The sequence below is a fragment of the Armatimonadota bacterium genome, from assembly GCA_025059775.1.
Lineage (GTDB): Bacteria > Sysuimicrobiota > Sysuimicrobiia > Sysuimicrobiales > Sysuimicrobiaceae > Sysuimicrobium.
The window spans coordinates 1-57671 of sequence record JANXCW010000006.1; the positions used below are offsets into that span (position 1 = coordinate 1).

Genomic DNA, 57671 nt, shown 5'->3' on the forward strand with positions numbered 1-57671 from the left:
CGGAAGTACGCCTGCAGGGGGATGTCCACCTTGACCCCCGCGGGCACGTAGATGAACGACCCCCCGGACCACACCGCGGAGTTCAGGGCCGCGAACTTGTTGTCCTCCGGGGGGACGACGGTCCCGAAGTACTCCCGCACCAGGTCCGGGTACTGCTTGACCGCGGTGTCGGTGTCCACGAAGATGACGCCCAGCTTCTCCCACTCCTCCTTGAGGCTGTGGTAGACCACCTCGCTCTCGTACTGGGCGCCCACGCCTGCCAGGAACTTCCGCTCCGCCTCCGGGATGCCCAGCCGCTCGTAGGTGTCCTTGATCTCCTTGGGGAGCTCGTCCCAGCTCCGGGCCTGGCGGTCCGTCGGCTTGATGTAGTAGTAGATGTCATCGAAGTCGATGCTCGAGAGGTCCGGGCCCCAGGTGGGCATGGGCTTGCGGAGGAACACCTCCAGGCTGTGCAGGCGGAAGGCCCGCATCCAGTCCGGCTCCCCTTTGAGGTAGGAGATCTCCTCCACCACCTCCCGGCTCAAGCCCTTGCGGGACTTGAACACGTAGTTCTCGGGCATCCGGAAGCCCCACTTGTACTGGTCCAGGTCGATGCCGAGCGGGTTCGCCGTCGCCATGGTCCACCTCCTTTAGTGCGCCACCCAGAACACCTTCCCTGCCCGCCGCACGGGGCGGTCCTCGGGGGTCTCCGCTACCACCTGGGCGAACTGGGCCTGCAACCCCTCATACCCCGTCTGCTCCAGCTCGTCCGCAAGCTCCGGACCCCCGGAGATCACGATACGTCCGTCCAGCATCACGTGCACGTGGTGCGGCCGGATGTAGTGCAGGATCCGGGAGTAGTGGGTGATGAGCACGATGCCCATGTTGCCCTGGGCTTGCTCGAACAGCCGGTTGATGTTCTCCGCCACCACCCGGACCGCGTCGATGTCCAGCCCCGAGTCCGTCTCGTCCAGGATGGCCATCTCCGGCTCCAGCACAGCCATCTGCAGGATCTCCGCCCGCTTCTTCTCCCCGCCGCTAAAGCCCTCGTTCACGTAGCGGGTGACGATGCTGGGATCCAGCTTCAGAAGTTCCAGCTTCTCTCGCAGGATCTTCTGGAACTCCGCCACGGGGATTAGCTCGTTCTCATATCCCCGGCGGGCGGAAAGGGCGGTGCGCAGAAACGAGGCGAAGTTCACGCCCGGGATGGCCACGGGGTACTGGAAGGCGATGAACAGGCCCGCCCGGGCCCGCTCGTCCGGCGTCATCTCCAGGAGGTCCCGACCCTTGTAGAGGACCTCCCCACCGGTGACCACGTAGAAGGGATTGCCCATGAGCACGTTGGCCAGGGTGGACTTGCCGGACCCGTTGGGTCCCATGATGGCGTGGATCTCCCCCTTGTGGACCTCCAGGTTGACCCCCCGCAGGATCTCCCGGTCCAGGTCCTCCACCTTGGCCCTCAGGTTGCGAATTACCAGATCCGGCGCACGATCCGACATCTCCACCCTCTCCTGAAGTCTGGGAATTCTTGAGTAAAATACTCAAGAACATCCCGTTCCATTGTAGGGGGACCGGCTAGACGGGTCAAGGAAGGCCGATTTATGGCACTAACCGGGCATCCAGGGTGAGTTCCTCAAGGCCTGGTTTGAGCAGGGTGGACACCGGGCAACCCTCCTTCGCCTCCTCCGCGGCCTGTCGGAAGGTGGCCTCGTCGATGCCGGGGACCCTCGCCTCCGTCTCCAGATGGATCCTCCGGATCCTGGGTCCTCCCTCCCCGGTCTGAAGGGAGAGGGTGGCTTTCGTGCGGATCTCCTGGGGTGGAGCCCCTCGCTGGGAGAGCCGGGCGGAGAGGGCCATGCTGAAGCAGGCCGCGTGCGCGGCCGCGATGAGTTCCTCGGGGTTGCTCCCTTCTCCCTGCTCGAACCGGGAAGGGAAGGTGATGGTAATCTCCCGAAGAGCCCCGCTCTGGGTGCTGGCCCTGCCAACACCGCTACGCAGGTCCCCCGTCCAAGTGGCCGTCGCCGACCGTACGATCTCCGGCATGGATGTACCTCCTGGATGTACTCATGTCCAAACATACCACACTCAGCGGTTCCCGGGCGCCTCCCCGAAGGCCTCCTGTGCCCACGCCCGGAGGGCGGCTCGGTTCACCTTTTCGGGGCCAGTGCGCGGGAGCTCCCGCATGAACCCGATGCGCTTGGGGACCTTATACGGAGCGAGGAACCGCGCGCAATACGCCCGCAACTCCTCCTCCGTGGCCGCCACACCGGGCGCCAGTTCCACCACCGCCACCACCCGCTGCCCCCACTCCGGATCAGGGATTCCCACCACCCCGGCATCCCGCACCGCGGGATGCGTCCGCAGCACCGCCTCCACCTCCGCGCTGCTCACGTTCTCCCCGCCCGTCACGATGCGGTCCTCCCGCCGATCCAGGACGTACAGGTACCCCTCCTCGTCCAGGTATCCCATGTCTCCGGTGCACAGCCAGCCCTCCCGCAGGCCTGCCGCGGTCTCCTCCGGACGGTCCCAGTACCCCGCCATCACCGTAGGCCCCCGCACCAAGACCTCTCCTTCCTCCACCCGTACTTCCACCACCGGGAGAGGCCGACCGCACGAGCCGGGTTTTCTCGCCACCTCGGAGGGATGAAGGGTGGTCACCTGGCTTGCGGCCTCCGTGAGGCCGTAGGTGGGGGCCACGGGGATCCCCGCCTCCGCACATTCCGCCACGAGGTCCTGCGGGATGGGGCCACCGCCCAGGAGCACGGCCCGCACTCCGGGGAACGGCCGGTGCCCCCATTCCCGCAACACCCGGCGCAGCATGGTGGGGACCAGGGAAAGCAGGGTCACCCGGCCGCGCTCCAGCTCCGCGCACACGGCACCCGCATCGAAGGCTTCGTGGATCACCACGGTGGCGCCGAACAGGGCGGCTCGCCAGAGGATGGCGAGCCCTCCGATGTGGCATAGGGGCATGACCGCGAGCCAGGTGTCGTGCTCCGCTACGCCCAATCGCTGGGCAAAGCCCACCGCATTCCAATAATGGTTGCCGTAGGTCAGCAGGACACCCTTAGGCCGGCCTGAGGTTCCGGAGGTGTACAGGATGCCCTGAACGGCTTGGAGGGAGATCCGGCGGGAGGGCCAAGGTGCGTCTGCGGGAATCCCTGGGAGGAGGTCCGGATGGTCGGGATCTAGGAAGACCACGGGATCCCAGCCGGATCCGCGCAGCAGATCCGTAAACGCGGGGTGGGCGAGCAGCAGGCGCGGCCGGGCATCCCGCAAGCGCTCCCACAGCTCGGGCGCGGTCAAGCGGGGGTGAAGGGGAACAAGCACGGCGTTGAGGCGTGTGAGGGCAAAGGCGAGCACGGCGAAGGGGAGGCCGTTCGGGCTGAGGAGGGCCACCCGGTCCTGAGTTCCCACCCCGAGCCCCCCCAGCCGCCGGGCCACCCGGTTCACCCGCTCGTCCAGCTCCCCGAAGGAGAGGGCCGCGGACCCGCACAGGAGGGCCGTCCGACCGGGGCGGACCCGGGCCTGTTCCGCCAGCCAGTCCGCGGTGGTCATACCAGGAGTGCGACTCCCAGCAGCGCCGCGTGCACCAGGTGCAGCCGGGCAGTACCGCGCAGGGCGTGGTTTAAGGCCGCTCCCTCATGGGTCCATACGAAGTGGGCGAGGGAGGCGGCCCACGGAAGGCCGAGCCAGGGAAGCCAGTAGAACTCCCCCAGCCAGCCGGCGGCGCGCATCCAGGCGGGTGCCGCGAAGGTTCCCACAAGGCACAGGAGATACTCCAGGCGGGTGCCGGTGCGGCCGAGGCGCACGGCCAGGGTGCGCTTTCCAGTCGCCCGGTCCGTCTCCAGATCCCGGAGGTTGTTGACCACGAGGATGGCGGTGCACAGGAATCCCACAGGGATCGCGGCGGCCACGGGCCGGACCCGCAGGACTCCCGTCTGCACGTAATCCGTCCCCACCACGGCCACGAGACCAAAGAAGACGAAGACCAGCAGATCCCCCAGCCCCCGGTAGCCGAGAGGAAAAGGACCCGCGGTGTACAGCAGGCCCGCGAGGACACACGTCCCGCCCACCAGCACGAGGATCCACCCCCGCAAGGCCACGAGGTACAGGCCGCCCAGGGCGGCCAGCCCAAACGCCGCGTACGCGCCCAGGAGCACGTGGCGGGGGCTCAAAAGTCCCGTGGCCGTGACCCGAGGAGGGCCCAGGCGGTGCGGCGGGTCGGAGCCATGGAGGAAGTCGTAGACGTCGTTGGCGAGGTTGGTGCCGATCTGCAGCCACAGGGCCACCCACAGGGAGGCCAGGGCCGCGGGAAGGTGAAAGGCGCTCAGGTGGGCCGCGGTGGCGCTTCCCACGAGGACTGGGGCGACGGCCGCGGGCAGGGTGGCGGGCCGCACCGCCAGGACCCATCGGCTCAGACCACGGGGGAGGCTCTGTGCGGCTTCCCACACGGTCCTCAAGGGAATCGGGGGAATCTGGAGAAGTCGGGCTTGCGCTTCTGCAGAAAGGCGTCCCGACCCTCCTTGGCCTCGTCCGTGAGGTAATAGAGAAGCGTGGCGTCCCCACCGAGCTGCTGCAGCCCCGCGAGCCCGTCCGTGTCCGCGTTGAAGGCCGCCTTGAGCAACCGGATCGCGAGCGGGCTCTTTTCCAGGATCTCCCGGGCCCACCGCACCCCCTCCTCCTCCAACAGCTCCACGGGCACCACCGCGTTCACAAGCCCCATCTCTAGAGCCTGCCAGGCGGTGTACTGGCGGCACAGGTACCAGATCTCCCGCGCCTTCTTGTGTCCCACGATCCTGGCCAGATAGGTGGAGCCGTAGCCCGCGTCGAAGCTCCCCACCCGGGGCCCCGTCTGGCCGAAGATGGCGTTGTCCGCGGCGATGGTGATGTCGCACACCGTGGCCAGCACGTTGCCCCCGCCGATGGCGTACCCCGCCACGAGGGCGATGACGGGTTTAGGAAGGATCCGGATGAGCCGCTGGAGGTCCAGCACGTTGAGGCGGGGGATCCGGTCCGAGCCCACATAGCCCCCGTGCCCCCGCACCCGCTGGTCCCCGCCCGAGCAGAAGGCTTCCCGCCCCGCACCCGTCAGCAGCACCACCCCGATGGAGGCGTCGTCTCGGGCATGGCTGAAGGCATCCATCATCTCCATGACCGTCTCCGGCCGGAAGGCATTGCGCACCTCCGGCCGGTTGATGGTGACCTTTGCAATTCCCGCGGCATCCTCCAGCCCGTGTTCGTAGAGGACATCCGTGTACGCCCGGATCATCTTCCATGCGATGCGCATCCGCTCACCTCACGTGGCGAGGAGTTGGGCGAAATGGGGAACAAGGGCAGAACGAACCTCCGCCCACACCCACCGGTGGAGCTCCACATTGCGCGCCCGATCCGTGCGGACCTCCACCACCTGCAGCCCCCCCTGAAGGATGCCCTCCCGAACCGCGTGGCGGAAGGACTCCCACCCACCGGGACGCACGTAGGTGCCCCCGTACATCTCCACCGCGGGCCGGAAGTCCAGGCCGTGTGGGGTCCCGAAGAGAAGCTCGAACTCAGACCGCTCGAGCGCGGCATGGGGAAGGAAGGAGAAGATCCCTCCCCCATCGTTGTGCAGCAGGATCACGAGGACGGAGAGCCCGTACCGATACGCGGCAAACAGGCCGTTCAGGTCATGGTAGAAGGAGAGATCCCCGAGGACGAGCACCACGGGACCGGGATGGACCGCGGCAGCCCCTAGGGCGCTGCTGACGACTCCGTCGATGCCGCTCGCGCCCCGGTTGCCGAGGAACCGGATCCGGCGCCGCAGGGCCGGGAAGAATCCGTCGAGGTCCCGCACGGGCATGCTGTTCCCCGCGTACAGGAGCGTGTCCTCCGGAAGCAGCTCCGCGAGCTCTCGGAACACCCGGGCCTCGAAGGGTTCCAGTACGGACCAGAGGGCCCGGTCCAGGGTTTCTCGGGTCACGCGGTTGACCTCCTGCCACCACCGGAGCCAGCCAGTCGGACGGGTCTCCGGAGGCAGCGCCTGCAGGAGGACTTCGCAGAAAGCCGCGGGGTCCGCCCGCACGAAGTCCGAGACCACCCGATCCGGGTCCAGGGGACCTTCCGGGCCTATGGCGATCTGCGGCACCTCCGCGTGGTGCGCGAGGAAGCGCAGAAGCGGCTTGGAGGTAGGGGCTGCGCCGAACCGCAGGACCACCTCTGGCCGCAGGGCATCCCACAGGTCCTCCACCCGGAGGAACGCGTCGTAGGTGTCCACCACGAGGCCAGGATGGTGTTCCCCACACCGCACCTGGGAGAGGGGATCCGCCAGGATGGGGAACTGGAGCACGCCCGCGAGCGCCACCACGGCCCGGGAGAAGCGGGGATGATCCTCTGGGCCGCAAACCACTAGGCCTCGCTCTCGCCCCGCGAGTATGCGCACCACCCCCGCGATGGCGTCTGGCTCCGGGGTAAGCCGGGAGGGCCACAGACGTGTGTACGGGCCGCGGCGGTATGCGGCAGGTGGTTCCTCGGACGCCCCCTTCGGTGCCGGGGCGGGCAGCAGCGGTTCCCGCAACGGCACGTTCACGTGTACGGGTCCGGAGGGCAGCGCGGTGGCCTGCTCCACGCAGCGGGCAGCCACGGATCGCGCGTACCGGAGAGCCGAGGGGTTTTCCTCTGGCGGGGGAAGGTCAGCGAACCACTTCGCATGGCGACCGTACAGGTGCACCTGATCGATGGTCTGATTGGCTCCGCAGTCCCGCAGTTCGTGGGGGCGGTCCGCGGTGAGCACCACGAGGGGCACGCGGGCGTGGCGGGCCTCCACCAGGGCGGGGAGGAAGTTGGCGGCCGCGGTCCCCGAGGTGCTCAAGAGCGCCACGGGAGCCCGCAGGGTTTTCGCCATTCCCAGGGCAAAAAAGGCACAGCTGCGTTCGTCCAGGTGGACCCATACCCGCAGCAGGGGATGCCGAGCCGCCAGGAGGGCGAGGGGTGTGGATCGGGAGCCGGGGCACAAGCACAAGTGCCGAATCCCCCCCTGGGCGAGCTCGTCCAGGAATGCCCGAAGGAAGGTGTAGGTGGCGACCTCCGGAGCACTCATCCCCGCACCCCCCCGGGGTGGGCCTGCGAGGAGACCACCGTCAGGGCCTCCAGCATCGACGCCATCTTCAGTTCGGACTCCGCGTACTCCAGCTCGGGATCGGAATCCCCAAGGATCCCGCAGCCCGCGTACACCCACGCTTCCCGTCCGGCCACCAGGGCAGAGCGGATGCTCACCACCATCTCCCCTTCTCCCCGCGCATCCATCCAGCCCAAGACCCCCGCGTACCACCCGCGGTCCAGCCCCTCCCGCTCGATCCACCGCAGGGCCTGATCCAGGGGGAGTCCCGCTACGGCAGGGGTAGGGTGGAGAGCTCCCGCGATCTGCAACACGGGCATAGGTTCCCGGAGCTCTCCCTGGACGCGGGTACAGAGGTGCTGAACGGCCCCGGTTCGCAGCAGAGCCGGGCCTGTCGCCTGGAGGGTCCTGGTGAGGGGCCGGAGCCGATCCCGTACGTATTCCGCCACGATCCGGTGCTCCTCCAGATCCTTCCGACTCTCGAGGAGGCTCCTCCCCAGGGTCCACTCCTCCTCCTCCGACTGCCCCCGGGGAGCGGACCCCGCTAGGGCCATGGTCTCCACCACACCCTCCCGCACCCGACAGAGCCGTTCGGGGGTTGCTCCCAGGAACCACCGGTCGGCCCGCCGCACGCCGAACACCGTGCACCCCGGATAGCGCGCGCAAAGCACAGAAAGGACCCGCGGAGCCGCGAGCCCTCCTGCCCGGAGACGCATCGCCCGTGCCAGCACCACCTTTCGCAGCCTCCCCCTGCGAACCGCCTCCGCCGCGCACCGGACCAGATCCTTCCACCGCCCGGGTTCCGGCACTGGGCGGACCTCCGCGGTGGAAGGGAAATGAGCGGGGGAGGAGGGGCCGGTAAGCCACCGCTCCACTTCGCGAAGCACCGGAGCCGGGTCCTCTCCAGCCGAGAGGATCAGACTAAGGGTGGCGGCACCGGCTCCCGAGCGCACGAGGAGCAGGCGTGGCAGAAGGAGCACCCCCGCGGGATAGGGGCGCCACACTTCCGAGCGCGGGCCGTCGGGATGGAAGGAGAACCCGCACAGGGTTAGAGGAGAGGGCACCCTCCCAAGGATCTCGTGCCAGGCGCGGGTAAGGTCCCAGAACCGATCCGGCCCCGCCTGCGGGATCTCCTCCACGCGCCCCAGGGCCACGAACACAAGTCCATCCGGAGACCTCCAGAACCAAGCATCGCCCACCTCCCCCGAGGCACACTCCAACAGGTCCAAGGGATCCGTGCCCGGTGCCGGGACGCGGATCACGAGGGCCCGGCCGGCCCGCGCACCGCGGGCCACAGCGCGGAGCTCCTCCGAGAGCGCTCCCCAAGCCCGATCCAGAACACACTCCCGCCCCCTCACGGCTCCCCCTCCGGCCGGAAGCCCACGGAGCGCAGGAGGAGTCCGGAGAGGGCCGGCACAAGGTCTACCAGTCTCTCGGGGTGATGGGTGTGGAGCCATCGGACCACGAGCGCGCGGATCGCGCCCAGCCAGGCGAAGGCCACTAAGGAGGTATCCTGCGGCGGAATCCTGCCCTCTGCCACGGCCTCCTCGAGGTGGATCTGGGTCAGGCGGGCTAAGGCCACCTCCAGGGCGAACCGCTTCTCCTCGAACTCCGGGCTGAGCCCGACCCACTCCACCAGCACCAGACGCGTCAGATCCTCGTTCTCCGCGAAGGCCTCTACGGCCGCCTGCAAGGCCGCGCGCACTTTCGCCTCCCCGCCCCGGGCGGCGGCGATGGCCGTGGTCACACGCTCCGCGAGCTGCACCCCCGCCTCCTCCACGAGACTCAGGAAGAGGTCCTCCTTGCTGGAGAAGTGGAAGTACAGGGCGCCCTTGGAGAGCCCCGCTTCCCGAGCCACGTCCTCCATGAGGGTGCCGTGATAGCCCTTCCGGGCGAACACCCGTCGGGCGGCCTCCAGGATCCGGGTCCGGGTTCGATCTTTCTGGAGCGCAAGCTCCGCTCGCCGCACGGTCCGATGCTGACTGACCAGTCGGTCTCTTAACGCCTCCAGCATACCAGCCCAGACGGAAAAGGAACAAGGGAGCCGCTAGCGGGCGGCGGCCTCGAAAGCCTCGAGGGCTGTTCTGCGGTCGAAGGCCGCCTCTGCGGCGAACCGCATGAGGCGGCGCAGGTCCTGCAGGGTGAACCCCAGCTCCCGGCTCACCTTGCGGAGCTCCAGGGTGAGGGAAGTGCTCAGGAGCATAGGATCATCGGTGTTGATGGTCACCGGAACACCCGCCTCGTACAGCCGCCGGAGGGGATGCTCCCGGAGACTTTGCACCACGCCCAGCCGGAGGTTGCTGGTGGGGCACACCTCCAGGGTGATCCGGTGATCCCGGAGGTAAGCGACGAGATGGGGATCCTCCACGGCCCGAAATCCGTGGCCGATACGGGTGGCACCCAGCTGGTAGAGGGCGGTCCAGATGGAGGCCGGCCTTGAGAACTCCCCCGCATGCACCGTGATGCCGAGACCCGCCTCCCGGGCGATCTCGCAGGTGCGCTTGAAGAGAAGGGGGGGGAAGTTCTCCTCATCGCCCGCGATGTCGATCCCCACAACCCCGCAGCTGCGGGCGCACTCCGCCGCCACCTCCGCCACCTCCGCGGCCGCCTCCGGGCCCCGCTCCCGGACGATGGTCACCACGGTACGGGCGTGGATGCCGAACTCCCGGTGGGCCCGCCGTTGCCCTTCCGCCACCGCCTCCAGCATCCCCCGCACGCCGAGCAGCGCGAACCCGCGGCGACCACCCACCCGGATCTCCACATACCGCACGTTCTGCCGGGCAGATTCCTGCAGGAGCTCATAGGTGATGCTGGCGATGTTCTCCCGGGTGTACAGGTAGTCGGGGACCTTCCCCGTTCGGCTCATATAGCGCAGCCGACGGAGCCGATCGTACCCATGGTACCGGTGGGGATTGCTCACCAGGTAGGGCTCCGCGATGGGATCCATACGGGCCCGCTCCGCAAGGGACCGCAGGCGCAGGGAGGTCTCCAGATGCACGTGGAGCTCGATCTTCGGAAGATCCACAATGGCCCGTTCCGGAACACCCTCCGCCATGGGGCCGCCTCCCACCGACGCCGGCTGGCTGCATTATACCCGGAGGGACACGCCCCAACAATCCAACCCCCCAGGTCTGTCCCTCCTCACGACGACGGCGTGGAGGCCCCTGACTCCGCGGAACCGGCGGGGAGTGCACTCCCCTGTTTGGGCACCACCGCGGCCCGGCTCCGCTGGTGCCGGAAGGGGCGCACAGGACACGCCACCCAGTGGCCGGGGGACACCTCCTCCAGGCGGGGTTCCTCCACGGCGCAGCGGTCCACCGCGTACATGCAACGGGTGTGGAACCGGCACCCGCTCGGGGGGTTCACGGGGCTCGGCACGTCTCCGGGTAGGAGGATGCGCTCCCTCCGGATCTCTGGATCCGGGATGGGAACCGCGGACAGCAGCGCCTCCGTGTACGGATGCTGCGGGTTTGCGAAGAGCTCATCCGCAGGCGCCAGTTCCACGATCTTCCCCAGGTACATCACCGCGATGCGGTCCGAGATGTGCTTCACCACCGACAGGTCGTGGGCGATGAAGAGGTACGTGAGCCGGAACTCCCGCTGCAGCTCCTGCAGGAGGTTGATGATCTGGGCCTGAATGGAGACGTCCAAAGCGGAGACGGGTTCATCGCAGATGATGAACTTGGGGTTCACCGCGAGCGCCCGGGCGATCCCGATGCGCTGCCGCTGCCCACCACTGAACTCGTGCGGGTACCGGTTGATGTGGTAGGGCGACAGCCCCACGATCTCCAGTAGCTCCTGCACCCGGCGGATCCTCTCCCGGCCGCGGGCCAGCCGGTGGATCTCCAGGGGCTCCCCCACGATATCCCCGACCGTCATCCGGGGGTTCAGGGAGGAGTACGGGTCCTGAAAGATGATCTGCATGTCCCGCCGCAGCCGCCGTAGCTCCTCCCGGTTCAGCTGGAAGATGTTGCGACCCTGAAAGATGGCCTCTCCGCTCGTGGGCTCCAGCAGCCGAAGGATCACCCGACCCAGGGTGGTCTTCCCGCACCCACTCTCCCCCACAAGCCCCAGGGTCTCCCCCTCTCGGACGGTGAAGGACACCCCATCTACCGCCCGCACCACACCGGTCTGTCGTTGGAAGAGGAACCCCCTCGTGACGGGAAAGTGCTTCACCAGGTTCCTGACTTCCAGAATGGTGTTCCCCACCATAGGGCTCCCTCCTAGACTCCCCGGGTGCTCGCCAACAGCCCCGCCTGGGCCGCCACCCGCCGGTCCTCCTCGGTGGCGTGCTCGCTGTAGAGATAGCACTTCGCCGTGTGGTCCGCGGCCACCCCATAGTCCGGCGGATCCGCTTGCGTGCAGACCTCCATGACGAAGGGACACCGGGGCGCGAACGCGCACCCCGGGGGCAGGTCGATGAGGCTCGGGGGCTGCCCCTCGATGGGCACGAGGCGCTCCGTCCGCTCCGAGAGCTTCGGGATGGACTGCAGCAGCCCCCACGTGTAGGGGTGCTTGGGTTCCTTGAAGGTCCGGTACACGTCCGTGTGCTCCACGGCCTTGCCGGCATACATCACCACCACGTCGTCGCACATCTCCGCCACCACCCCCAGGTTGTGGGTGATGAGGATGATGGCCATCCCGAACTCCTTCTGTAGCTCCCGCATGAGGTCCAGAATCTGGGCCTGAATGGTGACGTCCAGGGCGGTGGTGGGCTCGTCCGCGATGAGGATATCGGGATTGCAGGAGAGGGCCATGGCAATCATCACCCGCTGCCGCATCCCCCCGCTGAACTGGTGGGGGTAGTCCCGGACCCGCTCCCGGGCGGAAGGGATCTTCACCTTCTCCAGCATCTCAATGGCCCGCTCCCAGGCAGCCCGACGATCTAGCCTTTGGTGGAGCATGACCGCCTCCGCGATCTGCTCACCCACGGTGAGCACGGGATTGAGGGAGGTCATGGGTTCCTGGAAGATCATGGCGATGCGGTTGCCACGGATCTGGCGCATCTGGTCCTCCGGCAACCGCAGCAGATCCTGCCCTCGGAAGAGGATCTGGCCGTCCACGATCTTGCCCGGAGGGCTCGGGATGAGCCGCATGATGGAGAGGGCATGCACGCTCTTGCCGCTCCCGCTCTCGCCCACGATCCCCAGGGTCTCTCCCGGATAGAGGTCGTAGCTGAGGCCGTCCACCGCCTTTACGACCCCCTCATCCGTGTAGAAGTATGTTTTGAGATTTCGCACCGAGAGAAGCGGCTCCGCCATCTGCTCACCTCACCCTCCTCGCTGCACGCTTTGGCCGGATTTCGGCACGGGACCTCGGAAGTCCTTCATAGCCGCATCCTGGGGTCCAGGGCATCCCGCAAGCCATCCCCGAAGAAGTTAAAGCACAGGACCGTCACGAAGATCATAAGGCCCGGCCAGAGGGCCAGGAGTGGGGTACGCCAGATGAAGTCCTGGGCATTCTGCAGCATGTTCCCCCAACTGGGGGTGGGGGGCTGGATTCCGATCCCCAAAAACGACAGGGCCGCCTCCGTAAGGATGGCTCCCCCCACGCTCAGGGTAGCGGAGACGATCACAGGCCCCAGGGCGTTGGGCACCAGGTGCCGGACCATGATCCGGGCGGAGGAGGCCCCCAGGGCCCGGGCGCTCAACACGAACTCCTGGTTCTTGAGCCTCAGGACCTCCGCCCGCACCAGGCGTGCGGTTCCCATCCAGCCGAAGGCCACCAGCACCAGAATGATGCCCCCCAGACTCCCCCCGAAGTACCGGGAGAGGACGATGAGGACGGGGAGATCAGGGATGGAGAGCAGGATGTCCACAAGCCGCATGAGTATTTGGTCTACCCACCCCCCGTAGAACCCGCTCAGAAGACCCACCGCCGTTCCCAGTAGGGCGGAGGCCACCGCGGCGCTCAGGCCTACCGTGAGGGAGACCCGGCCCGCGTACAGCAGCCGGGTGAGCACGTCGTGTCCCAGCTCGTCCGTTCCGAGGGGGTGGCTCCAGCTGGGTGGACTGAGACGGTGGGTGAGGTCGATCTGATCGAAGCGGTACGGCGTGATCCAGGGCGCGAGCACGGAGGCGCCCACGAGCAGGAGGATCACCACGAGGGACGCCTGGGCGAGCCGGTGGCGGCGGAGGCGCCGTAGGGCCACCCGTCCGTAGCTCCGGCCCGCCGCAACCGTCTCCGGCCCGGGGTGGGTCCTGCGAACCGCGGTGACGGGACGGGACACCCTCTCCCCTCACTCGTACCGGATGCGGGGGTCCAACAGGGCGTAGGCCACATCCGCCAGCAGGTTCGCCAGGAGGACCAGGATGGATAGGAACAGCAAGGCGGCCTGGGCCACCGCGTAATCCCCCCCCAGCACGGACTCCACCAGGAGTCGCCCCACCCCGGGCCAACTGAACACGGTCTCCGTAAGGGGAGCGCCCGCAAACAGACCCGGGATCAGGAGGGCCAGCACGGTCACGATGGGGATGAGGGCGTTGCGGAGGGCGTGCTTGACGATCACCACGGACTCCCGAAGTCCCTTGGCCCGGGCGGTCCGAATGTAGTCCTGCCGGATGACCTCCAGCATGCTGGCCCGGGTGTACCGGGTGAGGGCCGCCATGGAGAGGAAGGAGAGGACCAGGACGGGGAGCACCATGTACCGGAGGCGGTCCAGCACCGCCGGCCAGCCCTCCGGAACGCCCGGCGTACTGAAGCCCCCGGGCGGCAACCACCGCAGCTGCACCGCAAAGATGTAGATGAGCAGGATACCGAACCAGAAGGCGGGGATGGATACCCCGAAGAAGGCAAAGAAAGTGGCCGCGTAGTCCACCTTGGAGTACTGGTGGAGGGCGGAGTAGATCCCCACGGGAACCGCTACCGCCACGGCCAGCAGGAAGGAGGGAACGGTGAGCCACAGGGAATTCGCCAGGCGCTCCGCGATCAGGTCCATGACAGGCACCTTGTAGATGCGGGAGTATCCGAAATCCCCTCGCACCGCGGCCCGCAGCCACTTCAGGTACCGGATAGGGAGGGGATCCTCCAGACCGTAGATCTCGCGCAGAAGCCGGATGTCCTCCGCCCGTACCTTGGGGTTGCCCGCGAGCAGGAGATCCGTGGGGTCGCCCGGTGCCATCACGAGCACAAGGAAGAGAATCACGGAGATCCCGAAGACCAGGGGGACCATCTGGAGCAAGCGGCGGACCAGGTACCGAATCATTGTGCCGCGATCCCTCCCGGAACTCCAGGGCGGGGCTCACGGGCAGGCGCGTTCCCTCCCCACCCCCTCCCTCACCGGGCCCACGCCCAGTTCGTGACGTTCCAGGTGATGGGCGCGTCCGCCCCGGTGGGCCGGAGGTTGCGCACGAGTGCCTTCCAGCCCACGTAGTCCGCCCGGAAGTAGAGGGGGATTACGGGCATCTCCTCCGCGTAGATCTCCTGGAACCGGCGCAGCATCCGTGCCCGCTGGCCCTCATCGAGCTCCTCGGGGACCGCGTGACAGAGACGGGTTGCTTCCTCGTGCTTCCAGCCCGGGTAGTTCTGACCGTGCGGCGGAAGGGTATCCCCCGTGAAGATCCCTTCACAGTCCGAGATGGGATTGAAGACCCAGGCGTACATGGCCATGTCGAACTTCCGGCTCGGAAGGGTCTCCCCGAAATACACCCGGGCCGGCTGGTTCTGGATGCGGATTTCCACCCCGATCTCCCGGAGCTGCTGCTGGATGATCTGTTGCACCGCCTCCCGGGTGCGGTTCCCCGCGGTGGTCATGAAGGTGAGGGAGAGCCGCTGGCCGTCCTTGACCAAGATCCCATCGGGACCGGGCCGATACCCCGCCTCCGCCAGCAGCTGCCGGGCCCGGGCGGGGTCATGAGGGTACTTCTTGAGGGTGGGGTTGTAGCCGTAGTGCTTGGGAGGGAAGGGGCCGTGGGAGATGGGCTGCTTACCTTCAAAGAGCTGCTGCACGATGAGCTCCCGGTTGATTCCGTATACCAGGGCCTGCCGTACCCGCTTGTCCCGCAGGTGGAAGTTGTCCACGTTGAGGTCAATGTGCTCCCACACGAGGCCCGGCTCCGCCCGGAGCATCCACTCCCGGCCGAGCCGTCCCTCGCGCTGCAGCCGCTTCTCTAGCTCCAGACCCTGGACGAAGGGCATAGCGGTCTCGTCGAACACATCCACGGTGCCCGCGAGCACATTGGCCACCTGGGTGTTCGTGTCCGGCACGAACCGGAACACAAGACGCCGGATCTGCGCCCGGGTGCCCCAGGATCCCCCTACCGCCTCGTAGGGGAACCGGTCCCACCGTTCCAGGGTGATGGAGGATCCCTTCCGCCACTCCACGATCCGGTAAGGCCCGGTCCCCACCGTCTGCTCGGAGGTGCCCCAGGCGTTCTGGGGGAGCTTGGTGGGATCCCGCTGGTAGGCGCTCGCAAGGAGGTGGCGCGGCAGGTAACCCACCCCGTTCACCGTGAGATTCGCAAACGCGTACTTCTTCTTCCACTGAACCACCAGGGTGTAGGGGTCCGGGGCCCGGATGTTCTCCACCCGCTCGGAGACGTCCCGGCCCGCGGAGGGAAAGCGCGGATTCAGGTTCACCCGCCACGCGAAGATGAAGTCCTCCGCGGTGAGGGGTCTGCCGTCCTGCCACCGCAGCCCCCGACGCAGCCTCCAGGTGACCTGCATCTTGTTGCCCGGAAGAAGCCTCCAATCCCCGTCCTTGAGGCTGGGTAGCTTCTGGACGGCCACGGGCTGCCACTTCCACTCGTCCGTCATCTCCACCACGGGGACGAAGAGCGGCGTGGCGACCATGGTCCCCACGAACATGGTGCAGCCGTCGCAGAACAGGATGCCGATGTTGGCGGGTTCCTGCTGGGTGCCTACCACTACCGTGTCCGGGGAGACCGCGGGCTGTACCGCGGGGGCCGCCAGGAGCAAGCCCGGCAGGGCGAGCAGCCCACCCACCAGCAGGATCCACCATCCCTTCCGCATGTGGGGTCCCTCCTCCCTCAGCTCACGTCCTCCTCGGAGGACTTCACGATGGATCGCAAAAAGGCCGCGTTGTTGGGGGTGCGACGCATCCGGTCCAGGATGAGCTCCGTCATGGCCACTGTATCCAACTGCTCCAGGGACTTGCGCAACACCCACACCTTCCGCAGCTCCTCCTCCGTTAGCAGCAGCTCCTCCCGCCGGGTCCCGGAGGCCTTGATGTCGATGGCGGGGAAGGTCCTGCGCTCCTGGAGCTTACGGCTGAGGTGCAGCTCCATGTTGCCAGTCCCCTTGAACTCCTCGTAGATGACGTCGTCCATGCGGCTGCCGGTGTCCACCAGGGCCGTGGCCACGATGGTGAGGCTCCCGCCCTCCTCGATCTTCCGGGCGGCTCCGAAAAACCGCTTGGGCCGGTGCAGAGCCGCGGGATCCAACCCCCCCGTGAGGGTCCGGCCGGAGGGGGGGATCACCAGGTTGTTGGCCCGGGCAAAGCGCGTAAGGCTGTCGAGGAGGATCACCACGTCGCGCTTCCCCTCCACCAGCCGCTTGGCCCGCTCCAGCACGAGATCCGCCACCTGGATGTGCTCCTCCGGGGGTCGGTCGAAGGTGCTGGCGATCACCTCCGCCTCCACGGACCGCCGCATGTCCGTGACCTCCTCCGGCCGCTCGTCGAGGAGGAGGACCATGAGGTAGACCTCGGGGTGGTTTGCCACGATGGCCTGTCCGATCTTCTTGAGGAAGGTAGTCTTCCCGGCCTTGGGAGGGGAGACGATCATGGCCCGCTGACCCTTGCCGATGGGCGCGAAGAGGTCCACCACCCGGGTGGTGAGGTCTCCCTGGTACTCCAGCTTGAAGCGCTCGTAGGGGAAGACGGGCGTGAGCTGATCGAAGGAGGGCCGGTTACGGGCCTGCTCGGGGTCCATACCGTTCACGGCTTCCACCCGGAGCAGTGCGTAGTACTTCTCGTTGTCCTTCGGGGGCCGCACCTGCCCCAACACCTCATCCCCTACCCGCAGCCCGAACCGCTTGATCTGGGAGGGGGAAACGTAGATGTCCTCCGGGCTGGGGAGGTACCCGTGGGTCCGCAGGAAGCCGTAGCCCTCTGCCATCACCTCCAAGACCCCGGAGCGGAACATCAGGCCCTGTCGCTCCGTCTGGACCTGGAGGATGCGCATGATGAGCTCCTGCTTCCGGTACCGTCGGTAGTTGGGGATGTTGAGCTCCCGGGCGATCTCCTGAAGCTCGCTCAGATTCTTCTGTCCGAGTTCCGCAAGGGAGAGTGCCAAGTGTGCTCCACCTCCGTTTCGCGGACGCACGTCAGCCACCGCGTCCTGGCTCGACGGAACGTCCTCTACCTTTTGACTCTCCGGATCCCAAAGGTTCCCCACCGCCGGAACCGCGCTCCTGACCCGAACAGGCTCCGCACCCGAACACCCTTTTCCGTGAGACGGTCAGGGTCCTTTCGCCTCGATGTACGTAACGTCGCCCACCTCCCCGAGGAGCAACAACGCCACCTCGTCTCCGGCCCTCAGATCCCGCAGTTCGGCGGGACGGTCGTTCCGGTAGACGGCCACGAGGGGGGCAACGCGGAAGCTGCGGATCGACGAGCCATCGGCGATCTGCAGGATCATGGGGCTGCCGCCCTGGATCGTGTGCAGCCGCCCCCGTACAAAATTATACCGGCCCAGGAGGTTCATGACAGCGTCCAGGGCCACCGCGGCGTCCAGGCGGGTGGCGGGGTCATTGGGCCGCACCCGCCCCTCCACGGGGCGCAGGATCCTCCGCTCCAATGCCAGGGCCACGTACCCCCGATGCTCCGGCCGGACTTCCCCCGCGTCTGACGCCTCGATGGGATTGCCACGCTTGCTCAATGCTTCCTGGTCCAGGCCCGCGGCCCGCGCCACCAGCTCCGCCATCTCCGCCCGGCTCAGCGGCGCCCGGGGTCGAAAGGTATTGTCCGGGTAGGCGGTGATGAACCCCTTTGTGAAGAAGACGGTGGCGGACATGGGGTTGGTTCGGGCGGTCACGACCCCGATGAGTTCGTACCGGCCCGGCGGGACCGGCCGGTCGTTCTGGTCCACCTGGTTCCACCCCGGGGTCTCCCCCAGGGTGATCTGTTGGTTGGGCTCTACCCTCATCCGGATGCCCTGGGTGGAGAAGGAGCGGCCCAGGGACCATCGCGCGACCTCCGCACCGTCCTGACGGCGCACCACGAAATCGTAGGTCTGCGCGGTTGGGAACTCCAGCTCCACCGCGCGGCCTCCTACGTTGCGTACCAGAAGTTTTAGGGGAATGGGTTCCCCGGGACCGTAGGTTCCCTTCGGGGTCTCCAGGATGACCTCCAAGGTCTGGTACCGGCGTACAGCTCGCAACCGGTCCACGGTCCCGGAGTTCGCCAGGGCAGCCAGCAGTCCCCTCGCCTCCCGGGGAATCTCCCCGAGATCCCGGTAATCCGGGAGGAGCCGGTCATCTGCCTCCTTGAGCCCCACCGCCCGGGCGAGGCTCAGGGCGAACTCCAACCGCGTGATCCGATCCGCGGGCCGGAACTGACGGTCCTGAGGGACCTCGAAGACACCCTTGGCCACGAGCTTCTCGACCATTCGAAGCTCAGGGCTTCCGGCCATGTCCGTGTACAGTTGGGCGGAAGCCACGGAGACGAGCATCCCGATCAGGGAAAGGCCTACCCACCACGGCGTGCGGCGATGCACGGGGTCCTCCTCCTCGGTACGCTCAGGGATCGTTACGGGATCTACGCTTCCCGGGCCTCCGTCCCGGCGGGCCTTCGCGGTGCCCGCAGGGCTTCCAGCTCCCGCTCCAGCTGCCGGATCCGTCCCTCCAGTTCCTCCACCTGTCCACAGAGGAGTACGAGCTCGGGATCCATAAGGGTTCCCGCCCGATGCCGCAGGAGGATCTGCCGCCCGATGGCCTTCAGTTGATCCCCCAGCTGGGCTCGGAGGGTGCCCAGCTCCAGTTGCGTCCGGGCCAGGCGAGCCCACCGTTCCGATTCCCGCGCCACCACGGTGACGCTCTCCCGTGCGGACCGGGCCAAGCGGTCGAGGAGGTCCCGAGCCATTACCATTTCACTGGGATTATACCACCCCTCCAGGGGATTTGTCGGGGACCCCAGGGTTTGCTACGATGGCCGCCGATGGTGGACCTGAAGGCACGGTTGGCCCGGGCGATCCGGGAGGCAGTGGCCTTCCTGGGGGTGGAGCCTCCAGAGGCCCCCGTGCAGCTCGTCCCCCCGGGGGTACTGGGGGATTACGGGACGCCCGTGGCCTTCCAGCTGGCGCGCCTGCTCCGCAGGCCTCCTTCCGCCATTGCGGAAGAACTCGTGGGCCGGATCGTCCCCCCGGAGGGCGTCCATCGCGTGATGGCGGTGGGCGGGTATGTGAACTTCGAGTGTGACGCCGCTTTCCTCGTGCGCGCGGCCACGGCTCCCCTCTCCCCCTTCCCCCCGCGGCCTGGGAAGGTGCTGGTGGAGCACACCGCGGTGAACCCCAACAAGGAACTGCACGTGGGGCATCTGCGCAACATCTGCCTGGGCGACGCCCTGAGCCGCATCCTCGCGTACGCGGGCCACGAGGTGGAGGTGGTCAACTACATCGACGACACGGGTCGGCAGGTGGCGGAGACCCTCTTCGCCCTCCACTACTACGGGCTGCGCTACGACGGATCCCAGAAGTACGACCACTGGGTGGGCGAGGCGTACGTGCGGCTCCACCGGGACCTCGAGGATCCGGCCCGCCAAGCGGAACTGGAGCCCGGAATCCGGGATCAACTGCACCGGCTGGAGGCGGGGGAGTTCCGGGGGGAGGTGGAGCGCATCCTCCGCGCGCAGCTCGCAACCATGTGGCGGCTGGGGGCGGAATACGACGTGCTGGTGTGGGAATCCGACCTCGTGCGGGCGGGCCTTCTCCGCCAGGCTCTGGCGCTGCTCAGCCGAAGCCCGCACGTCCATCGGCCCGCGGAGGGGAAATACGCGGGGGCTCTGGTGCTGGACACCTCCGCCTTCGTACAGGGCCTGGAGGATCCGTACCTGGTGCTGGTACGCTCGGATGGAACCGCCACCTACACCGCCAAGGACATCGCCCTCCAGTTCTGGAAGGTGGGGCTGCTGGGGGGACTCCGGTTTGCGCCCTTTGACCGCCAGCCCTCCGGGAAGCTCCTCTACACCTCCCACCCGGAGGGGGAGACGGAGGTGCCCTTCGGGGGGGCCCAGGAGACCATCAACGTGATCGACGTGCGGCAGAGCTATCCTCAGCTGGTGGTCCGGACCGCCCTCGCGGTGGTCGGGCACCCGGAGCTCGCGGAACGGTGTCATCACCTAGCCTACGAGACCGTGCTCCTGGAGGGCCGTCCCATCTCGGGTCGCAAGGGGCACACGGTCTCCGTGGACGAGGTCCTGGAGGAGGCGGTGACCCGTGCCCGGAGGATCATCGCGGAGAAGAACCCTGACCACCCGGATCCAAAGGCCGCGGCGGAGCAGGTGGGGGTGGGGGCCGTGCGGTTCGCGATGGTGAAGACGGAGCCCCGAAAGCAGATCGACTTCCGGTGGGAGCAGGCCCTCTCCTTCGAGGGGGACTCGGGCCCTTACGTACAGTACGCCCATGCCCGGGCGTGTGCTATCCTCCGCAGAGCCCAGGACGCCGGCCTCACGGAAGAGGCGGCAGACTTCGAGCAGGCCACGACCTACGAGCGGGAACTGGCAAAGGCCCTCCTGAACTTCCCCGAGGCGGTACAGAGCGCGGCCTCGGACCGTTCGCCGCATCCCCTCGCCCAGTACCTGCTGGACCTCGCGGCCGCGTGGAACGCCTACTACAACGCCCGTCATCCCGATGGAAGCCCTGCCACCCCCGTGCTCCAGGCCCCTCCTGGCCTGCGGGGCACCCGGCTGCAGCTCGTGCGCCAGGTCCGGGAGGTCCTCCGGACAGGCCTAACCCTGCTGGGCGTTCCCGCCCCTGAGGAGATGTAACCTCAGCGGGGAGGACGTTGGCCGAGCCGGGCCCGCAGCTGCAGACGCTGCCCTCCCCGGACCACGGTGACCGTGATCACATCGCCGATCCTGTGTCGGAGGATCTCCGCCTGCAGATCCGCCCCGTTCTCGATGCGGCGACCGTTGATCTCCACGATGATGTCCAGGGGACGGATCCCCGCGGCTTCCGCGCCGCTTGCGGGCACCACTTCCACCACCAGGGCTCCGTAGTCCACGGGCAGCCCGTACTGGGAGGCGATCTCCGGGGTGATGTCTTGGGTGGCCACGCCCAGAAAGGGCCGCTGGACGGACCCTGTGCGGATGAGCTGCTCCATCACGGTGCGGGCCACGGAGGAGGGAATGGCGAAGCCGATGCCCTGGGCCTGCGGGATGATGGCGGTGTTGATCCCGATGACCTGTCCTGCGCTGTTCACCAGCGCTCCGCCGCTGTTGCCGGGGTTGATGGCCGCGTCCGTCTGGATCATGTTGTCCAGGCGCACGCCGCTACCGGGATCGCTGATCTGACGGTTCAGGGCACTGATGACCCCCACGGTCACGGTACTCCCCAACCCAAAGGGGTTCCCGATGGCGATGGCCAGCTGCCCCACCCGCAGCCGGCTCGAATCCCCCAGCTCCGCAGCCGGTAGCCGCCGCCCCTGCGGGTTCACCTTGATCACCGCGAGATCCGAGGGGGGATCGGTTCCCACCACTCGGCCCTCCAGCTCCGTGCCGTCCAGGAGCTTCACCCGGATCTGCGTGGCGTTCGCGATTACGTGGTTGTTGGTAAGGATGTAGCCATCCGAGCTCACGATGACCCCGGAGCCCGCGCCCCGCTGGGGGAAGAGCTGACCGAAGAAGCCCTGGGCAAATCCCAGGGTGTTGATGTTCACCACGCTGGGCTGGACCTTCTCCACCACCTGGATGATGACGGATTCCTCCCGGACCACCCGGAGGGTACCGCTCACGGTCGGGGGGGAGGCAACCGGAGCGGGGAGGGCAGGTCTTCCTTCTACCAGACGCGGGACCACGTACCCGCCCGCCCCCCCGCTCAGGAAGGCGAGCAGAACAACGAGGGCCACCGCCCCCGCACTCAGCCCCCGGCGGGGAGGCAGGGAAGGTGCCACCGGTGGAGTCCCGTAGACCGGATCGCTAGAAGTGTCCATGGCCGCACCATCCACTCTGTCACGCGCTGAGCGCTCTTTCTCCCTCTCCATAATGTCACGTGGGCCGAGCCCTGTCATGTTCCCCGGATTGACCTCGGGACAGTTCAGGAAAATATTTATCCTAGCACACTCCAGCTCCCTGAAGGCGAAGTTGGACTGGAAAGGAGAACCGGGAATGGCCCAGACCCTGCAACTCCACGTAGAGGGTATGGACTGCGCGGAGTGCGTGCGAACCCTGGAGCAGGCTCTCGCCCAGCTCCCCGGCGTCCAGCAGGTGGAGGTCCTGCCGGCCGCGGAGAAGGTGGTGATCCGCTTCGATCCCCTTCGGCTGAATGAGGCCGCCGTCCGCAGGGCCGTGGAGGAAGCCGGATACGTGTGCAAGACGCGGGAGGGGGAACCACGGGACGGGATCTCCCTCCCCATCCTCGCCGTGTTCGGAGCCCTGGTAGGCCTCGTCGTCGCCCTCGTGGTGGGGGAACTCTCCGGGGTTTTCCAGATACTGGAACGCGGAATTCCCTGGCCCCTGTGGATCCTGGGGACCCTGGCCGCGGGATTTCCCGCCTTCCGGGCCGTGGTGCGGGCCACCCTGCGCCGCCGGATCACCGCCCACACCCTGATGACGGCAGGCGTGCTAGCCGCGGCCGCGGTGGGAGAGTGGGCCACCGGCTGCGTCCTCGCCCTGTTCATGCGCATCGGGGAAGCGGTGGAGCGGTTCACCGTCCATCACGCTCGAACGGCCCTCCGGGCCCTGGTCCGGCTCCGGCCCCAGATGAGCCGGGTGGTACGGGCGGGCCAGGAGGTGGAGGTTCCCGTGGAGGAGGTCCGGCCGGGGGAGATCGTGGTGGTGCGGCCCGGGGAGCGGATTCCTGTGGACGGCGTGGTGGTGGAGGGGCGTGCCACGGTGGACCAGAGCCCCCTCACCGGCGAGGCGGTACCGGTGGAGGTGGGGCCGGGGGATCGGGTGTTTGCAGCCACCATTGCCCTGCTGGGAAGCCTGCGCATCCAAGCCACCCGGGTAGGCTCAGACACCACCTTCGGACGCATCCTCCACCTGGTGGAGGAGGCCGAAACCCACCGACCGGAAGTCCAGCGGATCGCGGACCGCTTCAGCGCCTACTACCTGCCCGTGGTGGCCGCGGTAGGCCTGGGCACGTTGTTTCTGCGCCGGGACCCCCTGGCGATGGCCGCGGTATTCGCCGTGGCCTGCTCCTGTGCGTTTGCCCTCGCCACGCCCGTGGCCATCCTAGCGAGCATCGGGGCCGCCGCCCGGGGCGGCGTACTCATCAAGGGCGGGCGCGCTCTGGAGGCCCTGGCCCGGGCAGACGTGCTCCTCCTGGACAAGACCGGAACGCTTACCCGGGGGCGCCCGCGTCTTACGGACGTCGTCCCGCTGAACGGGTGGGAGGAGGTCCAGGTGCTGGCGCTGGCCGCCAGCGCGGAGCACGATTCCGAGCACCCCCTGGCCCAGGCTATCCGACGGCTCGCGCGGGAGCGGGGGCTTCCGGTACGTGCTCCAGAGGAGTTCCAGGCTCTCCCGGGGATCGGCGTGCGGGCCCGGCTGGACGGGCACGAGGTCTCCGTGTGCAATCCCCGGGTGATCTGGCATCCGGAGCTCCACAGGGAGGTGCAGCGCCTCGCGGAAGAGGGAAAGACCGTCCTGTGCGTCCTGCGCGACGGAGAACCCCTAGGGCTTCTAGCGGCCTCGGACGAACTCCGGCCGGAGGTCCCCGAAGCTCTTGCGGAGTTGCGGAAGTTGGGGTTCTCCAGCATGGAGCTGCTGACCGGTGACCGACCAGAGGCCGCCGCGGCGGTGGCCCGATCCCTCGGCATTCCCTACCGGGCCGGACTCCTCCCGGAGGACAAGATCGCGGTGGTGCGGGACTACCAGGCGCAGGGACATGTGGTGGTGATGGTTGGAGACGGGGTGAACGATGCCCCGGCCCTCGCGCAGGCGGATGTGGGGATCGCCATGGGGGGTGGGACGGATGTGGCGCTGGAGGCCGGACACCTCGTCCTCCTACGGAGTGACTGGCGGCTGGTACCGGAGGCCATCCGAATGGCCCGCCGCACGGTTCGGGTCATTCGTACAAACATCGCCTTCACCACCCTCTACAACCTTCTGGGCCTCTCCCTGGCCGCCCTCGGCTACCTCCCGCCCATCCTCGCCGCCGCGGCCCAGGTCTTTCCGGATGTGGGCATCCTCCTCAACAGCGCGCGACTGCTGCGGTCCCGCTAGCCCCTTGCCTGCAGAGTCTACGGATGTCAGGCTGACCACGGGACCTGCTATCCAGCACCGCCCCGCAGGGATGGGCGGTGCGGTATAAAGGGGGAGGCAGCATGTGGGATTGGATCCGGCGTCCGAAATACGAGGCGAGTCCTCGTCGGGACATCCCCGCCGGCCTGTGGGTGAAGTGTCCCGGGTGCAACCGGCCCATCTATCGCAAGGAGCTGGAACGCAACTTGAAGGTGTGCACCCGCTGCGGCCACCACCACCGTATGAGCGCGCCGGAGCGTCTGCGGCTGCTGGTGGACGAAGGATCCTTCGTGGAGTGGGACGCGGGCCTAGGATCCGTAGACCCCCTGGGCTTCCCCGGATACGCGGACCGCTACGAGGAGGCGGCCCGCCGGACGGGCCGACGGGAGGCCGTGATCTGCGGAGAGGGGACCATTCAGGGAATACGCTCGGCCTTGGCGGTGATGGACTTCGACTTCCTGGGTGGCAGCATGGGATCCGCGGTGGGCGAGAAGATTGCCCGCACCTTCGAGCGAGCCACAGAGCGCGGGATTCCCGTGGTCACCTGCAGCGCCAGCGGTGGGGCCCGCATGCAGGAGGGGACTCTCTCCCTGGTGCAGATGGCGAAGACCTGTGCCGCGGTGGCACGCCTGCACGAGGCAGGCCTTCCCTTCGTCTCCATCCTCTGCGATCCCACCACGGGCGGGGTAGCGGCCTCCTTCGCCCTCCTCGGGGACGTGCACGTGGCGGAACCAGGGGCTCTCATCGGGTTCGCGGGCCAGCGGGTCATCGAGCAGACCATGCGCCAGAAGCTCCCGGAAGGGTTCCAGACCGCTGAGTTCCTGCTGCAGCACGGGATGGTGGACCTCATCGTACCCCGCCCCCAACTGAAGGAGACCGTGGCCCAGATCCTGCGGCTGCTGGGGTGCAGGGCGGAGGCAACCGCGGATGAGCGTGCCCCCATCGGTTGAGCCCCGCCCCTCTCCCTGGGAAATCGTGCAGCTGGCACGACATCCCCAGCGGCCCAAGCTGGACGACTACCTGGAGGCCCTGTTCACCGAGGTCACGGAGCTGCACGGAGACCGTCTCTTTGGAGACGACCCCGCCCTGTTCTGCGGCCTCGCCCGGTTCGAGGGGGAACCCGTGGTGGTGATCGGGCACCGCAAGGGTCGGCAGACCAAGGAGAACCTGGAGCGCCGCTGGGGGATGCCAAACCCTGAGGGTTTCCGCAAGGCGGTGCGGGTCATGCGCCTGGCGGAGAAGCGCAAGCTCCCGGTCCTCTCCTTCGTGGACACCCCCGCCGCCTATCCTGGCATCGAGGCGGAGGAACGGGGCCAGGCGGAGGCCATCGCCCGTGCCATCCTCACCATGGCCCGACTGCGCACCCCCATCGCGGTGGTGATCACGGGCGAGGGCGGGAGCGGAGGGGCCTTGGGCATCGCAGTGGGCGATCGGATCCTCATGATGGCGTATTCCGTCTACTCCGTGATCCCACCGGAAGGGTGCGCCGCCATCCTCTGGCGGGACGCGGCGCGGAAGGAGGAAGCCGCGGACGCCTTGAAGCTCACCGCGTGGGATCTGCAGCAGCTCGGCGTGGTGGACGAGGTGATCCCGGAACCTCCAGGCGGCGCCCACGAGGATCTCCCCCGGACCTTCGCCGCGGTCCGGGAGGCCCTCCGTCGCACCCTGCAGATCCTGCGGGCCACCCCCGTTGACGAGCTGCTGGCGAGAAGGTACGCGAAGTACCGGAGCCTGGGCCGGTTTGCGGAGGAGACGGATGAACCGTGAGGATGCCCTGAACGTGGAGGAGATCCGGGAGCTCGTGCGCATCGTGAGCGAAGCGGACATCGCGGAGCTGGAGATCGAGACGGGCAGCCTGCGGGTGGCCATCCGCAAGGGCCGCGGGAACAGCGCTCCCCCTCCGCCTCCCACCGTCTCCTCCCAGACCCACTCCCCCGCGGAGACCACGCCCGAACTTCCGACCCCGAGGTGGATCCCCGTCACGGCCCCCATGGTGGGCACCTTCTACCGGGCGCCGGCCCCGGACGCCCCGCCCTTCGTGAATGAGGGGGACCGGGTGACCGCGGGCCAGACGGTGTGCCTCATCGAGGCCATGAAGATGTTCAACGAGATCCCCGCGGAGGTAGCAGGCCGGGTGATGCGCATCCTCGTGGAGAACGGTACCCCCGTGGAGTATGGGCAGCCCCTCATGCTCATCGAACCTGAGACCGAAACCTGAACGGGTCCGCGAACGGAGGAGTCCCCGTGTTCCGGAAGATCCTCGTGGCGAACCGGGGGGAGATCGCGGTGCGCATCATCCGAACGTGCCGGGAGATGGGGATCCGCACCGTGGCCGTTTACTCCGAGGCGGACCGGGATTGTCTCCACGTGCGGCTCGCGGACGAGGCCTTCTGCATCGGTCCACCGCCCGCGGCGGAGAGCTACTTGAACATCCCCAACATCCTCAGCACCGCGGAGGTCACGGGCGCGGAGGCCATCCACCCCGGATACGGGTTTCTGGCGGAGAACCCCCACTTCGCGGAGATCTGCCGGGACGCCGGAATCGCCTTCATCGGCCCCAGCCCGGAGGCCATGGAGGCCATGGGGAACAAGGCCCGGGCCCGGGAGATCGCGCAGAAGGCGGGAATTCCCGTGGTTCCCGGAAGCCAGGGTCCCATCCGTACCCTGGAGGAGGCCTTCGCGGTGGCGGACCGCATCGGATACCCCCTCCTCATCAAGGCCTCCGCGGGTGGGGGAGGACGCGGCATGCGGGTGGTGCACTCCCGGGAGGAGCTGGGGCGGGCCATGGCCCTGGCCCAGAGAGAGGCGGAGACGGCTTTCGGCTCCGGGGAAGTGTACCTTGAGAAGTACCTGGAGGAGCCCCGACACATCGAGGTACAGATCCTGGCGGACACCCGGGGCAACGTGGTGCACCTGGGGGAGCGGGAGTGCAGCATCCAGCGCCGGCACCAGAAACTGCTGGAGGAAGCCCCGGCCCCGGGCCTCTCCCCGCGCCTGCGCAGCAACCTCCATCGAGCCGCGGTGCGCCTCGCGCAGGCGATCCGCTACACCAGTGCGGGAACCGTGGAGTTCCTGGTGGACCGGGAGGAGAACTTCTACTTCATGGAGATGAACACCCGCATCCAGGTGGAGCATCCCGTCACAGAGATGATCACGGGCCTGGATCTGGTACGGGAACAGATCCGGATCGCCGGGGGGGAACGGCTGAGCTTCTCCCAGCGGGACGTGGAGTTCCGGGGGCACGCCATGGAGTGCCGCATCAACGCAGAGGATCCGGCCCACGATTTCCGCCCGAGTCCCGGTCCCGTGCGCGGGCTCGTCCTTCCCGGAGGTCCCGGCATCCGGGTGGACACCCACGTCTATGCGGGCTACACCATTCCGCCGTATTATGATTCCCTGGTGGCAAAGGTGATCGCGTGGGGACGGGACCGGACGGAGACCATCGCCCGAATGGATCGGGCCCTGCGGGAGTTCGAGATCGTGGGCATTCGGACCACCATCCCCTTCCACCGGCTCCTCCTAGAGAACGCCTTCTTCCGCCGGGGCGAGGTGTACACGAACTTCGTCCAGCGTCGGATGGATCTCAGCGCTCTCTCCCGGTAAGGGCCGGTGGACGGGGAAGGAGGCGGGGACATGGAGCGGGTCGAGGAACGGGTGGCTCTGGAGCGGATGCTGGACTGGTACCGCCGGATGGTGTTCGTACGGCGGTTCGAGGAGCAGACGGAACGCAGCTTCCGGCGGGGGAGGATCGGTGGCTACCTTCATGTGTACATCGGTCAGGAGGCGGTGGCCACGGGGTTTCTGGACGCCATCCGGGAGGACGACATCTTCTTCGCCAGCTACCGAGACCACGCCCATGCCCTCCTGCGGGGAACGGACCCCCGGGCCGTGATGGCGGAGCTCTACGGCAAGGTCACGGGGGTGGCGAAGGGGAAGGGCGGCTCCATGCATCTCGTGGACGTCCCGCGGGGCTTCTACGGCGGCTACGGGATCGTAGGAGGCCACCTGCCGCTTGCGGTGGGCGCCGCCTATGCCCTCCGCTACCAGGGGACGGACCGGGTCTGCCTGTGCTTTTTCGGGGATGGGGCCATGAACTCCGGCGCCTTCCATGAGGCCGCGAACCTAGCGGGACTGTGGGGCAAGGAAGGGATGTGTCCCGTGGTCTTCGTGGTCGAGAACAACCAGTACGGCATGGGCACCTCCGTGGATCGAGCCTCCGCGGTGCCGGACCTCGCCCGGCGTTTCGACGCCTACGCCATCCCCAACGAACGGTGCGACGGCATGGACGTGGTGGTGGTGTACGAGGTGGCCCGACGGGTGGTGGAGGAGGTACGGCGCACCGGACGCCCGTACGCGGTGGAGGCTGTGACCTACCGGTTCAGCGGTCACGGGGCCGCGGATCTTTTCCAGAGCTACCGCACCAAGGAGGAGGTGGAGCGCTGGCGGCAGCGGGATCCCCTCCTCCTGCTGGAGCGACGGCTGCGGGAACGCGGCGCCCTGGACGACGCCATGAAGGCGGAGATCTACGCGTGGGCGGAGGAGCTGGTGGAGGACGCCGTGGCCTTTGCGGAGCAAAGCCCGGAACCTCCGCCGGAGGAGTTGTACACCGACGTGTACGGAGCGGACCCGTGACGGAGATGACCTACCGGGAGGCCATCCGGTCCACCCTCATCGAGGAGATGGATCGCGATCCCGCGGTGCTGGTGCTGGGGGAGGATATCGGGGTCTACGGGGGCACCTTCCGGATCACGGAGGGCCTTTTGAGCCGGTACGGCCCCCGCCGGGTGATGGACACGCCCATCAGCGAACTGGGATTCATCGGGGCCGCCATTGGCATGGCCATGCTGGGCCTGCGACCCGTGGTGGAGGTGATGACCTGGAACTTCAGCCTCCCCGCCGCAGACCAGATCCTCCAGAACGCGGCGAAGGTCCGGTACTTCTCCGGTGGACAGCTACGGGCGCCGGTGGTGATCCGGGGGCCCAACGGGGCTGGGGTGCAGCTTTCGGCCCAGCACTCCCAGTCCTTCGAGTCCTTCTACGGCCACTTCCCGGGGCTGAAGGTGGTGACCCCGGCCACGCCCGCGGATGCCAAGGGCCTGCTACGGGCTGCCATCCGGGGAGAGGATCCGGTGATCTTCCTGGAGCACGCGGCCCTCTACGGCATCCGGGGGGAAGTCCCCGAGGGGGACTACACGGTGCCCTTCGGGAAGGCCTCGGTGGTGCGGCCCGGGCACCACGTGACCGTGGTGAGCTACAGCCGCATGCTGCACCTGGCGCTCTCGGCCGCCGAACGGCTAAGCCGGGAGGGAATCGAGTGCGAGGTGATTGACCTCCGTTCCCTCCGACCCCTGGACATGGACACCGTGGCGGCCTCCGTACGCAAAACCCACCGAGCGGTTGTGGTGCAGGAACAATGGCGGCTCTATGGGGCCGCGGCAGAGATCTCCGCGCAGATCTACGAGCGGTGCTTCGACGACCTGGATGCCCCCGTAGAGCGGGTCACGGGCGAGGACGTCCCCGCACCGTACGCCCGAAACCTGGAGCTTTTGACGTTCCCCGACGAGCAGAAGATCATGGAAGCGGTGCGGCAGGTCACCGTCTGAGGAGCGGAGATGGCGGAAGTCATCATGCCGAAGATGGGCGACGCCATGGTCACGGGGAAGATCCTGGCCTGGCGCAAGAGGCACGGCGAACGGGTGGAGAAGGGGGAGCCGCTGCTGGAGATCGAGACGGACAAGGTGAACGTGGAGGTGGAGGCGGAAAGCAGCGGGGTGCTTCACATCCTGGCCCGGGAAGGGGAGGTGGTCCCCGTGGGCCAGGTGATCGCCTACATCAACGGAACTGAGACCGTAGCGCCCCCACAGCCGCCCACGGAGGCACGGCCTCCCGCTCCCGAGGCGAAGGCCGTGGAAGCCGCGGAGGCGGAACGGGTGAAGGCTTCCCCTCTTGCCCGGAGGCTCGCGGCCCAATATGGCATCGACCTCACGAAGGTCCGCGGAACGGGCCCCGGTGGACGTATCGTGGAGCGGGACATCCAGACCTACCTGGCCCAGCTCCGGCCCCCACAGGCTCCCCCAAGTCCCACGGCTCCACCCGGGGCGGAGTACGAGGATCTGGAGTTGCCGCGGATGCGGCAGGCGATTGCCCGCACCGTGGTTCTCAGCAAGCAGACCATTCCCCACTTCTACGTGACCGCGGAGGCGGACCTCTCCCGGGCCTTGGAGCTGCGCCGACAGCTGGAGGAGGCCCTGGGAGAGGACGGCCGGGTCACCGTGAACGACCTGGTCCTCAAGGCCACGGTCCTCGCCCTGCGCAGGCATCCGGAACTCCGGAGCCAGATCCTGGACGACCGCACCCTCCGACGGTTCTCCAGCGTCCACCTGGGCATTCTCGTGGCGACACCGGACGGACTCGTAAACCCCGTGCTGCGGGACGCGGATGGGCTGACTCTCCTGCAGCTGGCCCGGGAGGCCCGACGGCTCATCGAAGGAGCCCGGGGCGGGCGTCTGCGGCAGGAGGAGTACACGGGCGCGGTGTTCTCCGTAAGTAACCTGGGCATGTACGACGTGGTCAACTTTGCGGCCATTATCCCCCCCCACCAGGCCGGGATCCTGGCGGTGGGGCGAGCCCAGGAGCGACCCGTGGTCCGTGAGGGGCGGGTGGAGGTGCGGCCCGTGGTCTCCTTAACCGTCTCCGTGGACCACCGGATCACGGACGGGGTCGGGGCCGCGGAGTTCCTGATGGACCTCAAGCACCTGCTGGAGCACCCCCTCCTCCTCCTGGCGGAGTAGGCTTCAGCTCCTGAAGGGTCCGCTCGTATACCCCCAGGTCCCTCTCGCTCCACAGGACCATGCGTACCAGATCAAACCTCCCTGGGTTTTGCTCCAGGAACGCCAGGATGGTGCGCAGGGCCACCCGGGCCGCCCGCTCGATGGGGAACCCATACGCCCCTGTGCTGATGGAGGGGAAGGCCACGGCGCGCAGGCCCCGATCCAGTGCCAGCTGTAGGCTGTTGCGGTACGCCCGGGCGAGGGTCTCGTCCTCCCCGGCCCCCCCACCCTGCCACACGGGTCCCACCGTGTGGATCACGAACCTGGCGGGGAGGTTCCCGCCCGTGGTGATCACCGCCTCCCCCGGCGGGAGGCGGTGGCCGGGAAGGCTCTGTGCAATGCGCCTGCACTCCTCCAAGATGGCGGGACCGCCCGCCCGGTGGATGGCGCCGTCCACCCCGCCCCCACCCATGAGGGTGGGGTTGGCCGCGTTCACGATGGCGTCCACCGTCTGCTGGGTGATATCGCCCTGCACCAGTTCCACCCGGGTTCCGCCCACCACGATCTCCATACACACCTCCCCCCGTCACTCCGCCTTCTGAAGTGCCACGTACGCGGCGCCGAGCAGGCCCGCACCTTCCCCCAGGGCCGCGGCCAGGATGCGGGCAGCCCGGAAGGGTGCCTCGAACGCTGCTTCCCGCGCCGCCCGCACGAGGGGACCCTCCACTAGGTCCCAGGATCGCGCCACCCCGCCACCAATGACCACCACCTCCGGATTCAGGAGGTTCAGCATGCTCCCCACCGCGAGCCCCATCATCCAACTGGCCCGTTCCAGCACCCGCCGCGCCAGCGGATCCCCTCCCCGCGCCGCCTCCGCGACCTCCCGCGCGGTGATCTCCTCCACCGCTGCCAGTCCGCTGGGCTCTCCCCGGGCGAGGGCTTCCCGCGCCGCGCGGGCGATGGCCCGTCCTCCCGCGATCCCCTCCAGATGCCCCCGCCGGCCACAGGGGCAGAGGGGGCCCAGGGGATCCACGGTGACGTGTCCGATCTCGCCCGCGGTGTCCGAGGCACCCCGATAGATGCGGCCGTCTACGATCAGTCCCCCGCCGATCCCCGTGCTCCACGTGATGTACAACACGTGCCGGGCTCCCCGGGCTGCCCCCCGCCACCACTCCCCCACCGCCGCGGCGTTCGCGTCGTTCTCGAGGGTCACCGCAAGCCCCAGCCGCTCCTCCAGAAGGGCTCGCAGGGGAACCTCCTGCCAGCCCGGGAGGTTGGGCGGGGCGTGCACGATCCCTTCCGTCACGCTCAGGGGCCCCGGAACTCCCACCCCCATGCGTCGCGGCATCTCCCGCGTCCGGGGGCGGAGCTCCTCCACAAGCCGCGCGATGGCCTCCACCACGGCCTTCGGACCTTCCTGGGGCGTGCGCACCCGCAGGGTGGCCACCAGCTCCCCCGTGGAGTCCACGAGACCCACCCGGAGGTTTGTGGCCCCCAGATCCACCGTCCAGATCCACTCCTCCACGCGGTTCCTCCTCCACGCCAAGCCTACCGTAACTCCCGTCCGGGTGCGGAAGGAGTTCTCGACCCCTGCATGCAATCCTCTCTGGTGGGATCCCGAACAGGGGAGGGAGGGTATGACCGCCGTGGGCGTGTACGGGACTGCGATCCTCCTCGTGGCCATCTGGCTGCTGTGGAGCTCCGTAAAGATCGTGCGGGAGTACCAGCGGCTGGTGGTGTTCCGGCTGGGCCGGAGCATCGGCCGCCGGGGCCCGGGAGTGGTGTTCCTCATTCCCTTCGTGGACCGGGCTATGTGGGTGGATCTCCGGGAGGCATTCCTGGAGATCCCCTCCCAGACCTGCATCACCAAGGACAACGCGCCCATTAACATCGACTTCCTCATCTACTGGAAGGTGGTGGATCCGGAATCCTCCGTGATCCAGGTACAGGACTTCGCGGGTGCCGCCCGAGGCATCGCCACCACCACCCTGCGGGCCGTGATCGGGGACATCCTCCTGGACGATGTGCTGGCCCGGCGGGAGCAGATTAACCAGGTGCTGCGGGCCAAGCTGGATGAGGTAACCGAGCGGTGGGGGGTGAAGGTGACCGCGGTGGAGATCCGGGAGATCCTCCCGCCCCGGGAGGTCCAGGAGGCCATGACCCGCCAGATGAGCGCGGAGCGGAACCGCCGGGCCGTGGTTACGGAGGCGGACGGCAAGCGGGAGGCGGCCATCAAGGTGGCGGAGGGCGAAAAGCAGGCGGCCATCCTGCGGGCGGAGGGCGATCGGCAGGCAGCTATCCTGCGGGCGGAGGGATTCGCGCTCGCGTTGGACAAGATCTTCAGTGTGGCTCGCAACGTGGATGCCAACACCATGGCCCTCCAGTACCTGGAGACCCTAAAGGCCCTGGGCGCTAGTCCCGCTACCAAGTTCGTCTTTCCGCTGGAGTTCACGCGTCTGGTGGCGCCCTTTGCAGACCTAGCTCGAGGATCTGACGCTAGCCGGCAGGGATGATCCAGATCGAGGCGGAACCAGCGACTTCCCCAACTCCGTAGCGTAGGTCAGGAGACGTGTCCAGTCGGAGGTGATTGGAGATGTTGTGTCCAGTCTGCCAAGTGGAGCTACGGATCGCGGAGCGCAGCGGCATTGAGATCGACTACTGCCCCAAGTGTCGGGGCGTGTGGTTAGACCGAGGTGAACTCGACAAGATCATCGAACGATCTCTGGGGACGTCTGAAATCTCCAGATACGGGGAAGGTCCGTATCCGGAACGATACTCGGAGATACACAAGCATCGGAGGAAGCGTAAGTCATTCCTGAGCGAGTTGTTTGACTTCGACTGATCTACACGATGGCTTGGTGGTTGATTGGGTCAAACAGGTGGAGCCGGCTCATGTCGAGAGCCACGGTCACCTCATCTCCCATTCGTGCGGAGCTGTTCGCATCTACCCGGGCCACCAGGGAATGCCCGCCCGCCTCCAGGTAGAGGATCACGTCTGAGCCCAGGGGCTCATGCACCTCCACCTTTGCCCGCAGAGCTGCGAAGTGCGGCGGCAGGGCTCCGTTGCGCAGTGCCGCGTCCTCGATGTGCTCCGGCCGGATCCCCAAAATGACCTCCTTTCCGCCCCACGGCTCCACGTAGGGGGTGAGGGTCTGTGGGATCGGTACCCGCCAGCTGCCCGCGTCAAAGACGAAGACCGAATCCTGGCGGGCCAACCGGCCCGGGATGAAGTTCATGGAGGGGCTCCCGATGAATCCCGCCACGAACATGTTTGCGGGCTTTTGGTACAGGTTCAGCGGGGTGTCCACCTGCTGCACCACCCCTTCCCGCAGCACCACGATCCGGTCCCCCATGGTCATGGCCTCCACCTGGTCGTGGGTCACATAGACCGTGGTGGTCTGCAGCCGCGCATGGAGCTTCTTCAGCTCCGCCCGGGTCTGCACCCGCAGGGCCGCATCGAGGTTGCTGAGGGGTTCGTCCATTAAGAACACCTGAGGCTCCCGCACGATGGCCCTCCCCAGGGCCACCCGCTGCCGCTGCCCGCCCGACAGCTGCTTGGGCTTGCGGTCCAGGAGGTGCTCGATCCCCAGCATGTGGGCAGCTTCCCGCACCCGCCGGTCGATCTCCCGCGGCGGGTAGCGGCGCAGCCGCAGGCTAAACGCCATGTTCTCGTACACGGTCATGTGGGGGTAGAGGGCGTAGTTCTGGAAGACCATAGCGATGTCCCGGTCCTTGGGTGGAACGTCGTTCACCCGGCGGTCGCCGATGTAGATGTCGCCCTCCGTGGGGTCCTCCAGCCCCGCGATGAGCCGCAGGGCCGTGGTCTTCCCGCACCCGCTGGGCCCCACCAGCACCGTGAACTGCCGGTCCGGAATCTCCAGGGTGACGTGACTCAGGGCCACCACGTTTCCGAATCGTTTCGTCACCCGATCGAGGAACACCCGTGCCATTCCCCGCTCCCCCTATCGAGGCCCCCCCTCCAGCCGCCGCTTCAGCTCATCGATGACCACCACGGGATACGGATCCACGTCGTTCAGGTATGCGAGGTAAACACTGACGAGGTCACCGAACAGCACGAGCGAGGCAAGACGGCTCAGGGGGTCTTCTCCCCGGCTCCACACCTCATGGTAGCCGCTGGCCTTGTGGAAGGCAATCTCCCGGGTGATCTCCAGCCGCTGCACCAAGCGCGGCGGGTCCTCCCGATCCCGCAGCACCACCACCTCCAGCATCCCCTCCGGTTGCCCCGCAAGCGCCCATCCCACCGTCTCGTTGTGGTTGAGTTCCGGGAAGACGTGGGTGGCCGCGAACATCTTGCTGTTCTCGTTGAGCTGGGTCTTCCATCGCAGGGCCGCTGGCTCCGTGAAGCCACGGAGGGCATAGACCACGGGGACGTGTCCTGCCAGGGCCCTGGCCAGCCGCTTTGCGGGGTTCTCCGCCTCCGGGCGGTCCGGCCCCCACTCCCCCGCGAGTCCGGCGAGCACCGAAGCGGCCTCCGCCACCGCCGCTTCCTGCGGGGGAAGCACTCCCCACCGCTCCAGAACCGCCAACATGGGGGCGAAGAGATATCCGAGGGCCGCCCGGGGCGGGTACCCGGAGGGGATCCGTATCACGGGAACACCCTCCGACCGCGCCCACTCGTACAACACGCCTCCGGAGGTGATGGCCACCCGCACCGCCCCTGCTTTGCCCGCGGCCTCGTAGGCGGCCAGCGTCTCCTCCGTGCTCCCGGAGTACGAACAGGCGAACGCCACGGTCTTCGGACCCACCCAGCGGGGAAGGGTGTAATCCTTTACCACCACCACCGGGATATCCGCCCGCTCGTACAGCAATCCCCGCAGCAGGTCCCCACCGATGCCGGAGCCTCCCATCCCCAGCACCAACACCTGCGCCACATCCGGAGGAGGCCCAAGCGGTGCTTCCCGTCCCAGCCAGTAGCCTTCCTGTAGGGTCTCGCCCAAGCGCAGCACGAGCCTCAGCATCCCTCGTGGGTCGAGGGCCCGGCACCGATCGGGGTCGTCCAGCAGTCCCCGCACCATGTCCGTGAGGGATTTCGCGTTCCGTGACGCCTTTCCCTCCGGCGGATACACTACTAGGGAAGTGGTGCGACGCCCTGTCGTCCTGCCGATCCTCGAAGGTGCAGGCGGGCAGGAGACGCTGTCCGTGGGTGCAGCGCTTGCCCAGGCCTGGGAAGCGCCTCTCCTGCTCCTCGGGGTGGTCCTGGTCCCACCTTCCGAACCCCTGAGCCGGGGGGCTACTGAGGCCCAGATGATGCGGGAGCGGCTCGAACAGTGCGCCGCGGACCTCCGACCGGAGCTCGAGGTCCGTACGGCGGTCCGGGTAGGGCACGAGGCGTGGGGGGAGATCGCGGCCACGTGCCTGGAAGCGCAGGCGGCGCTCCTGGTCCTGGTGCGGGAAGTGGGACGGGAGAACCTCTTCGGCCGCAGCCTGGACTTCCTCCTCCACCACCCGCCCTGTGATCTCGTGATCCTGCCCCGCGCTCCCCTCGAGGCCTTCCGTAACCCTCTGGTGGGCGTGCGGGGGGGACCCAACGCGGAGCTCGCGCTCCGGGTGGCCCAGGCCCTGGCCCTCCCGCAGGGAGGAGAAGTCACGGCCCTCCACGTCTTCCGGGAGGACATCCCGGAGTCCCAGCGGTGGCGGGAGGAGCGGCCGTACCTCACGGTGATGCAGCAGGAGGTGGCCAAGGGGGTACGGCGGAAGTTCGCCATGGGGCGAGCCGCGGAGGTGATCGTGCGGGAGGCGCCCCACCACTCCGTGGTGGTGGTGGGTGCTACCGCGGACCCGCACCGACCTGCCGTCCAGCCTCCCCTGCGGAAGCTGCCCATGCTGGTGGCGGTGCGCAGCTCCCTGCCCGTGGCGGACTGGATCGTCCTCCGCACCGCCCGGAGCTCCTGGTCCCGGGCGGAGGTGGAGAAGTGGTTCGCGGAGAACACCTTCCACGCCCGGGAGTTCGCGGACCTGGAGCGACTCGTGGCCCTCAAGGGGGAGCGGGGCCTCACCATCAGTCTGGGACTGCCCGCCCTTAACGAGGAGGAGACCATCGGGGAGATCATCCGGGTCCTCAAGGACGCCCTCATGGACCGACACCCCCTCCTGGACGAGATGGTGCTGGTGGATAGCGACTCCACGGACCGAACCCGGGAGATCGCGGCCTCCCTGGGGATCCCCGTGGTGCGCCACTCCCAGGTCCTGCCCCAGTACGGAAGCTACCTGGGAAAGGGCGAGGCCCTGTGGAAGAGCCTGTACGTGCTGCGGGGGGACATCGTGGTATGGGTGGACACGGACATCCGGAATATGCACCCGAAATTCGTGTACGGGCTCGTGGGACCCCTTCTGCGGGAGGAGCGGATCGCCTTCGTGAAGGGCTACTACCGACGCCCCCTCCAGGTGGGCGACCGGCTGTACGAAACCGGGGGTGGCCGGGTAACGGAGCTGGTGGCCCGCCCCCTTACGAACCTCTTCTTCCCTGAGCTCTCAGGGCTCATCCAGCCCCTCGCGGGCGAGTACGCGGGCCGGCGTGAGGTCCTCGAGCAGATCCCCTTCTTCACAGGCTACGGGGTGGAGATGGGCATGCTCATCGACCTCCTGAACCGGTTCGGACTGCGGGCCATCGGGCAGGTGGACCTGGAGCAGCGCATTCATCGGAACCAGTCCCTCCCCTCCCTCTCCCTCATGGCCTATCAGATCGTGCAGGTGGTGCTGCGGAGGGTGGAGGACCGGATCCAGGCCCCGATCCTCCCCGAGGCCTCCCGCACCATGAAACTGATCCGCTGGGAAGAAGGTACGCTTGGACTGGAAGAACGGGAGATCACGGAGGTCGAGCGGCCGCCCATGATCACGATCCCCGAGTACCGAGCCCGCCGCGTGGCGCTCCACCGCGCCAGGGGACCTGTCCCCACCTAGCACCACCGAGATGCGGACCCCGCTACCGAATCCGGATCCTCTGGAGCTGCTCCGCAACCGCCTGGACATCACGGTGGTGCCTTTTACGGACCGCGGAAGCCGCATCCTTGTCCTTCGGGAACCGGGGGAATCCCGACTGCGGATCCACCTGTGCGAGCGATGGCCGAGGCTTACACAGGTGGAGGGCCACTACCGGATGCGCCCACCGCTGGTGAGCGGGCTGCAGTTCTTGGACGGCGGAGGAGCGTCCCTCTTCTGGAGGCTCGTGACGTATCCCCATAAGCTGGAGTTCCACACGCCCGTGGGGCTGTTCGAGCTGGCCTTTGATGGGCCAGAACTGCTGGTGCTGCGACCTCCCCCCGGAAAGTGCGGGCTGCGGTTTTGGGTGCGGGCACAGGAGGCGGCCGCAGACCGGAGGGGCGGCACAACCCGGGGCGTGCGTCACATGGCCTACACCACCAATGCCCCTATCTGCCGCAACGAACTCCGACCGGAGGGCCCCAACCAGTGGCGCGTGGAGCTCTGGGTGGAGGCCACCCCGCAAGCTCAAATCACCCTGAACATCACGCCCCGGCTCGGGTTCGATCGCCGCATCCGGCCCTACGATCCGGTGGCGGAAGCGGAGCGGCGGTGGCGGGAGTGGTTCCAGGCGGTTCCGGAGGTGGACCTGCGCTTCCGGCCCACCTATGACTATGCGTGGTACCTCCTCCGTGCGGGCCTGCTGAGCACCCGGTACTACCTGACCCGGGAAGCCCTGGTCCCCTCGAAGGTGCACTACGTGGGGCTCTGGCAGTGGGACGCCTTCTTCCATGCCCTTGCCTACCGGCACGTGGACCCCCTATTGGCCACAGATCAGTTCCGGGTCCTCTTCGACCACCAGCGGCCTGATGGTCGGCTACCGGACTGCGTCTTCGACGAAGGGATCGTGGACTACCTGGAGGAGCCGATCCCGGGTCCCGTCACCAAACCCCCTGTGGCGGGATGGGCGCTGTGGAAGGTATACGAGGCAATCCAGGACGTGGACTTCGTCGCGGAGCTGTACGAGCCCCTCTCCCGCTGGCAGCGGTGGTGGATGGAGCAGTGTGACACGGACGGGGACGGACTTCCCGAGTACCACCATCCCTTCTCCTCGGGCCTGGACGACAGCCCCCTGTGGGATTTCGGCATGCCCGTGGTCTCGCCCGACCTTCCCACCTACCTGTGTCTGCAGGCGGAGGCATTGAGCCACATGGCCCGGCTGCTGGGCGAGGAGGAGGAGGCGGAGCGGTGGGAGGCGGAAGCGAATGCGCTCGTGCAGCGGATGGTGGAAAGGCTCTATGATCCGGACACCGGGATCTTCTGGGCCCATCGGCGGACCAGCCTGAGCTCGGAGCGTGTTCCCGTCCTCACTCCCCTGAGCCTCTTCCCTCTGTGGACGGGGCGTCTCCCAGAGGAGGTGGTGGAGCGGCTGGTGGGGATCCTCGTGGACCCCGAGCACTTCTGGACCTCCTATCCGGTTCCCAGCGTGGCCCGATCCGATCCCCGATATCGGCCGGACCGGATGTGGCGTGGACCCACGTGGATCAACCTGAACTACATGCTCATCGAGGGCCTGCTCCGGTGCGGCCGGCACACCGTAGCCCGGGCGCTGTGCGACCGGACCCTGGAGCTCGTGGCCCTGCACGCGGACATCAAGGAGTACTACCACCCCGAAACCGGCGCGGTACCGCCCGGGGCAGCCCCCGGGTTCGGGTGGTCCGCGGCGCTGTACGCGGACCTCGCCATTCGCCGGTCCAGGGGGGAAATTTAGGGGGAAGCAGATCGAGGCCCTTCGCCAGGTCTTCCAGGAGCTCTCCCACCCCGCGGCCGTGGCCTCAGCGATCCGCGGGGTGGTCACCACTGCCCTCGTTCTCCTGGGGGCGTATGCGGTGAACGGGATCGGCCGGAGGGTGGTGGAACAGATCCTCCGTCCCCCGGAGGGTGCTCCCAACTACGCAGCCCGCCTGCAGCGGGCTCGCACCCTCCTCCCCCTCGCCTACGGGGCCATCCGCTACACGGTGTACTTCGTGGCAGGGATCATGGCCCTCCGCCAACTGGGGGTGGACCCCGCACCGCTGCTGGCCAGCGCGGGCGTGGCAGGTCTCGCCATCGGATTTGGGGCTCAGGCCCTGATCCGGGACAGCATCAGCGGGTTCTTCCTCCTGCTGGATGGCCTGATCCAGGTGGGGGATATCATCACCGTAGGACCGGAAACAGGGGTGGTGGAGCAGATCGGGTTGCGCACCACCCAGATCCGGCGGTTCACGGGCGAGGTGGTGACCATTCCCAACGGGGAGCTCACCCGGTTCCGGAACTACACCCGGGGGCCTCTTCGGGCCATGCTCACCATCGGGGTGGGTCGCAAGGAGGACCTGCGGCGGGTGGGGGAGCTGCTGCATGAGGCGGTGGCGGGGTGGCGACAGGATCACCCAGAGGCCGAGGCCGGGGAACCGGAGGTTCAGGCCCTCCTGGAGCTCGCTCCTCAAGTCCAGGTGCTGCGCCTGGTGGTGCCCGTGCAGCCCATGAGCCTATGGCGGGCGGAGCGGGAGCTGCGTCTACGGATCAAGGAGAGGTTGGAGGCCGCAGGCGTCGAACTGATCTCCATCGGCCCTTCGGAGACGGTGGCATGAAGGGTCCCTATCCGGGCGGAAGGCCGCGGACGCTGGGCATTATTCTGGCGGGAGGACGCGGGGAGCGGCTGCACCCTCTGACTCGGGACCGTAGCAAGCCCGCGGTCCCCTTCGGGGGCCGGTACCGGATCGTGGACTTCGTCCTCACGAACTTCATCCACTCCGGGATCTTCTCCCTCTACATCCTCGTGCAGTATAAGTCCCAGTCCCTCATCGACCACCTCCGGCATGGGTGGCGGGCCACGGGGCTCCACGAGGACCACTTCCTCTTGGTGGTCCCCCCCCAAATGCGGTGGGGCGAGGCGTGGTACCGGGGAACCGCGGACGCGGTCTATCAGAACCTTAACCTCGTCCGGGACTACGAGCCGGAGCTGGTGGCCATCTTCGGCGCGGACCACATCTACCGCATGGACATCTCCCAGATGATCGCCTTCCATCAGGAGGTGGGGGCCGACGCCACCGTGGCCGCTCTCCCGGTGCCCGTGGAGAAGGCGAGGGCCTTCGGCGTCCTCGAGGCGGACCCCGACGGCCGGGTGTGGCGGTTCGAGGAAAAGCCCCTAGAGCCCCGGGCCCTTCCGGGCCGTCCGCAATACGCCCTGTGCTCCATGGGGAACTACATCTTCCATGCGGACGTCCTGGTGGAGGTGCTGGTGGAGGACGCCCAGCGTTCCACGGACCACGACTTCGGACGCAGCATCCTCCCCGCCATGTTGGGCCGCTACCGGGTCTATGCGTACGACTTCCACACGAACCGCATCCCGGGCCTCAAACCCTATGAGGAGCCCGCGTACTGGCGGGACATCGGCACCATCTTCGCCTACTGGGAAGCGCACATGGATCTGTTGGGCCCGCAACCCCGGTTCGACTTGCAGAACCCACAGTGGCCCATCCTGGGCGCGGCCTATCCCGGACCGCCCGCCCGCATCCTGCAGGGGGAGGTGTACGACACCCTCCTCGCGGAGGGCACCGTGGTGGAGGGCGGACGCATCCGAAGATCGATCCTCGGTCGGGGGGTGCACATCGACCCGGATGTGGAGATCGAGGAATCCGTGGTCATGGACTTCACCGTGGTGCGCCGGGGATGCAGACTCCGGCGGGTCATCGTGGATCGGTACAATATCCTCGAGCCCAACACCGTCATCGGGGAGGATCCGGAGGAGGACGCGCGCCGGTATCACCGGGACCGATCGGGAATCGTGGTCGTCCCCCGCGGCCCCACCCGGGCGCGGTTCTAGGGACCGCCAGGGTGGGGATGGGAGGACAACATGGTGGAGTACCGGCCGGCTCGACGGGAAGATCTGGAGGCCATCTGTGCCCTGCTGACGGCCTGCGGGCTCTCCCCGGAGGGCGTCGCGGACTGGCTGGACACCTTCTGGGTGGCCCTGGATGACGGTGCCCTGGTGGGGGTCGCGGGACTCGAGCGGTACGGGGACGTGACCCTGCTCCGCTCTGTCGCCACACACCCCGCGTACCGAGGCCGGGGCGTCGCAGCCGCTCTCTGCCGCCGCCTCCTCGCTCTCGCGCAGGCGCAGGGTGTGCGCACCGTATACCTGCTCACGCAGACGGCAGAAGGATATTTCCGCCGTTTCTTCGGATTCCGGGCCATCCCGCGAGCGGCCGCGGACCCGCGCCTGCAGGCCTCCCTCCAGTTCGCCCGTACCTGCCCAGATTCCGCGGTGCTCATGGCGCTGGAGCTGGAACCCCTCCGGCCCCAAGACCACAACACCCCCACCTGAAGGCCCTCACTCCCCGGGAACGGGCGCTAGTCCTCCCGGGGCGGTGGGACGTCCTGCGGGGAGTCCCCGCACGGAGATCAGAGCCAGCAGAGCGGACACCAGAGAGACGGCGAAGACAAAGCTCAGGGCACCTGCCAGGGCGTCTCGAGTCCCCGCCAGGGCCTCCGCGGAGACCCCCTCCAGGGCCCTGGGATTCAGGATTTCCTGAATTCGATGCGGGGGAACTCCTTGTGCGGCCAGGCGCAGGAACAGCAGGTTTCCCAGCAGGCTCACTCCCACGGACCCCCCGATGTTGCGGGAGAACAGGACCAGGGAGGTGGCAAGCCCCCGCTGCTCGTAGGCCACGGAGGTCTGTACCGCGAGGATGAAGGTCAACGCCGCGAATCCGATCCCCACCCCCAGCAGCGCGGTGGCGCCCTGCACCCACAGCCCCGGCACGGAGGGATGGAGGCGGGTGAGGAAAGCAAGTCCGCCGCTGAAGAGGGCGAGGCCCAGGGTGACCACGGGTCGGAACCCGAACCGCAGGACGAGGCGGCTGCCTACCAGGCTCGCGGTAGTCCACCCCAGCATGAGCGGGGTGAGGGCCAGACCTGCTTCCGTGGCGCTTCTCCCCTGGGCACCCTGCACGAACAGGGGAATGTAGTAAACACCTCCGGAGAATGCCGCTCCTACCAGCACGTTGCTGATGGTGCTCACCGTCACCACCCGGTTACCGAACAGCTCCAGGGGAAGCACGGGATCCTCCGTCCGACGTTCCCACAGGAGGAGTGCGGCTCCTAGAGCTACGCCGGTGAACACGAACCCCGGGCGAATCCTCCCGCCCTCCACCCCCACCAGGAGGGCGACCACGGAGGCCACCATCAGGAGGGCGCCGGCCACGTCCAGGGAACCTGGCTGGTGTCTTGGGCGTTCGCGGTAAGCACGGGCCACGATCCACAGGGCCACGAGCCCGACCGGGAGATTCGCGTAGAAGATCCACCGCCACGACCCCACGCTCACGATGAAGCCTCCCAGCAACGGTCCCAGGATGCTGGCGAGTCCCCACATCCCGCTGAACAGCCCTTGGATCCGGGCACGCTCCTCCAGGGTGTACAGGTCTCCCACGATGGTGATGGCGATGGGGAGAAGGGCCCCAGCGCCGATCCCCTGGACCGCCCGGAACACCACGAGTTGCCGCATGGAGCCAGCCGCGCCGCACAGCGCGGAACCCGCCAGGAAGGCCGCGATCCCGAAGAGGTACACCCGACGGCGGCCGTAGCGGTCCGCGAGCCGGCCGAACACCGGAGTCCCCGCGGTCATGGTGAGGGCGTAGCTGGCTGCGACCCACGGATAGAGCTCGAAGCCCTCCAGCAGGCGCGTGATGGTGGGGAGGGCGGTCGCTACGATGGTGGTGTCCAGGGCCGCCAGGAACATCCCCAGCATGACCGCCAGCGTCACCACCCGCCGCTGTCCGGGATCCACGTTTCCGCTCCTCCGTCCCGTAGGGGCCGCACGGTCCCTACGCCATTGTCCCAGAAGGGGGCAACCCCCTCCCCTCCCCGAGCGGCGCGCCCGCGTAGGCCCGGTCCAGGATCTCGAAGGTGTGCAGAACTGCAAGAGGCCTTCGCAGAGCCCGGAGGTGTGTGCGGAGCTGAACCATGCACCCGATGTTCCCCGTGGCCACCACCTCCGCCCCGGTGGACAGCAGACTCTGTGCCTTCCGCCGACCCAGCTCTGCAGCGATCTCGGGGTGTTCCAGGTTGTAGATGCCCGCGGACCCACAGCAGATCTCCGCGTCCGCGGGCTCCACGAGCTCCAGGTTGCCCACGCTCGCGAGCAGGCGCCGGGGGGCCTCGTGGATCCCCTGCGCGTGGAGCAGGTGGCAGGCGTCGTGGTAGACCGCCCGCACGGGACGGGGAAGGGGGGGAGGAGGAGTGAAGCCGAGCTCATAGAGAAACGTGCTGACATCCCGGGCTTGGGTGGCCAACGCCGTTGCCCGCTCTGCCTCCGGATGTCCCTGAAACAGCAGCTTGTACTCCTGCATGGCGGACCCGCACCCCGCGGCGCTGACTACCACCGCGTCCACGTCCTCCGGAAAGACCCGGAGGTTGTGCCGTGCGAGCCGGCGGGCGAGCTCCCCAAAGCCCGAGTGCAGGGCGAGGGCACCGCAGCATCCCTGTCCCCTCGGCACCACCACCTCCACCCCGTTGTGGCTCAGCACGCGAACCACGGCCCAGTTGATCTGGGGGGCCAGCACCTGCTGCACGCAGCCCACGAGGAGCGCCACCCGCGCCCGGGGCTTCCCCCGGGCCGGGGTCACCGCGGGGAGAGCGTTCGCCCGGGGAAGGCGCGGGGGGAGGAGATCGAGCATGGCCCGTGGCCGGGCCGGCAGAATCCTCCGGAGGGGCCGCACCAGGACTCCGATCCGCGCCACCGCCCGGAATCGCACCGGAAAGGGCAGGATCGTCATCACGAATTCCCGCAGAAGACGATCCGGGAGCGGGCGCCGATGCCTGCGCTCTGCGAGTTCTCGGAAGGGTGTCACCAGCTCCACGTACCGCACCCCCGAAGGACAGGCGGTCTGGCAGCCGAGGCACCCCAGACATCGGTCCACATATGGCAGGACCTCCTGCCACCGAAGCCGGCCTTCCAGCGCCTCCTTCATGAGGAAGATCCGGCCCCGGGGGGAGTCCATCTCCTCGCCGAGGATCCGGTAGGTAGGGCAGGCGGGAAGACAGAACCCGCAGTGGACGCACGCCTCCACCGCGTGCGCCATGTTCGCCCCCACGGCGCCATATCGCTCCGCGGGAATGGCGTGCTGCACTAGCTCGCTCCGAACTTCCCGTGAGGATCCAGGGCCCGCTTCACCCGCCGGGCGAAGGCCTCGCCTCCCCACTCTCCGAGCATTCCCCGCCCGGGCGGCCCCAGCACGCAAAGACCCGCGAGCCCTAGTTCCACCAGCGTCCGGTGTAGGAGGCCCAGCTCCCCCGGCCACGCCACCCACGCGCAGGTCCCGCCCACGCTATAGCGTCGGGGAGCGCCTGAGCGGGCCAGCCGTTCCTCAAGGCCTACAAGACGCCGGGGAGTGACCGGCACCTTCACCAGCGCATGCCCGGCCGGAACCCACGAGAACTCCCGCAGGTCCTCCCACACCCTCCGCTCCTCCTCCCCCCGCAAGACCTCCGTCGGTCTACCCAGGAACGCCACAAGGCGCGCGATCCTCGCCTCCAGGGACTCCGCAAGCCCCCCCAGCCGCACCCACAGGACTCCGGACGGGTCCAGATCCAGGACCTCGAGCTCGAAGCGGCTCATGCCCAGGCGCACCAGGGTGTCCACCGCCTCCCCGAACCTCGGGTGCGCCACCCGGAGCGTGGCGTGGGCGTGGGGCGCGGGAAAGACCTTAAAGGTGAGTTCCACCAGGACTCCCATCTGGCCGAGGCTTCCTACCATGAGCTTGGGGAAATCGAAGCCCGCGGCGTTCTTCACCACCTTCCCCCCGCCTCGCACCAGGGTCCCGGTGCCGTCCACAAACCGCACGCCCAGCACGAAGTCCCGCACCCCTCCGTACCGGTAGCGCCTCGGGCCGCTGAGTCCGCTCGCCACCGTTCCTCCGAGGGTGGCGCCGGAGGCGGAAAACGGCGGATCAAAGGGCAAAAACTGCCCGTGGGCCCGAAGCATCTCCTCCACCGCACGCACCGGAGTGCCCGCAAGCGCGGTAAAGGTGAACTCCATGGGATCGTAGTCCAGCACGCCCGAGAGCCGGGAGAGGTCGAGCACGGTGGCCTCGGAAGGGGGCGTGGAGAGCGCGGTTTTCGTCCCGCCGCCGCGGGGGAGGACGAAGCGCCGCTCCCGAACGATCTCCTGGACCTCTGCTGCCGTACCTGGCCGTACGAGCTCTCCGACCGGGCTCATGCCCCCACTGTAGCAGCCTCCGGCTCCGGCGGGAACATCTTGCCCCGGTTTGAGAGCTCCTGGGGATCCATGGCGCGCCGCAGGCGGCGCATGACGGCGAGATCCGCCCCTGTGAACATCTCCGCCAGGAAGGCCCGCTTCTCCATCCCCACCCCGTGCTCGCCCGTGATGGACCCTCCCAGGCGGATGCACATCCGCAGGATCTCCCCCGCCAGCGCTTCCGCCCGCTCCAGCTCGCCGGGGTTTCGACCGTCGTACAGGATGAGGGGGTGAAGGTTGCCGTCTCCCGCGTGGAAGACGTTGGCCACCCGCAGACCGTAGGCGGCGCTTAGGCGCTCGATCTCCCGCAGGGCCTGTCCGAGCCGGGTGCGCGGCACCACCCCGTCCTGTACCAGATAGTCTGGGCTGAGCCGTCCCACCGCGGAGAACGCCCCCTTCCGCCCCTTCCAGATCTTCTGTCGCTCCACCTCGTCCTTGGCGAGGCGCACCTCCGTAGGTCCGGAGAGATGGATCACCTCCCACAGCTGGCGCAGTTCCGCCTCCACCTCCGGTTCCTCCCCCTCCAGCTCCACGATGAGCACGGCCGCGGCATCCCGGGGGTATCCCGCGCCCACCGCGGCCTCCACGGCCTCGAGGCTGAGCCGGTCCATGATCTCGATGGCCCCGGGCAACAGCCCCGAGGCCACCACCCGTGCCACGGCCTCCCCTGCCTCCTCCAGGCTCCGGTAGGCGGCGAGTACGGTACGGTATGCCTCGGGACGCGGCACCAGGTGCAGGGTGATCTCCAGGGCGATGCCGAAAAGCCCTTCGGAGCCCACGAAGATCCCCACCAGGTCCGGCCCCACCCCCTCCAGGCTCTCGCCGCCGAACCGCACCACCTCCCCATCGGCCAGCACCGCCTTGATGCCGAGCACATGGTTAGCGGTCATCCCGTACTTGAGGCAGTGGGCCCCTCCCGAGTTAAACGCCACGTTCCCGCCGATGGTGCACACGCCCTGGCTGCTGGGGTCCGGAGCGTAGTGCAGGCCGTAGGGGGCCGCGGCCCGGGAGACCTCGAGATTCGCCACCCCCGGCTCCACCACCACGATGCGCTCCTCCGGGTCCAGGCGCAGGATCCGGTTCAGCCGGTTGAGGGCGATGACGATTCCGCCCTCCACGGGCAAGCTGCCTCCCGAAAGGCTCGTGCCGCTCCCCCGGGGCACGAACGGCACCCCCTCCCGGTTGCACCATCGCACGGTGGCGATCACCTCATCCTGCGTCTCGGGCAGCACCACCGCGAGCGGCCGGGCCCGGAAGCCCGTGAGGGCGTCGGATTCGTACGGCGCCAGCTCCGCGGGCCGTGTGAGGATCCGGTCGCGGGGGTAGATGGCCCGCAGCCCTTCCAGCAGACCCGGGGTCTCCTTCATTCCAGGCGGTCGTACGCTAGCAGGGTAAGAAACTCCGTGAATTCCTCCTCCAACACCAGCCGGTCCAGCAGCTCCGCGGCCTCATGGAGGGCAGAGGGGGTCTGCCGCTCCGCCATGAGCCGCGTCACCTCCTTCTCGCGAACGGATCGGTACAGGTCCGGAGTCACGGGCGTTCCGTCCTCCATCTTCGCACGGTGGTGGATCCACTGCCACAGCTGGGCCCGGCAGATCTCCGCGGTGGCGGTGTCCTCCATGAGGTTGTAGATGGCCACGGCCCCCGTGCCCTGCAGCCAGGCCTCCAGGTACTGCAGGGCCACGCTCACGTTGTTCCACAATCCCTGCTCCGTAATGCGACCTCCGGGAACCCGGAAGTCCAAAAGATCTCGTGCGGTTACCCGCACCTCCTCCCGCAGCCGGTGCTTCTGGTGCGGGCGGTCCTCCAGGACCCGGTCGAAGGGCTCCCGGGCGATGGGCACCAGGTCCGGATGCGCCACCCAGGTGCCGTCGAAGCCCTGTGCGGATTCCCGCTCCTTGTCCTCCCGGACCTTTGCGAAGGCGGTCTCGTTCACGCGGGGGTCCTTGCGGCTTGGCACGAAAGCCGCCATTCCCCCGATGGCGTGTGCGCCCCGGCGGTGGCAGGTGCGCACCAGGAGCTCCGTGTAGGCGTGCATGAAGGGCACCGTCATGGTCACCTGGGCTCGGTCCGGGAATACGAGCTCCGGGCGGTCCCGGAACTTCTTGATCACGCTGAAGATGTAGTCCCAGCGGCCCGCGTTGAGGCCGGAGGCATGGTCCCGAAGTTCCCAGAGGATCTCGTCCATCTCGAAGGCCGCGAGGATGGTCTCGATGAGCACGGTGGCCCGGATGGTCCCCCGCGGGATCCCGAGTCGGTCCTGGGCGAAACAGAAGACCTCGTTCCACAGCCGAGCTTCCCGGTAGCTTTCCAGCTTGGGCAGGTAGAAGTAGGGTCCCGTGCCGCGCTCCAGCAGTTCCCGGGCATTGTGGAAGAAGTACAGACCGAAGTCGAAGAGGCTGGCGCAGATGGGCTCCCCGTCCACCCGCACGTGTCGCTCCACCAGGTGCCATCCCCGCGGACGCACCAGCAGGGTAGCGGTTCGGTCTGCCAGCCGGTAGGTCTTGCCCTCTGGGCTCACGTACTCGATGGTGCGCCGCACCGCGTCCATGAGGTTTTTCTGTCCGGAGATCACGTTGGTCCAGATGGGGGAGAGGGCGTCTTCGAAATCCGCCATGAACACCTGGGCTCCTGAATTGAGGGCGTTGATCATCATCTTGCGATCCACAGGACCCGTGATCTCCACCCGGCGGTCCTGGAGGTCCGCGGGCGCGGGAGCCACGGTCCACGTGGACTCCCGGATGTGCCGGGTCTCGGAGGGGAAGTCGGGCAGGATCCCAGCGGAGAGCTCCCGTTGACGCTCCTTCCGCCGCGCCAGCAGGGCCTTGCGGGTTCCGTCGAACTCCCGGTGCAAGGCTGCCACGAATTCCAAAGCCTGTGGGGTCAGAACCAGGCTCTGGTCGGGTCCCGCATCCTTGAGCACTTCCACGCCGCGCGCCGCGATGGCCATCCCCATCACCTCCGCTCGCGGGCAGCGTAGCCCCCGCCTGCGGGAGTTGTCAATATACGGAAGTTTTTTCTACAATGTGGAAAGCCATGGGACGTCCGCGGATCACCGGCCGGGCGGGCGGGGACCGCACCGTGCGGTCCCTGGTGCGGGGCCTGCAGGTGCTGGAGATCCTCGCGCGGGACCCGGAGCAGAGCCTCACGGAGATCGCCCGCCGGGCGCACCTTCCCTTCAGCACCACCCACCGCCTCCTGGAGACCCTCCGCCGTCGCGGATTCGTGGCCCAGGTGGAGGAATCCGGACGTTACCGGGTGGGGCTCAAGGCCTTCGAAGTGGGGACCGCGTTCCTCGCATCTCACCGGCTCCCCGAGGTAGCCCGGCCCGTCATGGCGGAACTGGTGAAGCAGCTGAGCGAGACCGCCAACCTCGCGGTGCGGGACGGCAGGGAGGCCGTCTACGTTCTGCAGGTGGAAAGCCCCAGGATGCTCAGGCTGTTCGCGCACCCCGGCGCGCGGCATCCCCTCTACTGCACAGGCGTGGGCAAGGTGCTGCTGGCGTGGGAGCCGGAAGAGAAAGTACGGGCCATGCTCGGACCAGGACCCCTTCCTCGCTATACGGCCCGGACCCTCACGGATCCGGAGGCGATCTTACAGGAACTGCGGTGGGTACGGGCGCGGGGATATGCCGTGGACCGGGAGGAGCGGGAGATCGGGGTGCGGTGCGTGGCGGCTCCCGTGCGCGACGCCACGGGGAGGGTGGTGGCGGCCCTTTCCATCTCCGCCCCCGTGACTCGTCTGCCGTACCGTCGCTTCCCTGAGGTGGCCCGGGCGGTGATGGCGGCGGCCCGACGCATCAGCGAGCGGATGGGGTTTTCCGGATCTCCGTCGACCCCCTAGGTGCTTCCCAGGACTTTCCGCGCGGCCTCCACGCCTGCCCCCGGGGGAACCCGGAAGCCCTCCTCCTGGAGGACGGCCTCCAGGGCCGAGAGGAGCAACAGGACCACCCGGGGCTGGGCGTTGTAGCCCATGGTCCCGATCCGCCAGAGGTGGTTCCGAAAGGATCCGAATCCCGCGCCGATCTCGATGTCGAACTGCTCCAGCAGCCGAGCTCGAACCCGCTCGCCGTCCAAACTCTCCGGCACCCGAACCGTGGTGAGCACGGGGAGCCGGTAGCCCTCCGCCGCGAACAGCTCAAGGCCCATGGCCTGTAGCCCCGCCTGCAAGGCTCGCCCGACCCGATCGTGGCGGGCCCACCGGGCCTCCAGGCCCTCTTCCAGAAGGATGCGTAGGGCCTCGCGGAGGGCATAGATCATGGTGGCGGACATGGTGTGGTGGTACCCGCTGCCGGACCAGTACCCCCACAGGAGACCCAGATCGAAGTAGTAGGACTGCACGGGCCGGCGCCGCCCCTGGATCTTCCGCACCGCGGCCTCGCTGAGCGTCACCGGGCTCATTCCCGGGGGCGCTCCGAGGCACTTCTGGGTACAGGCGAACACCGCGTCCAGCCCCGTGCGATCCACCTCCAGGGGAATACCCCCGAAGGAGGTGACCGCGTCCACCACCAGCAGCGCCCCGTGCGCGCGGGCGATGTCCCGGATCTCCTCCAGGGGCTGCTGGACACCGGTGGAGGTCTCCGCGTGCACCAGGGCCAGGATGCGGGGCCGCGTCTCCCGGGCCACGCGCGCCACATCCTCCGGATCCACGGGTCTACCCCACGGGGCTTCCACCGTGACCACCTCCGCCCCGCACCTTCGGAACACCTCCCGCATCCGGTCACCGAAGTATCCCGCCACGCACACCAGGACCCGGTCGCCCGGCTCCGTGAGGCTACTAGCTACCGCCTCCATCCCCGCGCTCCCCGTCCCTGAGATCGCGAAGGTCCACTCGTTGCGGGTCCGGTAGGCCACGCGGAGGAGATCCGCCACTTCCGCGAGGGCGCTGAGGAACTGGGGGTCCAGATGTCCTAGCACCGGTGTACCCAGGGCCCGCAGGACGCGGGGGTGCACGTTGCTGGGCCCGGGTCCCAGCAACCATCGGTCCGCGGGTCGGAAATCGCCGATCTCCATGGCTACCTCCATCCCGTGCGCGCTGCGAAGACGAGCAGCGCCAGCAGCGCGGCGTTCACGACATGGGCAAGATAGCACAGAGGACAGTGGGTGCGCAGCCGCCACACCAGGGCCCAGACCAGGTAGAGGCCGGCAAGCACGGCTCCGAGGGCGGCGGCGAGGACAGCGCCGAGCCACCGCCGGTCTCCCAGCTGAGCGAGGAGAACCGCGGCGAACACCCCGGGATAGAACCCCAGGCCCACCATACTGTTCGGAACCCCCAGCAGGCGGGCTTCCGGCGCTTCCAGGATGGAAAGACAGCGGCCCTGCTCCATGCGGCAGAACTGCGGGAGCCACCGGGGATCTGATGGGAGAACCCGGTGCTGCACCAGCACGAAGTACAGGCTATCGAGAAACCCTACCGCGCACAGCCCGCCCACGGCCACCGCTTGCCACACGGGATCACGACCTCCTAGCCCCCCACCTCTCCGTGGAGGTTCGCCGCCTCCCGGGAAGCGAGGAGGGTCGGTACCGGCTCGGCGGAACGCAGCTGCCGGGCCGCCTCCTCCGGCGGAACCACATTGATGTAGAAGCCCGTGCCCCACTCGAATCCTGCCACCTGCGTAAGCCGCGGCATGATCTCCACGTGCCAGTGGTAGAAGTGGCCGGGGAAGGCATCGTAGGGTGCGGTATGCACGATGAAGTTGTACGGAGGGTTCTCGAGGACCGTGTGGAGCTTCCAGAGCGTGGTGCGGAGGGCGTCCGCGGCCTCCAGGAGCTCCTCGTCCCGCAGCTCGCCGAAGGAGGCCGCGTGGCGCTTGGGGACGATCCATGTCTCGTATGGGAAGCGGGAGGCATAAGGTTCGTAGGCCACGAAGCCTTCGTTCTCGTACACCAGCCGATCGCCGCTACGCCGCTCCGCATCCAGCACATCGCAATATAGACAGCGGGCCCGATCTGCGAAGTACCCCCGGGCCACCTCCAGCTCCTCCTCCGCCCGCCGGGGAAGGACCGGGAGGGCAATGAGCTGGGAGTGCGGGTGCGACAGGCTTGCGCCTGCGCTTCGTCCGTGGTTGCGGAAGAGCAGGGCGTATCGAAACCGGGGATCCCGGTCGAGATCCAGGTACCGCTCCCGGTACACCCACAGGACCTTGGCCACCTGTTCCTGGGACATGAGCCCCAGGTGCGTGTCGTGCTCCGGGGTCTCGATGATCACCTCGTGGGCTCCGACCCCGTCCATGTGCTCAAAGAGCGGCGCGCCCGCAGGCGCCAGCACTCCCTCGATGCGGAGGGCAGGGAACTTGTTGGGAACCACCCGCACCTCCCAACCGGGGGTATTGGGAGGACTCCCATCGGGTCGGAGGGCGAGAATTTCGGGTGGGGTCTCGGATTCCTTGCCCCAGCAGAAGGGGCAGCGGTTCCGGTTCTCCACCACCTCCTTGGGTCGGACAAAGTCCGTGGGGCGCATGAGCCGATCCGTGGCGATGATCACCCACCGGCCGGAGATGGCGTCCCGTCGCAGCTCAGGCACCCTCAACGCCTCTTCTTCGCACGGGCTCGTTCGTACAGCTCCATGTACCGGCGCGCGGACCGGCTCCACGAGAAGTCCGCCCGCATCCCGGCCTGCACCAGTGTACGCCAGAGGGCGGGATTCCGGAACGCGTCCAGGGCCCGGCGGATGGCCTCCCACAGGGCATCCGGGGTGTACGCCTCGAACACGAACCCGTTGGCCTCCCCGCGGGCGATGGCCTCCGGGGTGGCGTCTATGATGCTGTCCGCCAGTCCCCCCGTGCGCCGGACCACGGGCACGGTCCCGTACCGGAGACTGTAGAGCTGGTTGAGGCCGGAGGGTTCGTACCGGGAAGGCATGAGGAACAGGTCACAGCCTGCCTCGATGCGGTGCGCGAGCCCTTCGTCGAACCCAATACGGACCCCCACGTTCCGTGGGTACCGTTGGGCCGCATCCGTGAAAGCAGCTTCGTACCTCGGATCCCCCATACCCAGCAGCACGAACTGCACGCCCGCGGCCACCATCCGCTCCAGGCACTCCTGGACTAGGTCAAGCCCTTTTTGGTCCACCAGGCGCGTGACCATGCCCAGTAGCGGCACCTCGGGCTCATCCGGGAGCCCGAACTCCGCCTGCAGGGCCCGCTTGCAGATGCGTTTCCCCGAGAGGTCCTCGAGCCCGTACCGGGCGGGGATGTAGGGGTCCATGCGGGGGTCCCAGACCGAGTAGTCCACCCCGTTCAGGACCCCGTAGAGGTCCTGGCTACGGGTGCGCAGCACCCCATCGAGTCCATACCCGAACTCCGGGGTCTGGATCTCCCGGGCATAGGTCTCGCTCACGGTGCTGAGGAGATCCGCGGAGAGCAGCGCTCCCTTCATGAGGTTCAGAGAGCCGTAGAACTCCAGACGGGACCAGTACACCTCCTCGGGTAGGCCGGTCACGGGGAACTGCTCCCGGGGGAAGATTCCCTGATAGGCCAGATTGTGGATGGTGAAGAGGGTAGCCGTACCGCCGAGGACGGAGGCCCCACGTTCCACGGTGTCCAGGTAAATGGGGACCATGGCTGTGTGCCAGTCGTGGCAGTGAAAGACGTCCGGAACCCACCCTGCCAACCGGACCCAGGCGAGGGCCGCCCGGCACAGGAAGGTGAACCGATGCAGGTTGTCCCCGTAGTCCTGTCCCCTCTCCCCGTAGATCCCGGGCCGTCCGTAGTAGCCCAGGTGGTCCAGGAACCACACCGGGACCTTCCCGGCAAGGCTCCCCTCCCATATCCCGGCGAGCTCCCCCCGGCCCTCCACGGGTGCCGAGACCTCACCCACGCGCTTGAGTCCATGGCGTCCGGGGTCCACCGCAGCATACCGGGGCATCAGGACGCGCACGTCCACCCCCAGGTCACGGAGGGCAGGGGGAAGGGCTCCTGCCACATCCGCAAGTCCCCCGGTCTTCGCGAAGGGAACCATTTCAGCCACCACGAAGAGTACCCGCACAAACCTCCTCCCAGCTGGCCGGGCACTGCCTGGGATAATGCCACGGAGCAGACCCCGGGGCAACCCCAGGAAGGGAGGGGGTTTGGCCTGTGGGGGACCACGAGAGATCGAGATTTTTCGCGATTGGACGCGAAATTCCGGGTTTCCTGGCATTTTTCGCTTGACAGAAGGCTCTGGATAGTACAAATTCCCCTTAGAAGGCCGGCGAGGGAAGCGACGGCCAACTTTCAGGTCCTGCCTGGAAAACGGAATACCTTCCCTATTGACCGGAAAGGGTGTTTCCGGTCCAGGCGGATTTCTAAATTGTCGAAATCAACCTTTTACTCTCCCGCCGGCAGTATAGAGCAAATTTCGTGCCAGACTAAATAGGTTCCATGGAAACTTGAATACGAACTTCTCGAACGAAGGAGGGGGGGATGTGATGAATAAGTGGGGGTAAAGTTCGGATAATCTGAATGTATGGTGTCTAACTCCTGGAAATTATACTAATAAAACGAATGAAAGGAGGGCAAGGAGATGAACAAGTGGGGAGTGTACGTGGTGCGGCTGGCGCTGGCCCTGACGACCCTGGCGAGCCTGCTGGTGGCCGGTGGGGCTGCTGGCAAGTGGGGGTAATTTGACCTGGATGTAGGTGAGCCTCATTTGATCATGTTGGTAGGGTGAAGTTGGATCCTTCCCCTGCCGTTTAATTGTTCCCTAAAAAGACAAAATAATGGCCCCAAAATTGCTTACCCAGGGTCCTACTGGAAATCGCTCTCCTAACAGGTGGACGATGAAGAGATCGTTGCAGTTCTTTGTGGGCCTCTGCATTCTAGGGGGCGCTGCAGTTTTGGGCCAAGTAATCTACGTGTTCTCCCAAACCAGCAGTCCTTACCACCAAACAGATGTCGCAGCTCTCATGCTTCTGACGTTCTTAGGTATCCTAAGTGAACTTAAGCCAGTCCAATATTATTTTGGCCCTGAGAACAAAACTGAAGTAACCCTTGGGCTTGCCGTTTTTCTGCCTACTTTAATGTTGTACGGATGGACGTTTGCAGTTCTTGTCGCAATGCTCACTTCCATCTCTACTGATCTTTATGAAGGTAAACCTTGGTATAAAACTTTGTTCAATGCCGGAAACCATGCTATAGCTACGTGGCTGGCAGGCCACGTATTCGAGGCTATTGCTGGCGGACATGCCTTACCACAGGTTCTGGCTTTGCGGCTTCTTGGCGGTGTCATCGCTGGAATTACATTTTTCGTTGTGAACATTGGCCTCCTCAGTATTGTAATTTCATTAGCCGCTTCTATTTCTCTTCGAGACACTCTTCTACTTAATGCACAGCTCATAACACCTGTCTTTGTTTCAATGGTCGGGCTTGCAGTTGTTGGATCAGTGATATGGACAATTCACCCTCTGCTTGTTGTCCTCCTCGCCCCCGCCGCCATGATGACCAAGCTCTCCTACGCCAACTATGTCCAGCTCCGCATCGAGACCGACAACTTCCTTCACGCCCTCGCGGAGGCGGTGGACGCCCGGGATCCCTACACGGCCCAGCACTCCCATCGGGTGGCGGAACTCTGCCGGGCCATCGCCCGCCGCCTGCAGCTCCCGGACCGTGAGGTGAACCGTCTCTACGCTATCGCCCGGGTGCACGACGTAGGCAAGATCGCGGTCCGGGACGCCATCCTCCTCAAGCCCGCTCCCCTCAGCGCCGAGGAGCTCAAGGAGATGCGGGGGCACGTGGAGGCGGGTGCCCGCATCCTGGGTCACATCAGCCTGTACCGGGATGCCCTCGACATCCTCCTCCAGCACCACGAGCGGCTGGATGGGTCCGGGTATCCGAAGGGACTACAGGGGGAGGAGATCGGCTTATCTGCCCGCATCCTCGCGGTGGCCGATGCCTACGATGCCATGACCACCCTACGCCCCTACCGGCCCGCCAAAAGCCCGGAGGAGGCTGTACGGGAGTTGTACCGGTTGGCCGGTAAACAGTATGATCTCTCCGTGGTGCGGGCCCTGGAGGACGAACTTATGGAACGCCGGGTGCTTGAGAAACCCGTCCTGGCCGCTACCGAATCGGTTTCTGAGATCCTGGAGGCCGTTGATCCCGATGCTCCTCCTGCTCCCCCTCGCGTTGTCCCTCTGCGTCGGATGGATCCGGGGCGGAAGTCTTCGTAACCTAGCGGAATCCGAGCTCCGCCTGCCCTGGATGGCCCTCCTCGCCATCCTCACGCAACTCCTGATCTTCGACCCTACCTCGCGCCTCGTGCCGGTGCGGTTCCCCGTTGTTCCCGTACACGCCCTGTCCTACCTCCTGCTGGCGGTCTTTATCGGGGCGAACCGACGGCTTCCGGGGATGTGGCTGCTAGCCGCGGGATTCCTGGCCAACGCCTTGGTGATCCTCAGCAACGGCGGGTACATGCCCGCCTCGGAGGAGGCCCTGCGGGCTGCGGGCCGGTGGACGCTCCTGCAGGAGGCAGGAGGAACCTACAACAACTCCTCCCTCATCGGGCCGCAGACCCGGCTGTGGTTTCTGGCGGACGTCTTCGCCATCCCTGCTGGACTTCCGTTTGCGAACGTTTTCAGCCTGGGGGATGTGCTGTTAGCCCTAGGGGTCCTCGTCCTTGTCCCGGGTCTGATGAGAGCCCGACCCCTGCGGCCGGAGGCGCGGGTAGCTGCAGCCGTGGCAGGAGGCTTTCTTGTGGGGTACCTTGCGGGTAACCTGGAAGCCCCCGCCGCCCTCTCAGCGGTGAGCGCACCTCAGCCTTCTTCCACCCCCCGCCTCGTCCAGAAATCTTCTCCACCCCCTCTCTCCCCTATGGCTGAACCGGCCACCCCTGCTCCTCAAGTGCTTTACACCGTCCAGGTGGGCGCTTACCGGCATTCCGCAAACGCGCGGACGATGGTGAAGCGGCTCGCGGAGGACGGCTACAGGGCCCGCATCCTCTCCGGTAGCCTCCACCGGGTGGTGGTAGGGAAATTCGAGACTGAGCGGCAGGCGCACCGCCTCGCGGATCTCCTCGGCCGATCCGGTTATCCCACCTACGTGCGCCGCCTGCGCTAATCCCTCACGAACACCAGCACCAAGTCGTTCACGTTGGTCCCGGTGGGACCCGTGCGCAGCAGGTCCCCTACAGCGTCTAGGCAGGGATAGGCATCGTTGTCCGCGAGGGAACGCCGGGGATCGTATCCCAGGGTCCGGGCCCGGACGGCCGTGGTCCCGTCCGCCACGCCGCCCGCCGCGTCTGTGGGGCCATCCGTCCCGTC

The 57671-nt window shown here is 67.5% G+C and carries 50 protein-coding genes and 2 pseudogenes (1 of these 52 running past the window's edge); 19 read left to right on the forward strand and 33 right to left on the reverse strand.

Annotated elements, in window-relative coordinates; translation table 11 throughout:
* From N0A24_05745 to N0A24_05830, 18 genes are all read right to left on the reverse strand, one after another.
* The coding region (locus N0A24_05745) for a Fe-S cluster assembly protein SufB (GenBank protein ID MCS7172890.1) at positions 1 to 617 on the reverse strand (617 nt) is incomplete at its 3' end.
* Positions 618 to 629: 12 nt separating this feature from the next.
* Positions 630 to 1478 (reverse strand): Fe-S cluster assembly ATPase SufC, encoded by an 849-nt coding sequence (gene sufC / locus N0A24_05750; GenBank protein ID MCS7172891.1) that lies wholly within the window; start codon positions 1476 to 1478, stop codon positions 630 to 632.
* Between the two features lie 100 nt (positions 1479 to 1578).
* Complete coding sequence (locus tag N0A24_05755; GenBank protein MCS7172892.1) at positions 1579 to 2022, reverse strand: OsmC family protein; 444 nt, start codon at positions 2020 to 2022, stop codon at positions 1579 to 1581.
* A gap of 42 nt (positions 2023 to 2064) precedes the next feature.
* Positions 2065 to 3534 carry an o-succinylbenzoate--CoA ligase gene (gene menE, locus N0A24_05760; protein MCS7172893.1) on the reverse strand — a complete coding sequence of 490 codons (1470 nt, stop codon included), beginning with the start codon at positions 3532 to 3534 and terminating at the stop codon, positions 2065 to 2067.
* A complete protein-coding gene (locus N0A24_05765; GenBank protein ID MCS7172894.1) occupies positions 3531 to 4430 on the reverse strand; it encodes a 1,4-dihydroxy-2-naphthoate polyprenyltransferase in 900 nt (299 codons plus the stop codon). The genes menE and N0A24_05765 overlap by 4 nt, the downstream gene beginning before the upstream one ends.
* 5 nt (positions 4431 to 4435) lie before the next feature.
* Positions 4436 to 5266, reverse strand: a complete 831-nt coding sequence (gene menB / locus N0A24_05770) for a 1,4-dihydroxy-2-naphthoyl-CoA synthase (protein MCS7172895.1) — start codon at positions 5264 to 5266, stop codon at positions 4436 to 4438.
* 9 nt (positions 5267 to 5275) lie between these two features.
* Positions 5276 to 7054, reverse strand: coding sequence for a 2-succinyl-5-enolpyruvyl-6-hydroxy-3-cyclohexene-1-carboxylic-acid synthase (gene menD / locus N0A24_05775; GenBank protein MCS7172896.1), 1779 nt, complete (start codon positions 7052 to 7054; stop codon positions 5276 to 5278).
* Complete coding sequence (locus N0A24_05780) at positions 7051 to 8430, reverse strand: isochorismate synthase (protein ID MCS7172897.1); 1380 nt, start codon at positions 8428 to 8430, stop codon at positions 7051 to 7053. Before N0A24_05780 ends, menD begins: the two co-directional genes overlap by 4 nt.
* Positions 8427 to 9041: a TetR/AcrR family transcriptional regulator gene (locus tag N0A24_05785; protein ID MCS7172898.1), complete on the reverse strand. Its 615-nt coding sequence runs from the start codon at positions 9039 to 9041 to the stop codon at positions 8427 to 8429. Before N0A24_05785 ends, N0A24_05780 begins: the two co-directional genes overlap by 4 nt.
* Before the next feature lie 78 nt (positions 9042 to 9119).
* Positions 9120 to 10127 carry an adenosine deaminase gene (add, locus tag N0A24_05790; protein MCS7172899.1) on the reverse strand — a complete coding sequence of 336 codons (1008 nt, stop codon included), beginning with the start codon at positions 10125 to 10127 and terminating at the stop codon, positions 9120 to 9122.
* Positions 10128 to 10213: 86 nt separating this feature from the next.
* Positions 10214 to 11284 carry an ABC transporter ATP-binding protein gene (locus N0A24_05795; GenBank protein ID MCS7172900.1) on the reverse strand — a complete coding sequence of 357 codons (1071 nt, stop codon included), beginning with the start codon at positions 11282 to 11284 and terminating at the stop codon, positions 10214 to 10216.
* An 11-nt stretch (positions 11285 to 11295) separates the two neighbouring features.
* Entirely contained in the window at positions 11296 to 12333 is a 1038-nt protein-coding gene (locus tag N0A24_05800) for an ABC transporter ATP-binding protein (protein MCS7172901.1), read from the reverse strand.
* A 65-nt stretch (positions 12334 to 12398) separates the two neighbouring features.
* The gene (locus tag N0A24_05805; GenBank protein MCS7172902.1) at positions 12399 to 13301 is read right to left on the reverse strand and encodes an ABC transporter permease; all 903 of its coding nucleotides are present in this window, start codon (positions 13299 to 13301) and stop codon (positions 12399 to 12401) included.
* A gap of 9 nt (positions 13302 to 13310) precedes the next feature.
* Positions 13311 to 14276, reverse strand: coding sequence for an ABC transporter permease (locus tag N0A24_05810; protein MCS7172903.1), 966 nt, complete (start codon positions 14274 to 14276; stop codon positions 13311 to 13313).
* 71 nt (positions 14277 to 14347) lie between these two features.
* Positions 14348 to 16042, reverse strand: coding sequence for a peptide ABC transporter substrate-binding protein (locus tag N0A24_05815; protein ID MCS7172904.1), 1695 nt, complete (start codon positions 16040 to 16042; stop codon positions 14348 to 14350).
* 17 nt (positions 16043 to 16059) lie between these two features.
* Positions 16060 to 17325 (reverse strand): transcription termination factor Rho, encoded by a 1266-nt coding sequence (rho, locus tag N0A24_05820; GenBank protein ID MCS7172905.1) that lies wholly within the window; start codon positions 17323 to 17325, stop codon positions 16060 to 16062.
* A gap of 165 nt (positions 17326 to 17490) precedes the next feature.
* Positions 17491 to 18747, reverse strand: coding sequence for an S-layer homology domain-containing protein (locus tag N0A24_05825; protein ID MCS7172906.1), 1257 nt, complete (start codon positions 18745 to 18747; stop codon positions 17491 to 17493).
* Positions 18748 to 18788: 41 nt separating this feature from the next.
* Positions 18789 to 19112, reverse strand: a complete 324-nt coding sequence (locus N0A24_05830; GenBank protein ID MCS7172907.1) for a hypothetical protein — start codon at positions 19110 to 19112, stop codon at positions 18789 to 18791.
* Between the two features lie 75 nt (positions 19113 to 19187).
* Between N0A24_05830 and N0A24_05835 the strand changes: the two genes are divergently transcribed.
* Positions 19188 to 21014: an arginine--tRNA ligase gene (locus N0A24_05835; GenBank protein MCS7172908.1), complete on the forward strand. Its 1827-nt coding sequence runs from the start codon at positions 19188 to 19190 to the stop codon at positions 21012 to 21014.
* Between the two features lie 2 nt (positions 21015 to 21016).
* On the opposite strand, the gene N0A24_05840 is transcribed toward N0A24_05835, so the two are convergent.
* On the reverse strand, positions 21017 to 22177 hold the full coding sequence (locus tag N0A24_05840; protein MCS7172909.1) for a trypsin-like peptidase domain-containing protein: 1161 nt from the start codon (positions 22175 to 22177) through the stop codon (positions 21017 to 21019).
* A gap of 175 nt (positions 22178 to 22352) precedes the next feature.
* Here N0A24_05840 and N0A24_05845 point away from each other — a divergent pair, with 175 nt between their 5' ends.
* The 8 genes and pseudogenes from N0A24_05845 (at position 22353) to N0A24_05880 (ending at position 31222) form a co-directional block, all read left to right on the forward strand.
* Positions 22353 to 24413, forward strand: a complete 2061-nt coding sequence (locus tag N0A24_05845; protein ID MCS7172910.1) for a cation-translocating P-type ATPase — start codon at positions 22353 to 22355, stop codon at positions 24411 to 24413.
* A 101-nt stretch (positions 24414 to 24514) separates the two neighbouring features.
* Positions 24515 to 25381, forward strand: coding sequence for an acetyl-CoA carboxylase, carboxyltransferase subunit beta (accD, locus tag N0A24_05850; protein MCS7172911.1), 867 nt, complete (start codon positions 24515 to 24517; stop codon positions 25379 to 25381).
* Positions 25382 to 25391: 10 nt separating this feature from the next.
* A pseudogene (locus N0A24_05855) lies at positions 25392 to 26198 on the forward strand (acetyl-CoA carboxylase carboxyltransferase subunit alpha).
* Complete coding sequence (gene accB / locus N0A24_05860; protein ID MCS7172912.1) at positions 26188 to 26649, forward strand: acetyl-CoA carboxylase biotin carboxyl carrier protein; 462 nt, start codon at positions 26188 to 26190, stop codon at positions 26647 to 26649. The pseudogene N0A24_05855 and the gene accB overlap by 11 nt, the downstream one beginning before the upstream one ends.
* 26 nt (positions 26650 to 26675) lie before the next feature.
* Positions 26676 to 28034 carry an acetyl-CoA carboxylase biotin carboxylase subunit gene (accC, locus tag N0A24_05865; GenBank protein MCS7172913.1) on the forward strand — a complete coding sequence of 453 codons (1359 nt, stop codon included), beginning with the start codon at positions 26676 to 26678 and terminating at the stop codon, positions 28032 to 28034.
* Positions 28035 to 28064: 30 nt separating this feature from the next.
* Positions 28065 to 29063 (forward strand): pyruvate dehydrogenase (acetyl-transferring) E1 component subunit alpha, encoded by a 999-nt coding sequence (gene pdhA, locus N0A24_05870; protein ID MCS7172914.1) that lies wholly within the window; start codon positions 28065 to 28067, stop codon positions 29061 to 29063.
* Positions 29060 to 30034 (forward strand): alpha-ketoacid dehydrogenase subunit beta, encoded by a 975-nt coding sequence (locus N0A24_05875; protein ID MCS7172915.1) that lies wholly within the window; start codon positions 29060 to 29062, stop codon positions 30032 to 30034. Before pdhA ends, N0A24_05875 begins: the two co-directional genes overlap by 4 nt.
* A gap of 9 nt (positions 30035 to 30043) precedes the next feature.
* Positions 30044 to 31222 carry a 2-oxo acid dehydrogenase subunit E2 gene (locus N0A24_05880; GenBank protein MCS7172916.1) on the forward strand — a complete coding sequence of 393 codons (1179 nt, stop codon included), beginning with the start codon at positions 30044 to 30046 and terminating at the stop codon, positions 31220 to 31222.
* On the opposite strand, the gene N0A24_05885 is transcribed toward N0A24_05880, so the two are convergent.
* Together N0A24_05885 and N0A24_05890 are read right to left on the reverse strand one after the other, a co-directional pair.
* Positions 31179 to 31772 (reverse strand): O-acetyl-ADP-ribose deacetylase, encoded by a 594-nt coding sequence (locus tag N0A24_05885; GenBank protein ID MCS7172917.1) that lies wholly within the window; start codon positions 31770 to 31772, stop codon positions 31179 to 31181. The two genes, N0A24_05880 and N0A24_05885, sit on opposite strands and share 44 nt — an antisense overlap.
* Positions 31773 to 31787: 15 nt before the next feature.
* The gene (locus tag N0A24_05890; protein ID MCS7172918.1) at positions 31788 to 32726 is read right to left on the reverse strand and encodes an ROK family protein; all 939 of its coding nucleotides are present in this window, start codon (positions 32724 to 32726) and stop codon (positions 31788 to 31790) included.
* Positions 32727 to 32838: 112 nt separating this feature from the next.
* Here N0A24_05890 and N0A24_05895 point away from each other — a divergent pair, with 112 nt between their 5' ends.
* Both N0A24_05895 and N0A24_05900 read left to right on the forward strand, forming a co-directional pair.
* On the forward strand, positions 32839 to 33714 hold the full coding sequence (locus N0A24_05895) for an SPFH/Band 7/PHB domain protein (GenBank protein ID MCS7172919.1): 876 nt from the start codon (positions 32839 to 32841) through the stop codon (positions 33712 to 33714).
* A gap of 80 nt (positions 33715 to 33794) precedes the next feature.
* Positions 33795 to 34043, forward strand: a complete 249-nt coding sequence (locus N0A24_05900) for a zf-TFIIB domain-containing protein (protein ID MCS7172920.1) — start codon at positions 33795 to 33797, stop codon at positions 34041 to 34043.
* 1 nt (position 34044) lies between these two features.
* Here the strand turns inward: N0A24_05900 and N0A24_05905 are convergent, their stop codons facing one another.
* Both N0A24_05905 and N0A24_05910 read right to left on the reverse strand, forming a co-directional pair.
* Entirely contained in the window at positions 34045 to 35151 is a 1107-nt protein-coding gene (locus N0A24_05905) for an ABC transporter ATP-binding protein (protein MCS7172921.1), read from the reverse strand.
* Between the two features lie 12 nt (positions 35152 to 35163).
* Positions 35164 to 36237, reverse strand: a complete 1074-nt coding sequence (locus tag N0A24_05910) for a bifunctional phosphoglucose/phosphomannose isomerase (GenBank protein MCS7172922.1) — start codon at positions 36235 to 36237, stop codon at positions 35164 to 35166.
* Positions 36238 to 36301: 64 nt separating this feature from the next.
* Between N0A24_05910 and N0A24_05915 the strand changes: the two genes are divergently transcribed.
* The 5 genes from N0A24_05915 to arsN2 are packed head-to-tail and all read left to right on the forward strand — an operon-like array spanning position 36302 to position 42506.
* Entirely contained in the window at positions 36302 to 38122 is a 1821-nt protein-coding gene (locus N0A24_05915) for a glucosyl-3-phosphoglycerate synthase (GenBank protein ID MCS7172923.1), read from the forward strand.
* 10 nt (positions 38123 to 38132) lie between these two features.
* Entirely contained in the window at positions 38133 to 39911 is a 1779-nt protein-coding gene (locus N0A24_05920) for a trehalase family glycosidase (protein ID MCS7172924.1), read from the forward strand.
* A gap of 58 nt (positions 39912 to 39969) precedes the next feature.
* A complete protein-coding gene (locus N0A24_05925) occupies positions 39970 to 40770 on the forward strand; it encodes a mechanosensitive ion channel family protein (protein MCS7172925.1) in 801 nt (266 codons plus the stop codon).
* Positions 40767 to 42005, forward strand: coding sequence for a glucose-1-phosphate adenylyltransferase (locus N0A24_05930; GenBank protein ID MCS7172926.1), 1239 nt, complete (start codon positions 40767 to 40769; stop codon positions 42003 to 42005). Before N0A24_05925 ends, N0A24_05930 begins: the two co-directional genes overlap by 4 nt.
* Positions 42006 to 42035: 30 nt before the next feature.
* A complete protein-coding gene (arsN2, locus tag N0A24_05935) occupies positions 42036 to 42506 on the forward strand; it encodes an arsenic resistance N-acetyltransferase ArsN2 (GenBank protein ID MCS7172927.1) in 471 nt (156 codons plus the stop codon).
* A gap of 6 nt (positions 42507 to 42512) precedes the next feature.
* Here arsN2 and N0A24_05940 read toward each other — a convergent pair whose 3' ends face one another.
* From N0A24_05940 to aceB, 5 genes and pseudogenes are all read right to left on the reverse strand, one after another.
* Positions 42513 to 43967 carry an MFS transporter gene (locus N0A24_05940; protein ID MCS7172928.1) on the reverse strand — a complete coding sequence of 485 codons (1455 nt, stop codon included), beginning with the start codon at positions 43965 to 43967 and terminating at the stop codon, positions 42513 to 42515.
* Between the two features lie 37 nt (positions 43968 to 44004).
* Entirely contained in the window at positions 44005 to 45309 is a 1305-nt protein-coding gene (locus N0A24_05945) for a heterodisulfide reductase-related iron-sulfur binding cluster (GenBank protein MCS7172929.1), read from the reverse strand.
* Between the two features lie 689 nt (positions 45310 to 45998).
* Positions 45999 to 46397 (reverse strand): annotated as a pseudogene (locus N0A24_05950) (FAD-binding protein).
* Positions 46394 to 47803 carry an FAD-binding protein gene (locus N0A24_05955; GenBank protein MCS7172930.1) on the reverse strand — a complete coding sequence of 470 codons (1410 nt, stop codon included), beginning with the start codon at positions 47801 to 47803 and terminating at the stop codon, positions 46394 to 46396. The pseudogene N0A24_05950 and the gene N0A24_05955 overlap by 4 nt, the downstream one beginning before the upstream one ends.
* Positions 47800 to 49386 carry a malate synthase A gene (gene aceB, locus N0A24_05960; protein MCS7172931.1) on the reverse strand — a complete coding sequence of 529 codons (1587 nt, stop codon included), beginning with the start codon at positions 49384 to 49386 and terminating at the stop codon, positions 47800 to 47802. The genes N0A24_05955 and aceB overlap by 4 nt, the downstream gene beginning before the upstream one ends.
* An 86-nt stretch (positions 49387 to 49472) precedes the next feature.
* Between aceB and N0A24_05965 the strand changes: the two genes are divergently transcribed.
* Positions 49473 to 50279, forward strand: coding sequence for an IclR family transcriptional regulator (locus tag N0A24_05965; GenBank protein ID MCS7172932.1), 807 nt, complete (start codon positions 49473 to 49475; stop codon positions 50277 to 50279).
* Here the strand turns inward: N0A24_05965 and N0A24_05970 are convergent.
* From N0A24_05970 to glgA, 4 genes are read right to left on the reverse strand one after another with little or no spacing between them, the layout of a single operon-like run.
* Positions 50276 to 51448, reverse strand: a complete 1173-nt coding sequence (locus N0A24_05970) for an alanine--glyoxylate aminotransferase family protein (GenBank protein MCS7172933.1) — start codon at positions 51446 to 51448, stop codon at positions 50276 to 50278. The genes N0A24_05965 and N0A24_05970 overlap by 4 nt on opposite strands.
* Before the next feature lie 2 nt (positions 51449 to 51450).
* The gene (locus N0A24_05975; protein ID MCS7172934.1) at positions 51451 to 51885 is read right to left on the reverse strand and encodes a vitamin K epoxide reductase family protein; all 435 of its coding nucleotides are present in this window, start codon (positions 51883 to 51885) and stop codon (positions 51451 to 51453) included.
* A 14-nt stretch (positions 51886 to 51899) separates the two neighbouring features.
* Complete coding sequence (gene galT / locus N0A24_05980) at positions 51900 to 52958, reverse strand: galactose-1-phosphate uridylyltransferase (protein ID MCS7172935.1); 1059 nt, start codon at positions 52956 to 52958, stop codon at positions 51900 to 51902.
* A 2-nt stretch (positions 52959 to 52960) separates the two neighbouring features.
* Positions 52961 to 54421: a glycogen synthase GlgA gene (gene glgA / locus N0A24_05985; GenBank protein MCS7172936.1), complete on the reverse strand. Its 1461-nt coding sequence runs from the start codon at positions 54419 to 54421 to the stop codon at positions 52961 to 52963.
* 1429 nt (positions 54422 to 55850) lie between these two features.
* Between glgA and N0A24_05990 the strand changes: the two genes are divergently transcribed.
* The gene (locus N0A24_05990) at positions 55851 to 56582 is read left to right on the forward strand and encodes an HD-GYP domain-containing protein (protein MCS7172937.1); all 732 of its coding nucleotides are present in this window, start codon (positions 55851 to 55853) and stop codon (positions 56580 to 56582) included.
* Positions 56515 to 57468: a DUF5317 family protein gene (locus N0A24_05995; protein ID MCS7172938.1), complete on the forward strand. Its 954-nt coding sequence runs from the start codon at positions 56515 to 56517 to the stop codon at positions 57466 to 57468. The genes N0A24_05990 and N0A24_05995 overlap by 68 nt, the downstream gene beginning before the upstream one ends.
* Here the strand turns inward: N0A24_05995 and N0A24_06000 are convergent.
* A protein-coding gene (locus N0A24_06000; protein MCS7172939.1) for a glycerate kinase crosses the window boundary here: on the reverse strand, positions 57465 to 57671 show its 3' portion. 1155 nt of this gene lie beyond the right edge of the window; the window shows 207 of its 1362 coding nt (coding positions 1156-1362); the start codon falls outside the window, past its right edge; its stop codon occupies positions 57465 to 57467. The two genes, N0A24_05995 and N0A24_06000, sit on opposite strands and share 4 nt — an antisense overlap.

What these genes read in the sequence shown, in the direction of transcription:
- sufC (MCS7172891.1), bottom strand. Translation starts at nt 1,478, where the DNA reads ATGTCGGATCGTGCGCCGGATCTGGTAATTCGCAACCTGAGGGCCAAG.
- N0A24_05755 (MCS7172892.1), bottom strand. Translation starts at nt 2,022, where the DNA reads ATGCCGGAGATCGTACGGTCGGCGACGGCCACTTGGACGGGGGACCTG.
- menE (MCS7172893.1), bottom strand. Translation starts at nt 3,534, where the DNA reads ATGACCACCGCGGACTGGCTGGCGGAACAGGCCCGGGTCCGCCCCGGT.
- menB (MCS7172895.1), bottom strand. Translation starts at nt 5,266, where the DNA reads ATGCGCATCGCATGGAAGATGATCCGGGCGTACACGGATGTCCTCTAC.
- menD (MCS7172896.1), bottom strand. Translation starts at nt 7,054, where the DNA reads ATGAGTGCTCCGGAGGTCGCCACCTACACCTTCCTTCGGGCATTCCTG.
- add (MCS7172899.1), bottom strand. Translation starts at nt 10,127, where the DNA reads ATGGCGGAGGGTGTTCCGGAACGGGCCATTGTGGATCTTCCGAAGATC.
- N0A24_05795 (MCS7172900.1), bottom strand. Translation starts at nt 11,284, where the DNA reads ATGGTGGGGAACACCATTCTGGAAGTCAGGAACCTGGTGAAGCACTTT.
- N0A24_05800 (MCS7172901.1), bottom strand. Translation starts at nt 12,333, where the DNA reads ATGGCGGAGCCGCTTCTCTCGGTGCGAAATCTCAAAACATACTTCTAC.
- N0A24_05810 (MCS7172903.1), bottom strand. Translation starts at nt 14,276, where the DNA reads ATGATTCGGTACCTGGTCCGCCGCTTGCTCCAGATGGTCCCCCTGGTC.
- N0A24_05815 (MCS7172904.1), bottom strand. Translation starts at nt 16,042, where the DNA reads ATGCGGAAGGGATGGTGGATCCTGCTGGTGGGTGGGCTGCTCGCCCTG.
- N0A24_05830 (MCS7172907.1), bottom strand. Translation starts at nt 19,112, where the DNA reads ATGGCTCGGGACCTCCTCGACCGCTTGGCCCGGTCCGCACGGGAGAGC.
- N0A24_05835 (MCS7172908.1), top strand. Translation starts at nt 19,188, where the DNA reads ATGGTGGACCTGAAGGCACGGTTGGCCCGGGCGATCCGGGAGGCAGTG.
- N0A24_05840 (MCS7172909.1), bottom strand. Translation starts at nt 22,177, where the DNA reads ATGGACACTTCTAGCGATCCGGTCTACGGGACTCCACCGGTGGCACCT.
- N0A24_05845 (MCS7172910.1), top strand. Translation starts at nt 22,353, where the DNA reads ATGGCCCAGACCCTGCAACTCCACGTAGAGGGTATGGACTGCGCGGAG.
- accD (MCS7172911.1), top strand. Translation starts at nt 24,515, where the DNA reads ATGTGGGATTGGATCCGGCGTCCGAAATACGAGGCGAGTCCTCGTCGG.
- accB (MCS7172912.1), top strand. Translation starts at nt 26,188, where the DNA reads ATGAACCGTGAGGATGCCCTGAACGTGGAGGAGATCCGGGAGCTCGTG.
- pdhA (MCS7172914.1), top strand. Translation starts at nt 28,065, where the DNA reads ATGGAGCGGGTCGAGGAACGGGTGGCTCTGGAGCGGATGCTGGACTGG.
- N0A24_05880 (MCS7172916.1), top strand. Translation starts at nt 30,044, where the DNA reads ATGGCGGAAGTCATCATGCCGAAGATGGGCGACGCCATGGTCACGGGG.
- N0A24_05885 (MCS7172917.1), bottom strand. Translation starts at nt 31,772, where the DNA reads ATGGAGATCGTGGTGGGCGGAACCCGGGTGGAACTGGTGCAGGGCGAT.
- N0A24_05895 (MCS7172919.1), top strand. Translation starts at nt 32,839, where the DNA reads ATGACCGCCGTGGGCGTGTACGGGACTGCGATCCTCCTCGTGGCCATC.
- N0A24_05900 (MCS7172920.1), top strand. Translation starts at nt 33,795, where the DNA reads ATGTTGTGTCCAGTCTGCCAAGTGGAGCTACGGATCGCGGAGCGCAGC.
- N0A24_05905 (MCS7172921.1), bottom strand. Translation starts at nt 35,151, where the DNA reads ATGGCACGGGTGTTCCTCGATCGGGTGACGAAACGATTCGGAAACGTG.
- N0A24_05910 (MCS7172922.1), bottom strand. Translation starts at nt 36,237, where the DNA reads ATGGTGCGGGGACTGCTGGACGACCCCGATCGGTGCCGGGCCCTCGAC.
- N0A24_05920 (MCS7172924.1), top strand. Translation starts at nt 38,133, where the DNA reads ATGCGGACCCCGCTACCGAATCCGGATCCTCTGGAGCTGCTCCGCAAC.
- N0A24_05930 (MCS7172926.1), top strand. Translation starts at nt 40,767, where the DNA reads ATGAAGGGTCCCTATCCGGGCGGAAGGCCGCGGACGCTGGGCATTATT.
- arsN2 (MCS7172927.1), top strand. Translation starts at nt 42,036, where the DNA reads ATGGTGGAGTACCGGCCGGCTCGACGGGAAGATCTGGAGGCCATCTGT.
- N0A24_05955 (MCS7172930.1), bottom strand. Translation starts at nt 47,803, where the DNA reads ATGAAGGAGACCCCGGGTCTGCTGGAAGGGCTGCGGGCCATCTACCCC.
- aceB (MCS7172931.1), bottom strand. Translation starts at nt 49,386, where the DNA reads ATGGCCATCGCGGCGCGCGGCGTGGAAGTGCTCAAGGATGCGGGACCC.
- N0A24_05965 (MCS7172932.1), top strand. Translation starts at nt 49,473, where the DNA reads ATGGGACGTCCGCGGATCACCGGCCGGGCGGGCGGGGACCGCACCGTG.
- N0A24_05970 (MCS7172933.1), bottom strand. Translation starts at nt 51,448, where the DNA reads ATGGAGATCGGCGATTTCCGACCCGCGGACCGATGGTTGCTGGGACCC.
- N0A24_05990 (MCS7172937.1), top strand. Translation starts at nt 55,851, where the DNA reads ATGACCAAGCTCTCCTACGCCAACTATGTCCAGCTCCGCATCGAGACC.
- N0A24_05995 (MCS7172938.1), top strand. Translation starts at nt 56,515, where the DNA reads ATGCTCCTCCTGCTCCCCCTCGCGTTGTCCCTCTGCGTCGGATGGATC.